This window comes from Pseudoalteromonas 'SMAR', from assembly GCF_048515945.1.
Taxonomy (GTDB): domain Bacteria; phylum Pseudomonadota; class Gammaproteobacteria; order Enterobacterales; family Alteromonadaceae; genus Pseudoalteromonas.
On sequence record NZ_JBLWMW010000021.1, the window covers coordinates 1 to 57462 of the forward strand.

The 57462-nt window shown below is 47.7% G+C and carries 47 protein-coding genes; 10 read left to right on the plus strand and 37 right to left on the minus strand.

Features of this window, described 5'->3' with window-relative positions; genetic code table 11:
* Positions 1 to 247: 247 nt before the first annotated feature.
* From nagP to secA, 5 genes are all read right to left on the minus strand, one after another.
* Positions 248 to 1540: an N-acetylglucosamine MFS transporter NagP gene (gene nagP, locus ACNKW2_RS10270; RefSeq protein WP_419148472.1), complete on the minus strand. Its 1293-nt coding sequence runs from the start codon at positions 1538 to 1540 to the stop codon at positions 248 to 250.
* A 223-nt stretch (positions 1541 to 1763) separates the two neighbouring features.
* Positions 1764 to 4346, minus strand: coding sequence for a family 20 glycosylhydrolase (locus ACNKW2_RS10275; RefSeq protein ID WP_419148473.1), 2583 nt, complete (start codon positions 4344 to 4346; stop codon positions 1764 to 1766).
* A gap of 768 nt (positions 4347 to 5114) precedes the next feature.
* Complete coding sequence (locus ACNKW2_RS10280) at positions 5115 to 7187, minus strand: M13 family metallopeptidase (RefSeq protein ID WP_419148474.1); 2073 nt, start codon at positions 7185 to 7187, stop codon at positions 5115 to 5117.
* Between the two features lie 205 nt (positions 7188 to 7392).
* Positions 7393 to 7785 (minus strand): 8-oxo-dGTP diphosphatase MutT, encoded by a 393-nt coding sequence (mutT, locus tag ACNKW2_RS10285; protein WP_419148475.1) that lies wholly within the window; start codon positions 7783 to 7785, stop codon positions 7393 to 7395.
* 60 nt (positions 7786 to 7845) lie between these two features.
* Positions 7846 to 10554 carry a preprotein translocase subunit SecA gene (secA, locus tag ACNKW2_RS10290; RefSeq protein ID WP_419148476.1) on the minus strand — a complete coding sequence of 903 codons (2709 nt, stop codon included), beginning with the start codon at positions 10552 to 10554 and terminating at the stop codon, positions 7846 to 7848.
* Positions 10555 to 10908: 354 nt separating this feature from the next.
* Here secA and ACNKW2_RS10295 point away from each other — a divergent pair, with 354 nt between their 5' ends.
* Positions 10909 to 11388: a DUF721 domain-containing protein gene (locus ACNKW2_RS10295; RefSeq protein ID WP_419148477.1), complete on the plus strand. Its 480-nt coding sequence runs from the start codon at positions 10909 to 10911 to the stop codon at positions 11386 to 11388.
* 68 nt (positions 11389 to 11456) lie between these two features.
* Here ACNKW2_RS10295 and lpxC read toward each other — a convergent pair whose 3' ends face one another.
* From lpxC to mraZ, 16 genes are all read right to left on the minus strand, one after another.
* A complete protein-coding gene (gene lpxC, locus ACNKW2_RS10300) occupies positions 11457 to 12380 on the minus strand; it encodes a UDP-3-O-acyl-N-acetylglucosamine deacetylase (RefSeq protein WP_419148478.1) in 924 nt (307 codons plus the stop codon).
* 87 nt (positions 12381 to 12467) lie between these two features.
* Positions 12468 to 13712: a cell division protein FtsZ gene (gene ftsZ / locus ACNKW2_RS10305; RefSeq protein WP_419148479.1), complete on the minus strand. Its 1245-nt coding sequence runs from the start codon at positions 13710 to 13712 to the stop codon at positions 12468 to 12470.
* A 21-nt stretch (positions 13713 to 13733) separates the two neighbouring features.
* The gene (gene ftsA, locus ACNKW2_RS10310; protein WP_336567533.1) at positions 13734 to 14966 is read right to left on the minus strand and encodes a cell division protein FtsA; all 1233 of its coding nucleotides are present in this window, start codon (positions 14964 to 14966) and stop codon (positions 13734 to 13736) included.
* Positions 14963 to 15748 (minus strand): cell division protein FtsQ/DivIB, encoded by a 786-nt coding sequence (locus ACNKW2_RS10315; RefSeq protein ID WP_419148480.1) that lies wholly within the window; start codon positions 15746 to 15748, stop codon positions 14963 to 14965. Before ACNKW2_RS10315 ends, ftsA begins: the two co-directional genes overlap by 4 nt.
* 1 nt (position 15749) lies before the next feature.
* Positions 15750 to 16661: a D-alanine--D-alanine ligase gene (locus tag ACNKW2_RS10320; protein ID WP_419148481.1), complete on the minus strand. Its 912-nt coding sequence runs from the start codon at positions 16659 to 16661 to the stop codon at positions 15750 to 15752.
* Positions 16658 to 18091, minus strand: coding sequence for a UDP-N-acetylmuramate--L-alanine ligase (gene murC, locus ACNKW2_RS10325; RefSeq protein ID WP_419148482.1), 1434 nt, complete (start codon positions 18089 to 18091; stop codon positions 16658 to 16660). The genes ACNKW2_RS10320 and murC overlap by 4 nt, the downstream gene beginning before the upstream one ends.
* A gap of 8 nt (positions 18092 to 18099) precedes the next feature.
* Positions 18100 to 19167: an undecaprenyldiphospho-muramoylpentapeptide beta-N-acetylglucosaminyltransferase gene (gene murG, locus ACNKW2_RS10330; protein ID WP_419148483.1), complete on the minus strand. Its 1068-nt coding sequence runs from the start codon at positions 19165 to 19167 to the stop codon at positions 18100 to 18102.
* Positions 19164 to 20342 carry a cell division protein FtsW gene (ftsW, locus tag ACNKW2_RS10335; protein WP_419148484.1) on the minus strand — a complete coding sequence of 393 codons (1179 nt, stop codon included), beginning with the start codon at positions 20340 to 20342 and terminating at the stop codon, positions 19164 to 19166. Before ftsW ends, murG begins: the two co-directional genes overlap by 4 nt.
* Positions 20336 to 21661 (minus strand): UDP-N-acetylmuramoyl-L-alanine--D-glutamate ligase, encoded by a 1326-nt coding sequence (murD, locus tag ACNKW2_RS10340; RefSeq protein WP_419148485.1) that lies wholly within the window; start codon positions 21659 to 21661, stop codon positions 20336 to 20338. The genes ftsW and murD overlap by 7 nt, the downstream gene beginning before the upstream one ends.
* Positions 21661 to 22743 (minus strand): phospho-N-acetylmuramoyl-pentapeptide-transferase, encoded by a 1083-nt coding sequence (gene mraY / locus ACNKW2_RS10345; protein ID WP_419148486.1) that lies wholly within the window; start codon positions 22741 to 22743, stop codon positions 21661 to 21663. The genes murD and mraY overlap by 1 nt, the downstream gene beginning before the upstream one ends.
* Positions 22737 to 24131, minus strand: coding sequence for a UDP-N-acetylmuramoyl-tripeptide--D-alanyl-D-alanine ligase (locus ACNKW2_RS10350; RefSeq protein WP_419148487.1), 1395 nt, complete (start codon positions 24129 to 24131; stop codon positions 22737 to 22739). The genes mraY and ACNKW2_RS10350 overlap by 7 nt, the downstream gene beginning before the upstream one ends.
* The gene (locus tag ACNKW2_RS10355) at positions 24128 to 25594 is read right to left on the minus strand and encodes a UDP-N-acetylmuramoyl-L-alanyl-D-glutamate--2,6-diaminopimelate ligase (RefSeq protein WP_419148488.1); all 1467 of its coding nucleotides are present in this window, start codon (positions 25592 to 25594) and stop codon (positions 24128 to 24130) included. The genes ACNKW2_RS10350 and ACNKW2_RS10355 overlap by 4 nt, the downstream gene beginning before the upstream one ends.
* Positions 25584 to 27398 carry a peptidoglycan D,D-transpeptidase FtsI family protein gene (locus tag ACNKW2_RS10360; RefSeq protein WP_419148489.1) on the minus strand — a complete coding sequence of 605 codons (1815 nt, stop codon included), beginning with the start codon at positions 27396 to 27398 and terminating at the stop codon, positions 25584 to 25586. The genes ACNKW2_RS10355 and ACNKW2_RS10360 overlap by 11 nt, the downstream gene beginning before the upstream one ends.
* Positions 27395 to 27718 carry a cell division protein FtsL gene (gene ftsL, locus ACNKW2_RS10365; RefSeq protein ID WP_419148490.1) on the minus strand — a complete coding sequence of 108 codons (324 nt, stop codon included), beginning with the start codon at positions 27716 to 27718 and terminating at the stop codon, positions 27395 to 27397. The genes ACNKW2_RS10360 and ftsL overlap by 4 nt, the downstream gene beginning before the upstream one ends.
* A complete protein-coding gene (gene rsmH / locus ACNKW2_RS10370) occupies positions 27718 to 28650 on the minus strand; it encodes a 16S rRNA (cytosine(1402)-N(4))-methyltransferase RsmH (protein WP_419148491.1) in 933 nt (310 codons plus the stop codon). Before rsmH ends, ftsL begins: the two co-directional genes overlap by 1 nt.
* 14 nt (positions 28651 to 28664) lie before the next feature.
* Positions 28665 to 29123: a division/cell wall cluster transcriptional repressor MraZ gene (gene mraZ, locus ACNKW2_RS10375; RefSeq protein WP_419148492.1), complete on the minus strand. Its 459-nt coding sequence runs from the start codon at positions 29121 to 29123 to the stop codon at positions 28665 to 28667.
* A gap of 326 nt (positions 29124 to 29449) precedes the next feature.
* Here mraZ and ACNKW2_RS10380 point away from each other — a divergent pair, with 326 nt between their 5' ends.
* Positions 29450 to 32542, plus strand: coding sequence for a bifunctional diguanylate cyclase/phosphodiesterase (locus ACNKW2_RS10380; RefSeq protein WP_419148493.1), 3093 nt, complete (start codon positions 29450 to 29452; stop codon positions 32540 to 32542).
* Positions 32543 to 32564: 22 nt separating this feature from the next.
* Here the strand turns inward: ACNKW2_RS10380 and ACNKW2_RS10385 are convergent, their stop codons facing one another.
* From ACNKW2_RS10385 to ACNKW2_RS10400, 4 genes are all read right to left on the minus strand, one after another.
* Positions 32565 to 34229, minus strand: a complete 1665-nt coding sequence (locus tag ACNKW2_RS10385) for an alkaline phosphatase (protein WP_419148529.1) — start codon at positions 34227 to 34229, stop codon at positions 32565 to 32567.
* 140 nt (positions 34230 to 34369) lie between these two features.
* Positions 34370 to 35587: a cation:proton antiporter gene (locus ACNKW2_RS10390; RefSeq protein ID WP_419148494.1), complete on the minus strand. Its 1218-nt coding sequence runs from the start codon at positions 35585 to 35587 to the stop codon at positions 34370 to 34372.
* Between the two features lie 152 nt (positions 35588 to 35739).
* A complete protein-coding gene (gene galE, locus ACNKW2_RS10395; RefSeq protein WP_419148495.1) occupies positions 35740 to 36750 on the minus strand; it encodes a UDP-glucose 4-epimerase GalE in 1011 nt (336 codons plus the stop codon).
* 63 nt (positions 36751 to 36813) lie between these two features.
* Positions 36814 to 37701: a TolB-like translocation protein gene (locus tag ACNKW2_RS10400; RefSeq protein ID WP_419148496.1), complete on the minus strand. Its 888-nt coding sequence runs from the start codon at positions 37699 to 37701 to the stop codon at positions 36814 to 36816.
* 140 nt (positions 37702 to 37841) lie between these two features.
* On the opposite strand from ACNKW2_RS10400, the gene ACNKW2_RS10405 reads away from it, so the two are divergent.
* The 3 genes from ACNKW2_RS10405 (at position 37842) to yjjG (ending at position 40014) form a co-directional block, all read left to right on the plus strand.
* The gene (locus ACNKW2_RS10405; RefSeq protein ID WP_336569298.1) at positions 37842 to 38741 is read left to right on the plus strand and encodes a phosphoribulokinase; all 900 of its coding nucleotides are present in this window, start codon (positions 37842 to 37844) and stop codon (positions 38739 to 38741) included.
* A 65-nt stretch (positions 38742 to 38806) separates the two neighbouring features.
* The gene (gene yjjX / locus ACNKW2_RS10410; RefSeq protein ID WP_419148497.1) at positions 38807 to 39337 is read left to right on the plus strand and encodes an inosine/xanthosine triphosphatase; all 531 of its coding nucleotides are present in this window, start codon (positions 38807 to 38809) and stop codon (positions 39335 to 39337) included.
* Entirely contained in the window at positions 39337 to 40014 is a 678-nt protein-coding gene (gene yjjG / locus ACNKW2_RS10415; protein WP_419148498.1) for a pyrimidine 5'-nucleotidase, read from the plus strand. Before yjjX ends, yjjG begins: the two co-directional genes overlap by 1 nt.
* A 54-nt stretch (positions 40015 to 40068) precedes the next feature.
* On the opposite strand, the gene rlmB is transcribed toward yjjG, so the two are convergent.
* The 5 genes from rlmB to ACNKW2_RS10440 all read right to left on the minus strand — a co-directional run bounded on the left by rlmB (position 40069) and on the right by ACNKW2_RS10440 (position 47355).
* Positions 40069 to 40809 (minus strand): 23S rRNA (guanosine(2251)-2'-O)-methyltransferase RlmB, encoded by a 741-nt coding sequence (rlmB, locus tag ACNKW2_RS10420; RefSeq protein WP_336567560.1) that lies wholly within the window; start codon positions 40807 to 40809, stop codon positions 40069 to 40071.
* 15 nt (positions 40810 to 40824) lie between these two features.
* Positions 40825 to 43290, minus strand: coding sequence for a ribonuclease R (gene rnr / locus ACNKW2_RS10425; RefSeq protein WP_419148499.1), 2466 nt, complete (start codon positions 43288 to 43290; stop codon positions 40825 to 40827).
* Between the two features lie 79 nt (positions 43291 to 43369).
* Positions 43370 to 45529, minus strand: a complete 2160-nt coding sequence (locus ACNKW2_RS10430; protein WP_419148500.1) for a hybrid sensor histidine kinase/response regulator — start codon at positions 45527 to 45529, stop codon at positions 43370 to 43372.
* A 129-nt stretch (positions 45530 to 45658) separates the two neighbouring features.
* Entirely contained in the window at positions 45659 to 46264 is a 606-nt protein-coding gene (locus ACNKW2_RS10435; RefSeq protein WP_419148501.1) for a response regulator transcription factor, read from the minus strand.
* Positions 46261 to 47355 carry a sensor histidine kinase gene (locus ACNKW2_RS10440; RefSeq protein ID WP_419148502.1) on the minus strand — a complete coding sequence of 365 codons (1095 nt, stop codon included), beginning with the start codon at positions 47353 to 47355 and terminating at the stop codon, positions 46261 to 46263. The genes ACNKW2_RS10435 and ACNKW2_RS10440 overlap by 4 nt, the downstream gene beginning before the upstream one ends.
* A gap of 168 nt (positions 47356 to 47523) precedes the next feature.
* On the opposite strand from ACNKW2_RS10440, the gene ACNKW2_RS10445 reads away from it, so the two are divergent.
* From ACNKW2_RS10445 to ACNKW2_RS10455, 3 genes are all read left to right on the plus strand, one after another.
* Positions 47524 to 48387: a DMT family transporter gene (locus tag ACNKW2_RS10445; RefSeq protein WP_419148503.1), complete on the plus strand. Its 864-nt coding sequence runs from the start codon at positions 47524 to 47526 to the stop codon at positions 48385 to 48387.
* Positions 48384 to 49097, plus strand: a complete 714-nt coding sequence (locus tag ACNKW2_RS10450; protein ID WP_419148504.1) for a glycerophosphodiester phosphodiesterase — start codon at positions 48384 to 48386, stop codon at positions 49095 to 49097. Before ACNKW2_RS10445 ends, ACNKW2_RS10450 begins: the two co-directional genes overlap by 4 nt.
* A gap of 244 nt (positions 49098 to 49341) precedes the next feature.
* Entirely contained in the window at positions 49342 to 50568 is a 1227-nt protein-coding gene (locus ACNKW2_RS10455) for a methyl-accepting chemotaxis protein (RefSeq protein WP_419148505.1), read from the plus strand.
* On the opposite strand, the gene epmA is transcribed toward ACNKW2_RS10455, so the two are convergent.
* Both epmA and efp read right to left on the minus strand, forming a co-directional pair.
* Entirely contained in the window at positions 50565 to 51539 is a 975-nt protein-coding gene (gene epmA, locus ACNKW2_RS10460) for an elongation factor P--(R)-beta-lysine ligase (RefSeq protein WP_419148506.1), read from the minus strand. The two genes, ACNKW2_RS10455 and epmA, sit on opposite strands and share 4 nt — an antisense overlap.
* A gap of 57 nt (positions 51540 to 51596) precedes the next feature.
* Positions 51597 to 52163, minus strand: coding sequence for an elongation factor P (gene efp / locus ACNKW2_RS10465; protein WP_419148507.1), 567 nt, complete (start codon positions 52161 to 52163; stop codon positions 51597 to 51599).
* 43 nt (positions 52164 to 52206) lie between these two features.
* On the opposite strand from efp, the gene epmB reads away from it, so the two are divergent.
* Positions 52207 to 53220 (plus strand): EF-P beta-lysylation protein EpmB, encoded by a 1014-nt coding sequence (gene epmB, locus ACNKW2_RS10470; RefSeq protein ID WP_419148508.1) that lies wholly within the window; start codon positions 52207 to 52209, stop codon positions 53218 to 53220.
* A gap of 66 nt (positions 53221 to 53286) precedes the next feature.
* Here the strand turns inward: epmB and ACNKW2_RS10475 are convergent, their stop codons facing one another.
* The 3 genes from ACNKW2_RS10475 to ACNKW2_RS10485 all read right to left on the minus strand — a co-directional run bounded on the left by ACNKW2_RS10475 (position 53287) and on the right by ACNKW2_RS10485 (position 55741).
* Complete coding sequence (locus ACNKW2_RS10475; protein WP_419148509.1) at positions 53287 to 54447, minus strand: RNA polymerase sigma factor; 1161 nt, start codon at positions 54445 to 54447, stop codon at positions 53287 to 53289.
* A complete protein-coding gene (locus tag ACNKW2_RS10480; RefSeq protein ID WP_419148510.1) occupies positions 54444 to 55319 on the minus strand; it encodes an alpha/beta fold hydrolase in 876 nt (291 codons plus the stop codon). The genes ACNKW2_RS10475 and ACNKW2_RS10480 overlap by 4 nt, the downstream gene beginning before the upstream one ends.
* A 212-nt stretch (positions 55320 to 55531) precedes the next feature.
* Positions 55532 to 55741 (minus strand): hypothetical protein, encoded by a 210-nt coding sequence (locus ACNKW2_RS10485; protein WP_419148511.1) that lies wholly within the window; start codon positions 55739 to 55741, stop codon positions 55532 to 55534.
* A 176-nt stretch (positions 55742 to 55917) separates the two neighbouring features.
* Between ACNKW2_RS10485 and ACNKW2_RS10490 the strand changes: the two genes are divergently transcribed.
* Positions 55918 to 56211, plus strand: a complete 294-nt coding sequence (locus ACNKW2_RS10490; protein ID WP_419148512.1) for a prephenate dehydrogenase — start codon at positions 55918 to 55920, stop codon at positions 56209 to 56211.
* Positions 56212 to 56260: 49 nt separating this feature from the next.
* On the opposite strand, the gene ACNKW2_RS10495 is transcribed toward ACNKW2_RS10490, so the two are convergent.
* Both ACNKW2_RS10495 and ACNKW2_RS10500 read right to left on the minus strand, forming a co-directional pair.
* A complete protein-coding gene (locus ACNKW2_RS10495) occupies positions 56261 to 56740 on the minus strand; it encodes a DUF3016 domain-containing protein (protein WP_419148530.1) in 480 nt (159 codons plus the stop codon).
* 271 nt (positions 56741 to 57011) lie between these two features.
* Positions 57012 to 57462: TCP-1/cpn60 chaperonin family protein (locus ACNKW2_RS10500; RefSeq protein ID WP_419148513.1), on the minus strand; the 451-nt coding region annotated here is incomplete at its 5' end.

The following is a 57462-nucleotide window of genomic DNA, read 5'->3' on the forward strand; positions in this document are numbered from 1 at the left end:
GCGATAAAACATCCCGGCGTAAAGCCGGTCCCACAAAAAAGGTGTAGGCGCGATTTTATATTGCGATAAAACATCCCGGCGTAAAGCCGGTCCCACAAAAAAGGTGTAGGCGCGATTTTATATCGCGATGGTTATTATGATTCTATATTGCGTTGGAGGTTGTTTGGGCATAAAAAATGCCACCTTATTCAGGTGGCATCACACACGGGATTATTTCTACTTACATAGAAATGCTGTTATCACCTAACTATGCTTTCTTTTTTATTTTATGGCCTTTGACCGCATAGAAGATAATAAAGAGGTAGCAAGGTAGCATCACTAGGTGTGCTATTTGCTGTGATTCTACGGTGCCTGAGGTGCCTTTTGCTAGGCCCAAAAATACTGGACCAAATGCGCCGCCGGCAATTCCCATCACCAATAACCCTGAGCCTACACTGGTTAGCTTGCCAAGTCCAGATAATGCGAGGGGCCAAATGGCTGGCCACATAATAGCGTTGGCTAAACCTAATATGGCAACCATAAGTAGAATATCAGGTAATTGTTTCAATCCAAATAAATCCGAAATAATAAATGACTCTGGGCTGCCAAAGGAAATGGCTAAGGTTAGCAGTACGCCTAATACCGCTGAGGCGGTCAGTGCTTTTTCTTGAGAAATCACTCGTGGGATCAAAAGGATACCTAAAATATAACCTGTAACCATACACGCCATGGTGTAAGACGTCATCACACTGTACTTTTCTACTCCGAGCGCCAGGGCAAACGAGCCAATGGTGTCGCCTGCAATCACTTCCACGGCTACGTATAAAAACAGCGCAATCACACCTAGTTTAAGATTCGGGTGCTGTAAGGCTTCTCGTACCGAGCCATGCGCCTCGTTGCCATGTTCGTCTTCAAGCTCAGGCAGTGGTGCAAACTTAATTCCTAACGCAAATAAGCCGATAAAGGCAGCAAGTCCTAAATATGGGCCTACTAAACCATTGGCCATGGCGTCGATGTCGGCTTGAGTTAACTCTTTGCCAGCCATGTCGGTAAAGTTGCTCAGAACCAGAGCCGTAAACACTAATGGTGCAACGATGCCGGCTCCTTTATTGAGGATCCCCATAATACTCACGCGTACCGCAGCCGACTCTTCAGGTCCAATACGCACCACATAAGGGTTAACCGCAGTTTGCAGTAAGGTTTGGCCAATTCCCATAGTAAACTGAGCAAACAAAAACAGCGCAAACATTTGGGTTTTTGCCGCCGGAATATACAGTAAAGCCGCACACATCATCATCGCAATAGCGATGGCCATACCATTTTTATAACCGACTTTGCGGATCACCAGCGCCGACGGAACCGCTGTTACCGTTACCGCAATATAAAAAGAAAAGAGAATAAATGAAGATTGAAACGGGGTGAGCTTTAGCACTTGCTCAAGGTATGGCATTAGTGAGCCATTGAGCCAGGTGACAAAACCCAGAATAAAGAACATGGCGGCCACTATCGCCATCGGGATAGCGTTACTTCGTTTGGTTGTATTCGACACGGTAGCTTCCATAAAGATAACTCATTACTTGTTGTTTGGCCTTGGTATAATTGTTATTTGATACCATCCTGATTAACTACTTACTCAATTACGCAAAATGGTATTACTGCAAAAAATGACAGCGCTGACATTTAACTTTACGTTAAAAACTATTTCATTACCAGTTAGAATTTGAGCAAAATTATCACTAAAAAAGGGCCAAAGCCCTTTTTTGCGATAAGTAAGATCGAAAGGGTTACTTTAACCCAGTGACTCGACTGGTGTTTTTTGCTCCAGCGCGGGTTCTTAGTAGTACTTTGCTAGCATCATCAACACTCATCTGATCAGTGTATGGCTGCCATGACTCACCACCATCCACACTCACCTCAATGGCTAAAAATGGAAAGGCACTATTGGCTTCTAGCTTGCCTAATACCACTTTAGCGCCCGGCACCGGAAGGTTCGGTTGAATGCCATCGTTTTGCAGTTTAGGAATTTCCTTTAGTGCCAGCGCCGCGGCAAAGTGTGAATAATCTTTATCACGCTGCTCGCTATCCAGTTGCTCGCCTTCCCATGACGCTTTATGCCAAGCACGTTCTGCTAGCGACAATAAACGCGGGAAGATAAGTCGCATGACTTGTGCTTCTGTACGGATGGTTTCACCCCACACTTGGCCTTGTACACCGAGAATGTTTTCTGGCTTTTCTAGCGCCGGAAGCGCACGGCCAACTAAGGCTTCAAGATTTTCTATGGGCTCACGATTGCGAGTGTAGTCGGCATTGGCGTAAATATGCTCCGGCATATAAGAGAAGGTTTTTTTGGTATCAATGTAACGTGTTGCCCAATAGTAACCGCGCTCTTCTGGGTGGGCCTCGTAAGGGTGATCAAAGTATAAATGAGTACCATGAGATAAAATCACTTGGTAATCGTTATTGGCAAAACGGTGAGCGCGGTCGGCTACCCCCCATTCCCAAATATTATCCCAGGTGTTCACCAAAAACTGTGCGTTAGGAAATTCGTCGCGCTTAAAGGTGGTGGTGCGGTTATACATTAGGCCATCTTCCCAAGCAGCTGGCCTGATCCCTCGTTTATCCAGTAACTTAGCCACTTTTTGGGTAAAGTAAGGTTTAAGATCGCTCGGTCCTGCAACACCATTATCTGCCACCGCAAACAGTGCATTACAAGCCGGTGACTCGGTCCAAGAGCCTTTTCCTACTTCATCGCCACCAAAGTGTACGGTTTTTAATAAAGTGCCCGCTTCGCGATACATTTGTTGTAGCTCATACACCACTTTTTCCATAAAGGCATAGGTGGAGTCGAGGCACACATTAATGGAATTATCATTATAGAATTGCACCGTAGAGTATTCAGAGGTGTCTTCAAAATCGGTTAGTAAATACGCTTTGGCCTGCTCGGGTTTTCCTGCCGCCATCAGGTTATGGTAGCGCGCTTCCATCGACTTAATGGCTGCCCGTGCGTGCCCTGGGCTTTCGATTTCGGGAATGATTTCAATGTGTCTGGCATGGGCAAACTTCAGTAGTTCAATAAAGTCGCTGCGCGATAAATAGCCATTACCACTGCCAGATTTAAATGGCCCAGTGCCGAGCTGGGTAAGTAAGCATTCACGTTCTTGTAAATCAAAGCAGCGCTGGCCACCTACCTCGGTTAACTCGGGGAGCCCTGGGATCTCTAAGCGCCAGCCTTCATCGTCAGAAAAGTGCCAGTGGAACTTGTTGAGCTTGTAGCGCGCCATTTGCTCAAGCAGTTTAAATAAAGCCGCTTTGCCGTGATAATTGCGGGCATTATCGTAATGCATTCCACGCCAATCAAAACGGGGCTCATCTTTTATTTCTACATGAGACACGTTGATCTGGCCTTGGTTATTGGCCGGGAAAAGCGCCAGCAAGCTTTGAATACCGTAAAATACGCCGGCATTATCGATGCCCACAATACGGACTACGTCATCGTCTATTTCGAGGCTATAAGCTCCTGAACTTACTGAGCTCTCAAGATTTTCATCCACACTTAGGTAGATAGTAGGTAGGTCACCTGCTGGAATATGATCCGGCTTTGCCTCAAGCGTTAAACCATACTCGCTTAAGTCTTCTTGAAATACCGCCACTTCGGATTTTAAGCGCCCAGCAAAACGAATTTGCCAGCTTTGGTCGAGGGTGATGTCGCCGCGATTAAAATCAATGAATTGAGGCTTAGGAATAATACGTCGCAGTGCTTCTTGTTTCGATACCGTGTGGTTTGCTGCATTGCGTTCATAGCGAAGCTCGGCGTTGGCAATTTTGGTGTAATCTGTGGGGGTGTTATAGCGCTTTAGTTGCTCTTCGCGCTCAATAGGCGCGATAAAATTTTGCACCTCTTCACTGTCGGTATTGGCGAAAATAGCCGGCGTGTTATCGCCCGCTACCATAAATGCCCGTGGCATAAAGTCGGTGTAGGCGGCAACCCAAGCAGTGCCTTTAAATGGCACCTTTAGCTGTTGCCCTGGAGCTAGCCCTTGAAACTCTGCAGTTGGCGTAATGCGGTGCAAGTCACCATTAATGTGCTCAAACTGCAGGCCATTACTGCTACCTGTGGTGATATTGCGAACAGAGTGAAGATAAATTTGCCAATCGCTTTTACCTTTAGGTAGGCCGACGCTGGAATCATTGCGTAGGGTTATGCTGCCGTCAAAACCACCGGCACTGTTGCCAAAGTTACTTTCTACTGCAAATTGAAAATGCGTTGCCTTAGTAAAATCGTCGAGCTGCTGCTGAGTTAATGCGGCGTGGCTACATAATGAATAGCCTGCGAGCATGGCGCCTAGCAAAGTCGTTTTTATTGTCATGGTTTACTCCCAGTTTCTAAACTCACTCCACCCGAGTTGTATTTAATCATTTTTTATTCAGTAACATCATATAAAAGTTAAAATGACAGCGCTATCATTATTTTTTCATCTTGGGGAAACTCGTGCGTTGTTATAGTCTGAGATTGACAATTCACAATAGGTAAATAGGTTCAATATGAAACCATTTGCAATGGTCGCGATGTAAAATCGCGCCTACACCTCTCTTGTGGGGCCGGCTTTATGCCGGGATCTCTTAGCATGATGTAAAACCATGAAAACAATCGCGATATGAAATCGCGCCTACACCTCTTGTGGGACCGGCTTTATGTCGGGATCTCTCAGCATGATGTAAAACCATGAAAAAAATCGCGATATGAAATCGCGCCTACACCTCTTGTGGGACCGGCTTTATGTCGGGATCTCTCAGCATGATGTAAAACCATGAAAAAAATCGCGATATAAAATCGCGCCTACACCTCTTGTGGGACCGGCTTTATGTCGGGATCTCTCAGAGCTTGATACGGAGCCTATGGTGAGAGCAGCGCGAAGTTCGAGATGGACCCTGAATCAAGTTCAGGGTGACGAACTTTGTAGCCGCGGATTTATTCCGCGGACCCAATGGACCCTGAATCAAGTTCAGGGTGTCGAAATATTGGAGGTCATAGTGACGGGAGTACGTTTGGAGTGTCGAAATATTGGGGTTTGGATAACAAAGTAAAAAGCCACGGTAGACCGTGGCTTTTTAGGGTTATTATTTGGCGTGGATGATTACCAAATTTTAACGCGGTCTTCCGGCTTCAAATACATCTTGTCGCCTTCTTTGACGTCAAATGCCTCGTAGAACTCTGGCATGTTAGGTAATACGCCAATGACGCGGTAGTGACTGGGTGAGTGAGGGTCGGTCATTAGGCGGTTACGCAATTCTTCATCGCGATATTTACGGCGCCAAATTTGCGACCACCCCATAAAGAAGCGTTGCTCACCGGTGTAACCATCAATCACTGGAGCCTTTTCGCCCTCTAGCGAAATTTGGTACGCCTTGTAGGCTACCGTTAAGCCGCCTAAGTCTCCAATGTTTTCACCTAGGGTAAGCTCACCATTCACGGCAGCATCGTCAAATGGCTTAAATTGGTTAAACTGCTCGACCAGCTTTTTACTGCGCGCTTCAAACTGCTCAAGATCAGACTCGCTCCACCAATTACGCAGGTTGCCATCACCGTCGTATTTTGCCCCTTGGTCGTCAAAACCATGGCCCAGTTCGTGACCAATCACCGCACCGATGGCACCATAGTTAACGGCATCGTCTGCTTCTAAGTTAAAGAATGGCGGTTGTAAAATCGCCGCTGGGAAAACGATCTCGTTGTTCACTGGGTTGTAGTAAGCATTCACTGTTTGTGGTGTCATAAACCATTCACTGCGATCCACCGGCTTACCTAGCTTGTCTGCCATTTCTTGGTTGGCAAAGCGGCTGTAACGAATGTAGTTGCCAACCAGATCGTCTGGATTTATTTCCAGTGAAGAATAATCTTTCCACTTATCAGGGTAACCAATTTTCGGTGTAAATTTATTGAGCTTTTCTTTCGCCGCTACCTTGGTTTCGGCGCTCATCCACTCAAGGCCGTCAATGGCTTGATCGAAGCCTTTAATAAGATTATCAACCAGCTCTTCCATGCGCGCTTTGGCTTCTGGTGGGAAGTACTCTTTGACGTAAATCTTACCGAGCATTTCGCCCAGTACGCTATTACTGGCATCCACCGCTTTTTTCCACGTTGGCGCTTGCTCTTCAATGCCCTTTAAGGTTTTACCAAAGAAGCCAAACTTCAAGTCCACCATGTCATCGCTAAGGAGCTCTGCGTAGTCATTAGTAAAGTGGAAAGTTAGATAGTCTTGCCATACCTTAAGGTCAGTGTTAGCCATTACCTCAGATAGCTCTTCGAAGAAGCTCGGCTGGCTAACAATAATTTCATCGGTATTGAGGCCAAGATTTTGTAGCAACGCTGCCGCATCAAAGCTTGGCATCAGCTGATTAAACTCAGCGATCGTCATCTTGTTATAGGTTTTGGTGGCGTCTCGGCTTTCAACTCGAGTCCACTGCGCTTCGGCAAGCTTGGTTTCTAGTTCAAGAATACCACGCGCCGCTTCACCTGGTTTTTCTACCCCCACTTTGCCTAAGCTTTGAGCAATGTAGTCAAAGTATTGTTGACGAATTTTTTCAAACTTTTCGCTGTCTTTAAGGTAGTAGTCACGGTCAGGTAGGCCTAAACCAGACTGGAACATGTACAGGGCGTTCTCTGTTGAATTTTTGGCGTCGTTATTGACGTACCAAGCAAACGGTGTAGAAACACCCGATAAGCGCATTTTAGCCAGCAGTGCTGGTAATTCAGATTTATCTGCAACGGCTTGAATTTCATTAAGGTATGGCTTAATTGGCTCTACCCCCAGCTCATTACGAGCCGCCTTATTCATATAGCTTTGATAAAAAGCACCTAATTTTTGCTCTTCTGAGCCTGGTTTAGCATTGTCGTTGGCTGCAGCATCTTCCAGTACTTTTTTCATCGCTTCTTGCGAGTTTTCATACAGCTGAGTAAACGAGCCGTAGTTTGACTTATCTGCTGGGATCTTGGTTTTTTCTAACCATTTACCATTAACATGATAATAGAAGTCATCTTGCGGTCTTACCGACTCATCAATATTGGCCAGTGCAATGCCTGAATTCAGTGTTTGTTTTGGTGCTTCGGCTTCGCTCTGTACGCTTTGTTGCTGGGTATTTGGCTGTTCGCTACAACCAAGCAGCCCTAACGCCAGCGCCACGCTGGCGGCAGTGAGTGATATATTCTTCATAACTTCCCCTGAAAAGAGTTTATGCTTGAGTTATTGTTCGTGTTATTGCGTATCCATACTGGCACAGTCCCAGGTAATTGAACAGTTTTGCTGTTCCTCCGTGTACCAGCCAAACACGTTAGTGACTGTTCACTATTTTACGGAGTGAGCGCAGCACTGGCTACGCTCCAAAGTCCATCATTTGGTAACAAAGTTTGTCAGACATTTACCCTTGTTGCAGTTTTTCCACAATAGCAACATTGGCCGCGGGGAAATCCAACTCGTGCAAGGCAGCAATCGCCACCCACTTCGAGGCTTGCCCTTCCGCGCCGTGAGGCTCACCGCTAAACTCAGTCACGCTGTGAATATGCAAACACACCGACTTATCACCATAGTCGTGCTCAATGCGCATCAGCTCGGTTGAACTGGCGATATCAATGGCCACTTCCTCTTTTAGCTCACGTTGAAGGGCATGAAATACGCTCTCACCAGGCTCTATTTTACCACCTGGAAATTCCCACAAACCGCCTTGGTGTTGTGCTTGATTGCGTAAACAGACAAACACCTGCTGCTGCCTCATAATTACGCCAACGGCAACTTCTACTCTTTTTTTGCTCATCATCACTCCATAAAAAAAGCGACTTACGTCGCTTTTTCGTTGTTCGTGGCCGGGTAAGCTTTATTTTAACTTACCGCAGCACTGCTTGTATTTTTTACCTGACTGACACGGGCATGGCTCATTACGGCCCACTTTAGGCTCAGTGCGCGAGGCCACTACCGCGCCCTCCGGTGTTTCACCACCTACGCGCTCAGCTTCTTCGTGTTGGTATTCACGTGGTGCTTGCTCGCTCTTGCGGTGCTGTTGTTCCACTTTTTCAACGTCTTCTTCGGCGCGTACTTGCACTTTGCTCAATACGCCAACCACGTCGATTTTAAGGTTTTCCAGCATTTGTGAGAACAGTTCAAATGACTCACGCTTATACTCTTGCTTAGGATTCTTTTGCGCATAACCACGCAGGTGAATACCTTGACGCAGGTGATCCATGGCAGCTAAGTGATCTTTCCAGTGCTGATCTAAGCTCTGTAGCATCACCGCTTTTTCGAAGTGACGGAGGACATCGGCGCCAACCATCTCTTCTTTTTGCTTATAAGCCTTTGCAACTTCTTCAACAATGCGCTCACGCAATACTTCTTCGTACAGCTTGCTGTCTTCTTCTAGCCACTTGGCAATAGGCAGCTCAACATGGAAGTCGTTTTTCAGGCGCTCTTCCAGTGCCGGAATATCCCACATCTCAGCCAAGCTTTGCGGTGGAATATACTGGTCAATGGCACCATTCAAGACATCTTCACGGATGGCGGTGATGGTTTCTGAAATATCACCTTCTTCCAGTAGTTCATTACGCTGCTCGTAAACCACCTTACGTTGATCGTTAGCCACGTCATCGTACTCAAGTAGCTGCTTACGAATATCGAAGTTACGCGCCTCTACTTTACGCTGGGCGTTTTCAATGGCACGGTTTACCCACGGGTGCTCAATGGCTTCACCACGTTGCATACCGAGTTTACGCATCATGTTGGTCATGCGCTCACCGGCAAAAATACGCATCAATGGATCGTCCATTGACAGATAGAAACGGCTCGAGCCAGCATCCCCCTGACGACCAGAACGACCACGGAGCTGATTATCGATACGACGTGATTCGTGACGTTCAGTACCAATGATGTGCAAACCACCTGATTCAAGTACCGCGTCGTGGCGCTTCTGCCACTCGGCCTTGATCTCAGCAATTTTTTCTTCGCTTGGGTTGTCGAGTTTTTCTACTTCTGACTGCCAGTTACCCCCAAGGACAATATCGGTACCACGACCAGCCATGTTGGTGGCAATAGTCACTTTACCAGGTAAGCCCGCGTCGGCGATGATGTCTGCTTCTTGGGCATGGAATTTGGCGTTCAGAACGTTGTGGTCAATTTTTTCTTTACGCAAGAAGTGTGATAAATACTCTGAGCTTTCAATCGATACCGTACCCACAAGTACTGGCTGACCGCGTTCTTGGCAATCGCGAATGTCGGCAAGAATGGCTTCGAATTTTTCTTCTTGAGTAAGGTACACTAAATCAGCGCGATCATCACGAACCATAGGTTTGTTGGTTGGAATAACCACCGTATCTAAGCCGTAAATCGACTGGAACTCAAACGCTTCAGTGTCGGCAGTACCTGTCATACCCGCCAGCTTGTTGTATAAACGGAAGTAGTTCTGGAAGGTGATCGAAGCCAGGGTTTGGTTTTCGTTTTGAATGCGCACCCCTTCTTTGGCTTCCACCGCTTGGTGTAAACCTTCCGACCAACGACGGCCCTCCATAGTACGACCAGTGTGCTCATCAACAATGATAACTTCGTTTTCTTTAACTACGTAGTCGACGTCTTTTTGGTACAACTTGTGTGCACGCAGGGCTGCGTAAACATGACTTAGTAGTGAGATGTTACCGGCAGAATACAGTGAATCGCCTTCCTCAATTAAGCCGCGCTGGGTTAGTAGTTCTTCTACTTTAACTTGGCCGCGCTCGGTAAGGTGAACTTGCTTGCTCTTTTCATCAATAGTGAAATCGCCGTCGCCTTCAACGCCTTCTTCGTCTTCTTTTTCTTGCAGTTCAAGCTCTGGTACGATTTTATTGATTTCGGTGTACAGCTCTGAGCTGTCTTCAGCAGGACCAGAAATGATCAGTGGTGTTCTGGCTTCATCAATTAAGATGGAATCCACTTCATCCACTACCGCGTAGTTAAGTGGGCGCTGCACACGTTCTTCGATGCTAAACGCCATGTTGTCGCGCAGGTAGTCAAAACCAAATTCGTTGTTGGTACCATAAGTGATGTCGGCTTCGTACGCTTGTTTCTTTTGCTGTGGCATCATACCCGGCACGTTACAGCCAACAGTTAAGCCTAAAAATTCAAACAGTGGACGGTTGGTTTCAGCATCACGCTTAGCCAGGTAATCGTTCACAGTAATAATGTGAACGCCTTTACCCGATAGACCATTCAGGTAGGCTGGCAATGTTGCCGTTAAGGTTTTACCTTCACCGGTACGCATTTCTGAAATACGGCCTTGGTGCAACACCATACCACCAATCATTTGAACATCGAAATGACGCATTCCAAATACGCGCTTTGATGCTTCACGCACAGTAGCGAACGCCTCTGGTAATATGTCATCTAAACTGCTGCCTTGCTCAATGCGCTGTTTAAATTCGCTGGTTTTTTGTTTTAGTTCTTCGTCGCTTAGCTTGCCATATTGTTCTTCTAGGGCATTGATGAGGGCGACCGTTTTTCGTAGGTTTTTGATGGTGCGATCATTACGACTACCAAAAATCTTGGTAAAAATATTAGCTAACATGTTTAAACCGTTTCACTCTGTGTTGGCTGACCCAAACTACTCAGTCAGTATGTTTGTTGCTGGGTCGCACTTGTCCTGTTGGCGACTAAAGACGTTCCTAAATTACGGTTTTAAATTTTGCCAATTTAGGAAGTGGCTTATTGTCATTGCCGAGTTAAAATAATGCCCTATCATACCAGACTCTTTTTTTCTGCAAACCTTATTGAGCAAATAATACCTTGCTCATTTGCAACAAAGTGGTGCGGTGAGGCGAGAAATAGCAAGACAAGTGTCAATAATACTGCTTGCTGTCTGTTATACTGTGTTTGATATGGCGTTGTTAGTGATGTTTTTCAAGCGATAGGACGTAACTCTGTGACTAAAAATCGTTACAACCCCAAACCACTCAATGAAGTCATGGGTGGTTGGTCTGATAAGCTCAGCCAATATGGCCAAACCAGTGCCCAAGCCGAGCAGTTACAAACCTGCCTGGCAGACACCTTAGGGCCAGTGCTAAGCAAAAAGTGCCGAGTGGCGCATTTTCGTGATGGCGTGCTGACCATCGAAGCGGCTTCAGCCACCTTAGCAACGCGACTTAACTTTTTAAAAATGGATTTACTTAGCGCCTTTCGCCAAGTCGGCCTGCACGATTGCACTATGGTGAAAATCACCACCAACCCCGAGGCGCAACAACGCTTAAGTAATAAAATTGAAGCGCCAAAATCAAGCTATCGCAGCAACCGCACCATGAGTGCCGCCACTGCCGCACACTTACTATCCTTAGCAGAATCGGCCCCGCCCTCGCTAAAAGCGAAATTAGAAAAGCTCGCCAAGCACGCCGACGACAAGCAATAGCTTTGCTAAATCGCAGCCACAAAAAATGGCGCTAATGCGCCATTTTTTTCAAATTCAGTTATTGGCTACTATGCCGAAGCCGTTTTAACTCCAGCTTCCATACCTGGTGCAGGCATGCTCACTGGCTCGTCAAAGGTGGCCCATTCCCACGCCGACTCGGTTGCCATAATCTGACGCAACAACATGTTGTTTAAACCATGGCCCGACTTATAACAGCTGATTTTACCCAAGATGTTGTGTCCTGCCATAAACATGTCACCAACACAGTCTAAAATCTTGTGTTTAACGAACTCGTCGTTGTAGCGCAAACCGTCTGGGTTTAGCACCTTAAACTGATCCAACACCACGGCGTTGTCCATGCTGCCACCGAGGGCTAGGTTATTAGCGTGCATGTATTCGATATCGCGCATAAAGCCAAAGGTACGCGCACGGCTGATCTCTTCAGTGAAGCTTTGTGCAGTAATATCTAAGCCAATGCGTTGACGACTGGCATTGATTGCTGGGTGGTCAAAGTCGATTTCAAAATCGATATGAAAACCATCATAAGGGGTGATCTCAGCCCACTTATCGCCATCTTCGACGCGCACTTTTTCTTTAATGCGAATAAAGCGCTTGGCCGCGCTTTGCTCTTCAATGCCGCCTTTTTGAATTAAGTAGATGAATGGCAATGCACTGCCATCCATAATAGGCACTTCGGCGCTGTCGAGCTCAACGATTAGGTTATCGATACCTAATGCTGCAACGGCCGCAATCAAATGCTCCGTGGTCGACAGACGTACGCCGTCTTTATTGGTTAAACAAGTACACAATTGCGTGTCGCCCACAGCTTCTGGCGTTGTTTCAAAGTCAACAACTGGGTCTAGATCCACGCGGCGAAATACAACACCTGTATTCACACCAGCTGGTCGGAGAGTGATCGTGACCTTTTCACCTTTGTGTAAACCTACACCTGTGGCTTTAACGACTTGTGCAATCGTACGTTGTTTAATCATAGACTTGCCCACTTAATTTCAGATAGGCGGCGGAGTGTATCACAAATCCGCCAAACTGCCAATCTTTGTTTAAATTTTATACCGACTTTAGTCTGACTGTTTACGTAAGAAAGCCGGAATATCGAAGTAGTCGCCTTTTTCTTTGCTATCACCCTTGTCGCTGCTTGCCGTCGAGCTTGATGGCTGCGGCTTAGCCTCTTGCGCTTTTGGCTCTGGCGTCTCGCTTTTCGCTGCGCTCTCTGGTGCTGCGGTTTGCGGCTGCGTAAAGCTAGGTACGTACATGCTAGTTTGCGAGCTTGACTGCGAGCCGGTGCCAGCATCAGAACCTGACGCTTGCTGCAAGCCGTTATCAACAATACCAAACTGCGGACGACGATCTCCACCAAGACCCGTGGCCACTACCGTCACGCGGAGCTCTTCACTCATTTCTGGGTCAATCACGGCACCCACCACCACAGTGGCGTTTTCAGACGCCAGCGCTTTAACGTGGTTACCGACCACTTCAAACTCTTCGATGGTGATATCCATACCAGCGGTGATGTTAACCAAAATGCCTTTGGCACCGGTTAAGTCCACGTCTTCTAGCAGCGGGCTAGAAATGGCCGCTTCCGCCGCCTCTTGCGCTCTGTCTGGGCCAGTGGCAGAAGCCGTGCCCATCATTGCCGTGCCCATCGCCGACATCACTGTTCTTACGTCGGCAAAGTCGACATTGATCAAACCAGAACGCGTAATAAGCTCAGCGATACCCTGTACCGCACCATAAAGTACGTCATTGGCTTTGGCGAACGCATCTAGCAGTGTAGTGCCTTTGCCTAATACTTTAAGCAATTTATTGTTCGGAATAGTAATTAATGAATCAACAATTTCTGACAATTCACTAATGCCTTGCTCGGCTGCGGCCATACGCTTTTTGCCTTCAAGGTCAAATGGGCGAGTGACCACGGCCACGGTTAAAATGCCTAACTCTTTGGCAACGCGAGCCACTACCGGTGCCGCACCTGTACCGGTACCACCGCCCATACCGGCAGCGATAAAGACCATGTCGGCGCCTTCGAGGCTGCTCTTAATGGTTTCGATGTCTTCTTCAGCGGCGCTTTTACCCACTTCTGGGTTAGCACCGGCACCAAGACCTGAAGTGATCTGAGTCCCTAGCTGTACCGTGACATCTGCCGATGAGCGGCGCAGTGCCTGAGCATCGGTATTGGCTACGATAAATCGTACGCCTTCAATTTCCTGGTTCACCATGTGTTCTACGGCGTTACCACCACCGCCACCGACACCGATGACTTTAATAACAGCTTCTTCGCTGTGCTGTTCCATAATATCAAACATCTTTACTCTCCGACTTGAGTACTAAAACTCGCCTTGAAACCACTTAGTTACGCGGTTCCACCAACTTCCCTCTGCATCTGCTTTCGACTTCTGTGCATTCATCGATTGCAGCGAACGGCCATATTGTAACAAACCGACCGCTGTTGCGTATGCAGGGTCATCTACATAATCTGTTAACCCTTTAATACCTACTGGGTTGCCCACTCGAACAGGCATTTGGAAGATATCTTCCGCTACTTCTTGAGCGCCTTTCATTTTGGCGCTGCCACCGGTTAGCACTAAACCCGCGGCAATTTGATCTTCAAAACCAGAGCGACGCAGCTCTTCTTTGGCTAATTCAAAGAGCTCTCTAAAACGCGGCTCCACCACCTCTGATAAGGTGTGTCGTGACATCACCCGAGCCGGTCGACCACCGACACTGGGCACTTCTATGGTTTCTTCGCTTGAGGCCATTTGGCTCGACGCAAAGGCATATTGTACCTTCAAAGACTCGGCATGGGAGATAGGAGTGCGGAATATTTTTGCAATATCGCCGGTTACCTGATTTCCCGCCACTGGGATCACCGCAGTGTGACGTAATGCACCATTGATGTAAATTGCAATGTCCATGGTGCCACCGCCAATGTCCAGCACCGCCACTCCGAGTTCTTTTTCATCGTCGGTCAATACCGAGTAACACGATGCCAGCGCATTGAAAGTCAATTGGTCCACTTGTAAGCCACAGCGCTCGACGCATTTTTCAATGTTTTTCGCCATGTCGTTGGAGCAGGTAATGATATGGGCTTTGGCTTCCATTCTCACCCCGCTCATGCCTAATGGGTTTTTTATCCCCTCTTGCATATCGATGCTGTATTCTTGTGGCAATGAGTGCAGCATTTTCCGCTCAGCCGACATTGGCACCGAGCGGGCAATGTGAATGACATTGGCAATATCATCATCGGTGACTTCGGCATTGTTAATGGCGACCACCCCAGTCTCGTTTTGGCACTGGATATGTTTGCCAGAAATGCCCAAATACACCGAGCTTATACGGCAATCGGCCATTAGCTCGGCTTCATCGATGGCGCGTTTAATCGACTCCGACACCAAATCTAAATCGTTTACTCCGCCTTTATCCATGCCATGGGATTCTTGGCGGCCAACGCCGACGATACTAAGCTGATTGTCTGCCGTGATCTCCCCTACCGTGGCGACAACCTTAGATGTGCCTACATCTAATCCAATCACTAAGTTTCTTTCTGCCGACTTTGTCATGCTTCACTCTTGTTATTTTGTTGTTGTTGCTGCTCGGGAGCCGCTTTCCAGCTCACCGCCAGTCCCGTGTCATAGCGTAAATCCACCACATCGACTACCTTGCCTTCAGGGCGGTCCATGCGCGGGTAAACATCAATAAATCGCTGTACCCGCTGGGCCTTGTCTTCGCGCCCTAAATTGAGGCGAATGCCGTTGTCGAGCCACAATTGCCAAGCAAATCGCTCGGACAGTGCCAAACTATCTAGGGTGAATTGATTCACCGCTAACAAGGCTTTAAATTGTTGAAACGTTTGCCAAGCTTCCTCGGCACTGCCTTCCGGGCCATATAACTCTGGCAGCCCCTCGGGCAGTTTATTGCTGCGCGCTTGAAACACTTCGCCTGCTTCATTGAGTAACAGGTCGCTATTCCAATGCGCCACTGGCGTATGTTCTACCACATACACCTGCAGGGTGTCGGGCCACTGCTTTCTTACCGAGACACTCGCCACCCAAGGTAACGCTAATACCGCTTGATGAACTGCCTTAACATCCAGTTCAAAAAAGCTATTTAAATCGGCCGTTTTTATCGCCGTTACAATGTCATGTTCTGCAGTGTAATGGGGTTTACCTAATACTTTCAACGTCTTGATTTGCGCATCGTGATGTTCGACTAACCAATCACTGACCCAAAAAGTCCCCTTTACTAAACTAAACACCACCACAAAGAAAAAGCTTAACCCCCAAAACAATGGCCAGTTCACTTTACCACTGAGGTGCTTTGTCTTTGCTAAAAATGCTCGCATATTAAAGCGTTTGCTCCAAAATGCGAACCACTAATTGTGCAAAAGTTACGCCGGTGGCTTTCGCCGCAAGCGGTACCAGTGACTTTTCCGTCATCCCAGGTACGGTGTTCACTTCTAATAAATAAAAGTGTCCTTGCTCATCTTGCATGGCATCCACTCGGCCCCAACCGGTGGCACCAACCAACTCAAAGGCATGCTTGGCCATAATTTGTAACTGCTCAGTGTGGGCAGCACTCAACTCCGCCGGGCAATAATATTCGGTACTGTTGGTTTGGTACTTTGCCTCATAATCATAAAAGCCACGTGGTGTGCGCATTTCAATCACCGGCAGCGGCGTTTTGCCTAACATAGACACGGTAAATTCACGCCCGGTGATCCACTGCTCTACTAGCACGTGTTCGTCAAACTTAAAGGCATTATTCAGCGCCGCAGTTAAGCTTTGCTCACTGTCTGCCTGTGCCATACCAATGCTCGAGCCCTCATGACTTGGCTTGACCATTACTTTACCGAATTGCGCAATCAAAGCTTTAGCATCAAAGCCTGCGGCTTTGCTTACCACAGCATACGGTGCGGTGCTTAACTTCGCTGATTGGAATAAGTGCTTACAACGCACTTTGTCCATGGCTAAAGCACTGCCTAACACCCCACTGCCGGTGTAAGGCAAGCCCATAAACTCTAACGCCCCTTGAATGGTGCCATCCTCACCGCCACGCCCATGTAAGGCAATGAACACTCGGTCAACGCCAAGCTCTTTTAGCTGCCAAAGGTTACGCTCTGCGGGGTCGAAGGCAATGGCATCCACACCTTCATCCACTAGGGCATTTAATACCGCTTGGCCAGATTTTAATGACACCTCGCGCTCAGCTGAGCTGCCACCTAACAATACCGCTACTTTTCCAAACTGCTTGTTCATAACTCACTCTGTTGCAACTGCGCCACTGAAAGCTTAGTCGCGGCCAACTGTTTCACTATTTTACCAATGTTGCCAGCCCCTTGGGTCAGCACTAAATCGCCATCTTGCATGGTGTTGGCCAATACTTTTGCCAATTCCGCATGGTCGCTAATATGAATAGGCTCCACACCGCGCTGGCGCAGGCTTCGGCATAAGCTTTTGCTATCGGCCCCGACAATCGGTGCTTCACCGGCACTGTAGACATCTAACAACAATAACTTATCAACATCGCAGAGGACTTTGACAAAATCTTCGTACAAATCTCGGGTGCGGCTATAGCGGTGCGGCTGATAAATCATCACCAAACGCTTATCGGGCCAGCCCGATTTTGCCGCTTTGATGGTCATGTCCACTTCCGATGGGTGGTGACCATAGTCATCAACCAACATCACTTCGCCTACTTCATTATTAAAGCTGCCATAATGTTGGAAACGGCGGCCAACGCCTTCAAAATTCTCTAGCGCTTGCAAAATAGCCTCATTACTAATGCCATGATCTTTGGCCACCGCAATGGCAGCTACGGCATTCAGGGCATTGTGCTTACCAGGCATGTTTAGCGTTACTGTGATGTCGTCGCCATCTTTGCTGCATACCCGAAAGTGCGATTGGCTTTGATCTTGGCTAAAGTCGCATAGCCTGTAATCGGCATCTTCGGCTTCACCATAGGTAATGGTGGGTCTAGCAAAGCGTGGCAATAACTCTCTGGCCACCTCTGAGTCGACACACACCACCGCTAAACCATAAAACGGCAGATTGTGAATAAACTCCACGTAGGTGTCTTTCATTTTTTCCAAGTCACCATCGTAGGTATCCATATGATCTTCTTCGATGTTAGTGACCACAGACACCATAGGTTGCAGATGCAAAAAAGAAGCATCGCTTTCATCGGCTTCGGCAATGAGATACTCACTTTTACCAACTTTGGCATTACTGCCAGCACTGTTGAGCAAGCCGCCAATAATAAAGGTAGGGTCAAGCTCCGCCTGAGCAAAAATGCTGGCAATTAAACTGGTTGTGGTGGTTTTGCCATGGGTGCCGGCCACCGCAATGCCGTGGCGAAAACGCATTAATTCCGCCAGCATCTCAGCGCGGCGCACAATGGGAATGCGGTTGGCTTTGGCCGCTTGAATTTCCGGGTTTTGCTCATCGATGGCGCTGGAGACCACCACTACATCCGCCTGGGCGACGTTGTCGGCCTTATGACCAATAAAGATGGTCGCCCCCATGTTGCTCAGCCTTTCTGTCATGGCGCTATTGGCTATGTCTGAGCCGGTAATACGGTAACCTTCAAAGGCCAGTACTTCAGCAATGCCGCTCATACCAGCACCACCAATACCAATTAAATGGATGGTGTTGATACGTCGCATTGCTCTTCTGCTCGAAGCTTCCATCTGGTTTCCTACTTCGCTAATTCGTTACATAATTGGGCAACCGTTTGGGTTGCCTCTGGTTGTGCACATTGTCTCGCCTTTGCTGCCATGTTGGCAATCTTTTGTGGTTCAGTGACCAAGGGCAACAGCGTTTGCGCTAAGGTGTTAGCGTTAAAATTCGCTTGTGGCATGCGTATTGCCGCTCCTGCTGCCACTAATACTTCGGCGTTGGCGGTTTGGTGGTCGTCAACGGCGTGGGGAAACGGCACAAAAATCGCGGCTTTCCCGGCAGCGGCCACTTCACTAACCGTAAGGGCACCGGCGCGACAAATTACAATGTCTGCCCAGTCGTATGCGCTGTCCATATCGTGAATAAATTCACTGACTTCGGCGTCTATATTAGAAACTTGGTAATTTTTAGCCACCGCCTCTTGGTTATTCTTACCACTTTGGTGGCGAATACTCAGCGCCGTGTCTGGTACTAGTTCTAATAACTTTTTCATCCCCTCAGGGACCATTTGATTAAGCACTTGCGCCCCAAGCGAACCACCAACAATCAGAACATGCAGCGGCGACTCTACGGTTTTGTCTTTGAGGTTACAAACACTAGCACGCACTGGGTTGCCCACTACCTGGGCTTGTTTGGCACTAAACGCGCCAGGAAAACCGCACAGCACCTTGTTAGCTATTTTTGCCAGCAACTTGTTGCTCATTCCTGCCACCGCATTTTGCTCGTGGATCAACAGCGGAATGCCCATCAATTTGGCAGCCAATCCAACCGGTCCCGTGACATAGCCGCCCATAGCCAGTACCACATCGGGTTGTCGCTGTGTCAAAATGCGCTTTGCTGCCAGCACTGCCCGCAGCACCATTAAAGGGGTGCTCAATAGCCGCTTAATGCCATTACCGCGCACGCCCTTCATGGTAATAAAGTCAATGTCAAAGCCATGCCGTGGCACCACTTCGGCTTCCATTCTATCGGCCGTACCGACCCAGCTAACTTGCCAATTTTGTTGTTGCAGCTGCTGAGCGACAGCAATACCGGGGAATATATGACCACCCGTACCGCCCGCGACCACCAGAAGACGTTTTGTCATCGTCTACCTCCACGGGATGTTGCTTGTCGGGTCGACATTTTAGTTTCAAAATCAACCCGTTGTAATATACCTGCGGCAATGGTCATGACCCATAAGCTCGAGCCGCCATAGGACACAAACGGCAGGGTAAGCCCTTTCGTTGGCAAAATACCGGCACTGGCGCCAATATTCACCACTGCCTGAAAGGCAAACCAAATGCCAATGCCGAGCGCCAAATAGCCCTCATATTCTTGCCCTGCTTTGAGTGCTTTTTGGCCAATAAATAAGGCCCGCGTCACTAACACGCCAAGCATCACAATAATGCTGAGAACACCGACAAAACCAAGTTCTTCGGCGATCACCGCAAAAATAAAGTCGTTATGCGCTTCAGGCAGGTACTGTAGTTTTTGAATACTATTACCTAGGCCTTGCCCCAACCAGCCACCTTGACCATACGCCATTAACGATTGTACTAACTGATAACCGGCGCCAAAGGGGTCTTCCCAAGGGTTTAAAAAGCCCACTACGCGCTTCATTCGGTAGGGTTCGATGATAATAAGCACCACCACCAAAGACACTCCGGTGAGCATCAAGGTGAAAAACTGCCATAATTTCGCCCCGGCTAGAAACAGTAATCCCACCGTGGTCACAAACATCACCACCACAGTGCCTAAATCGGGCTGCATTAAAATCAAAAAGGCATACGCGGCAAACACAAGAATGGGCTTGGCAAAGCCTTTAATGTTTTCTTGCACCTCTTCGCGCTTACGCACCAAGTAACCGGCGATGTAGCTGAAGAAAAACAGCTTGGACGCCTCTGCCACTTGTAAACCAAAGGGCCCTAGAGGGATCCAGCGTTTTGCGCCATTGACCTCACGGCCAATTATCAAGACCGCCACTAACAACACCAAACCAAACAACAGCAAATAGGGATTACTGCGCTTCCACCAAGTCATGGGCACATTGGTGGCGAACCAAAACAGGATCAGCGAACCGATTAAAAACACCACATGGCGATAGGTGAAGTGGTAGGGGTTATCAAATAACCGCTCGGCTACCGGCATAGAAGCACTGGTCACCATCACAAAGCCCACCCCAATAAGCATTAACATGCTGTACATCAAAGGTACATCAAATAAGCTTTCTGATTGGCGCGGTGTAAATGCTTCGCGAATTTGTGCCGTATTAACTAGCAACGGTAACCCTCCACAATACTGACAAACTCATCGCCTCGTGCCATGTAGTTCGGGTACATGTCGATGCTGGCACACGCCGGAGCTAACAACACAATATCGCCTGCTGCTGCCACGGTTTTGGCCCCATGTACAGCGTCTGCAAGTGAGTCTACAAGGTGGCTATTGCGATGCAGTGGCATAAACTGTTTGCCATCTTTACCAAAGCAAAACAACGCTTTACAGTGCTGCTGTAAGGGCTGTTTTAACGGCGATAAATCGGCGCCTTTGGCATCACCACCGACAATCAATAGTATATTACTGCGCTCATGGGCCAGTGATTGTAGCGCAGCCACGGTTGAACCAACGTTGGTGGCTTTGGAGTCGTTAAAGAAGCGCACCCCTTCCACGTCTGCTACCAGCTGGCAACGGTGGGGTAAGCCACTGAAATTGGCAAAGGCATCAGCAAAGGCGGTCATGCTCACCTGCAGCGGCGCCAATAACGCCATCACGGCTAAAGCATTAAATTGGTTGTGACGTCCCACCATGGCTAAGCTGCTTACCGGCAGCAATGGCGTATCAAGGTGAGCAAAATAGTCCTCGCCCTGATGCGAGGCAATATGATAATCCCCAGCGGTTAATGACACACTTACTCCCTCACCTTGCTTGGCAAAGGTACGTTCATCATCGGCATTAAACACCACATGCTCAACGTGGTCATAAATTCGCTGCTTGGCCTCAGTGTAAGCGGCAAAGTCTGGGTAGCGGTCCATATGATCTTCGGTAACGTTTAAGATCATCGCAGACAGGCAGTTAAGGCTGTGGGTGGTTTCCAGTTGAAAACTCGACAGCTCTAACACAAACACGTCGTGGTCTTGCTCTAATAGGGCCAGCACTGAGGTGCCAATATTCCCGCCTAGGCCCACGTTAAAGCCGGCGCTTTTCAATACTTCTGCGGCGAGGCTGACAACGGTTGACTTACCATTGGAGCCGGTAACCGCAATCACCGGCTTGTCGTTTAACCGGGCAAACAGCTCAATGTCACCAATCACCTCAACGCCGTCGGCAATGGCTGCGGCAACGCTTTGCTCAAACAGCGGGATCCCGGGGCTAATAATGATCAGATCGGTTTGCGATAAGGCGGCATCAGCCAAACTGCCAAACACCGCTTCACATTCTGGGGCATTATGGTTGAGCCAATCAGCACCTGGGGGGACTGGACGCGAGTCCACCACTTTGGGGTTAATGCCATGAGACAGCAAAAAGCGCACGATCCCCTGACCAGTTACGCCAAGGCCAACCACAGTGACATGTTTACGCTTTAGTTGCTCTAAATACATCATTATCTAATCTTCAACGTTGCTAGGCCCGCAAGCACTAGGATGATTGAAATAATCCAAAACCGCACAATGACCCGCGGCTCGGGCCAGCCTTTTAGCTCATAATGGTGATGAATAGGCGCCATGCGGAAGATCCGCTCACCGCGGAGCTTATAGGAGCCCACCTGTAAAATCACCGACAGTGCCTCCATCACAAATACCCCACCCATGATGATAAGCACCAGCTCTTGGCGTACTAAAATGGCAATGATCCCCAGTGCGCCACCAAGCGCTAGAGAACCGACATCGCCCATAAACACTTGCGCTGGATAGGTGTTAAACCACAAAAAACCCAAACCGGCTCCAACAATCGCGGTACACACCACCACTAATTCACTGGTTAGCGGTAAATGTGGCAAATGCAGGTAGTTGGAGAAGTTGGCGTTACCAGTCACATAGGCAATGATGGCCAAGGCAGAAGCCACTAAAATGGTCGGCACAATCGCCAAGCCATCTAAACCATCGGTAAGGTTGACGGCATTAGAGGTGCCAACAATAACAAAGTAGCTCATGACGATATAGAACAGCCCCAGCTGCGGCAATACATCTTTTAAAAATGGTACGATCAGCGTGGTTTCAGCGGCGTTACTAGAGCTAAAATACAAAAACGACGCCGTTGCCAAAGCAATCACCGACTGCCAAAAATATTTCCAACGGGCAATTAACCCTTTACTGTCTTTGCGGATCACTTTGCGGTAATCATCAACAAAGCCGACAATTCCTAGGCTGCCAATCACAAACAGCGTTACCCACACGTATTTATTGCTTAAATCGCCCCACATCAGGGTGCTGGTAAAAATGGAACATAAAATCAGTAAGCCGCCCATGGTGGGCGTGCCCGACTTCGACAGGTGCGATTCTGGGCCATCATCACGAACCGTTTGACCAATTTGCATGCGCTGTAAACCAGCGATAAGCTTAGGGCCAAAATACAAAGAAATCAGCAGCGCCGTTAAGATCCCCAAAATGGCTCTTAAGGTCAGGTACGAAAAGACATTAAAGCCACTGTAATACTGCGTGAGGTACTCGGCTAGCCAAACTAACATGCTGCGTCTCCTGTTTCGCTATCCGTTCGGCCAGCGGTTACTAATTCTGCTACTAATAATTCCATGCGGGCACTGCGAGAACCCTTTACAATCACGGTGCATGGTTGTGATTGCTCTGCCAACACCTGTTTCAATGCCGCTAACATACTTTCCCGAGTGGAAAAGTGGCGGTTGGGCTTTTCAAATACATTACTGGCGCTGCTACTGAGCACCCCGAGGGAGAACAACTCATCAATGCCTTTGGCTTTGGCGTACTCACCGACTTCCTGGTGGTAGGCACGAGCATCTTCGCCGAGCTCCGCCATATCGCCTAATGCCAGTACCTTGTAGCCTTGCATTGACGATAATAAGTCAATCGCGGCATTCACCGACTTAACGTTGGCATTATAGGTATCATCCACCACCCGCAGTCGTGGTGATACTTGGATCATATTGACTCGACCTTTCACCTCTTGCATTTGTGCAAGCCCAGAAGCCACTTCTGGTAAGCTGGCGCCAAGCTCGGTGGTTAAGGCCGCCGCGATCAGAGCATTATTGACGTTATGCTCGCCAGAGAGCGGCAATGCTACCTTAATACGCTCATCTCCACGGCACAGAGTGAACTCTGCTCGGGCAATGTCATCAAGGGTTACGTCTTCAACCCACATGTCTTCTGCTTGCTTAACGCTATAACGCTTAACGTTATCGACCGTGAGGTTGTCTTGCCACATTTGCGCATAATTACTGTCGGCGTTAATCACCGCGATCCCACTGGGTTTTAAGCCAGAGAAGATTTCTCCCTTGGCTTGACCAACGCCATCAATGGAGCCAAAGCCCTCAATATGCGCCGGTGCGACGTTGCACACAGTGGCAACATCTGGATGCACCAAGGCCGTAGTATAGGCGATTTCACCAATGTGATTGGCGCCTAGCTCAATCACCGCATATTCGTCATCTTCAGCTAAACGCAATAAAGTCAGCGGCACGCCAATGTCGTTATTAAAATTGCCTTTGGTGGCTAATACCTTGCCTTTTTGCGAGAGAATGGCGGCGCACATTTCTTTTACTGTGGTTTTCCCCACACTGCCGGTGATGGCAATGGTTTTCGGCTGTACGGTTTCGATCACCGCTTGGCCAAGTTTGCCTAAGGCAATGCGTGTATCTGGTACCACAAATTGCACCATATCGATGTCATGGTTCGCTTTTGAGACGATGGCGGCAATGGCGCCGCGCTCTTTGGCCGTCTGTAAAAAATGATGGCCATCAAAATTCGGCCCTTGCAAGGCCAAAAACACCTCGCCAGGTGCTAACGTTCTGGTGTCTGTGTTTATATTGGCAACCGCCAAGTTATCCCCGTCGTAAGGGGTGTTTAAGACTTCTGCAAGCCAAGAAAAATCGATCTTGATCATGCCTTTTCCCCTTTTAAAATCGCTGTCACGCATTGTCTATCACACAGTTCAATGCGTTCAGTTCCTATAATTTGATAATCTTCATGGCCTTTACCCGCAATCAGCACCACGCTGTTTTCATCGCCCGCGGCAATGGCTGTGGCAATGGCTTGCGCTCTATCAGGCTGGCACAGAGCATACTCAGGGTGGATGAGTCCAGCCTTAATATCGTCGATAATAAGATTGGGATCTTCGCTTCTGGGGTTGTCACTGGTGATCACTAATTTATCGGCATACTTCTCTGCTGCCCGGGCCATTTCGGGGCGCTTGCCTTTGTCGCGGTCGCCACCACAGCCAAACACACAAATGAGCTCCCCTGGCACGTGCGCTCGCAATGCCTGTAATGCCAGTGCGAGAGCCTCTGGGGTGTGAGCGTAATCGACAATACAGGTGGGCTTTTGTGCTGCACTGAATGGCTGCATACGCCCCGCAACCGGTGCTAAATCTGCACAGGCATCGGCCAATGCTTGCAATTCGCCGCCTTGCACCAGCAAGCTGGCGATGGCTGCAGCAAGGTTATAAAGGTTAAACTCACCATACAAGGGCACATCAATTTGGTACGTTCCCCAGCTGGTATCGAGCCGAGCACTGAGGCCTTGCGGATGAGCGTTAACTTCGCTGAAGAACACATATTGATCATAGCCGTGTTGCTCTGGCTTACGGCCATACACCACTAAGTTGTCAGCGGCAAACTCCTGTGCCCACTGAGCCCCCACTTGATCGTCAATGTTGATCACGCGGTAATTAGGGTTGCAGCGACTAAACAGGGCTTTTTTTGCTGCCGCGTAGCTTTGCATATCGCCGTGATAATCTAAGTGGTCGCGACTGAGGTTGGTAAATACCGCCACATCAAAATCACAATTATCCACTCGCCCTTGCACTAAGCCATGGGAGGACACTTCCATTGCCACATGCTGATAGCGGCTGTTTAAATACGCCAAAATACGTTGCAAATCGACATTGGACGGGGTGGTGTTGGTCAACGGCACTAAATCTTCTGGTTTACCATAACCCAAGGTTCCCACCACAGCGCCACTGCTGCCAGTGAGGGTGGCAAGATTGGCAATCATTGCGGTGGTGGTGGATTTGCCATTGGTGCCAGTCACACCAGTGAGTTTGAGTTTATTACTGGGGTAGCCATAAAATTGGCTGGCAATGGCGGCTAAGTTTGCTGCTAAATCATTAACATAAATGGTTTGCTCTGGGGCAATATTCAATTCGCTACCGGTTTCTGCCATAACATAACTGGCGCCTTGGGCAATGGCACTGGAGGCATACTTAGCGCCATCTTGCTGATGGCCTTGCAGCGCCACAAAACAGTCACCGCTTCTCACTTCGCGGCTATCAATACGAAGATCTTCCACGGCAAATGGTCCGCCGCTAACACCGTAAGCGGATAAGACTTCAGTTAGATCACGCGTCATTATCTTCTCCCGATACGTAAGCCACTCGCTCTTTATCTGGTGCCACATTCAGTATTCTTAAGGCGTTAGACATGATTTCGGCAAAGGCTGGACCCGAGGTTTGCCCGCCATAATAGACATCGCCAGCCGGTTCGTTCACCATTACTACCACCGCTAAACGGGGATCGCTGACCGGCGCAACACCGGCAAAATAGCCAACGTATTCATCGCCATACCCACCGGCAACGGCTTTTTTCGAGGTCCCGGTTTTACCTGCAGCACGATAACCATCAACGGTTACGCTATGGGCCGTACCACCACGTTCAAACACCGATTCCATCATTTCCACCACCGCACGGGTGTTGCGTTCAGAGAAAATGCGTTCCCCTTGCGGTTGCTCATGTTGTTTTAAAATAGTCAAAGGTCTAAGAATGCCGCCGGAGCCAAACATGGCATAGAGTCTGGCCATTTGCGCAGTACTGGCAGAAACGGCATAGCCATAGGATAAGGTTGCTACTTCAAAGTCAGACCAACGGCGGTTGGGGTAGAATAGCCCAGAGCTTTCGCCAATCATCATCGACCCTGTGGTGTCACCAAAGCCAACCTGTTGGTAGTAGTTAATAAAGTCTTCTTTGGGGATCCGTTGTGAGATTTTTGCCACGCCCATGTTACTGGAAATTTTAACGATTTCTCTGAGGCTAAGCTCACCGTTATTGCGAGTGTCTTTGACTAAACCACCACTGAGGTTCATCCATCCTGGATAGGTATCGATCAGTTCTTCAGGTTGCACTGCGCCATATTCTAAGCCGGCTAAAATCGCCAACGGCTTAAGGGTAGAGCCGGGCTCAAATAAGTCGGTCATGGCGCGGTTACGGCGTTTATAAGGCGCCGCAGTACTTAAATCATTGGGATTAAAACTGGGGCTGTTAACCAGAGCTAAGATCTCACCGGTGTGAACATCCACCACCATGGCTGAGCCTGAGGTGGCTTTATAGCTTAACACCGCTGATTTTAAGGCACGGTAAGCAATAGCCTGGATCCGCAGGTCGATGCTTAAGTGGACATCTTCTGGCTCAACCCGTTGCTCTTCCGACAACACCTGTACTTCACGCCCTTGGGCATCTTTACGAATGGTCCGTTTTCCGGCGGTGCCCGTGAGCGCCGAGTCAAACATGCGCTCCACCCCTTCAATGCCTTTGCCATCGATATCGGTAACACCAATCATATGAGCGGTGACCTCGCCGCTGGGATAAAAACGTTTTGATTCATCCAGCAAGTGAACCCCAGGTAAGCGCATTTGACGAATGTAGTTGGCTACCACCGCAGTCACTTGACGCTTTAAATAAACAAAACGGCGTTCAGGATTGCCACGCAGACGTTGGTTTACTTTTTTAGGGTCTAAACGCAGTACATCCGCCAGCTCTCGCCAACGGATTTCTTCCGCATACCTTTGTTGTTTACGACGTGCCAATTCGGCTTTATCGTCGGCCAGGGTTTTATAATCTTCTCCGGCTTTGCGCGCTACACGCAGCACTTTTTTACCCAGTGCTTTATCAATAGCTAAAGGGTCGGCATACACACTCACCACCGGCACGCTCACCGCCAGCTCTTTGCCATTACGGTCAAAAATCATGCCGCGCTGCACATTTAGTTTTTCAACGCGAACGGTGCGCTTTTCGTTTTCAGCAATCGCCTTATCGGGCTCTATCACTTGTAAAAAAGCCGCTCTGGCTACCAAGGTCATAAACACCAACACCATTACGCTGCACACTAGCGCAAAGCGCCAGGTGATCATGGATTGCGATTTTTGCTTGGGTTTATTCATGGCAGTACAATCACCTGTTCATCTTTACTGGTTGGGCGTTTCATCTCTAATTGCATTTTGGCGATTTCTTCAATCCGAGCGTGTTGCGAGTAAAACTCTTCTTCAACCACCAAGTAACGCCATTGCAGGTCTAGCTCATCACGCTGTTGCAACAATTCATCTTGTAAAATCAATTGCTGCCGAGTTAAGTGCGTAACCTGCACCACCGCCAATGCCGAGACCAAAATACTAATAAGCAAAAATGCCGTCAGCTTATTGGCGACTAAGTAGTAGCCAATTTCTGAAAATAAGTTGGGCTGACGCTGCTTATTGGCACTCATTAGAGTTTCTCCGCCACTCGCAATACAGAGCTGCGCGCTCTGGGGTTCTGAGTAATTTCCTCAGAACTGGGCTTAATGGCTTTACCCACTGCCTTTAAGGTGAGATTTTTTTTAAGTTGTTCATCCGTTAAAGGCAGACCTCTGGGTATCGCCTCTCCCTTACTCTGCTTTTTAATAAACTGTTTCACGATGCGGTCTTCTAGCGAGTGGAAAGAGATCACCACCAGGCGACCGCCGGGCTTGAGTACTTCAAGCGACGCTTGCAGTGCGGTTTGAATTTCTTCTAATTCACTGTTGATGTAAATGCGGATGGCTTGGAAAGTCCGTGTAGCTGGGTGTTTGTGCTTATCTTTCACCGGCACGGCGTCATCAATCAACGCGGCTAATTGTGCCGTGGTGGTGATGTCAGTGTGTTCGCGCACTTCAATGATTTTACGTGCGATGCGAGTGGCAAATTTCTCTTCGCCATACTTTTTGATCACAAACACCATTTCTTCCAACTCAGCTTCAGCCAACCACTGTGCGGCGCTGCGGCCAGAATCGGGGTCCATGCGCATGTCCAGCGGCCCGTCTTTCATAAAGCTAAAGCCACGGTCGGCATCATCCAGCTGCGGGCTAGAAACGCCAATATCTAACAAGATGCCATCGACCTGACCTAAGATACCCGCTTGCTCTGCCACCGCTTTAATATTGGAGAAACGGCTGCGAGCAATGCTAAAGCGCTCATCGTCGGCAAACTTCTGCGCAGCTTGAATGGCTTGCGGATCTTGATCGATGGCCTGCAAGCGGCCTGTGGTAAGACGCTTGAGGATCTCACCAGAATGACCACCACGACCAAAGGTGCCGTCAATGTATGTGCCCTCGGGCTTGATTGCCAAGGCATCGAGGGTTTCGGCCATAAGTACCGAAATATGTTTAAACTCTGCGCTCATTAATTTCTTTATCCCTACAAGGAAAAGTTTTCCAGTTCAGGGCTTTCCTCAAAGTTTCCTGAGTGTTCAATTTTGGTATCGCTTTGCATTTGCTGATACCAGCGTTCTTCATCCCAGATTTCAAATTTGTTTAATAGCCCCACCAGCATGATCTTTTTACCTAACTGCGCATGGGCACGCAGTGAAGGCGCCAATAAAATGCGGCCATTTTTGTCTAGTTGGTATTCTGTAGCATGACCTAGCAACATCCGTTGCCAGCGTCTCACTCTGGGATTGGTGTTAGAGATACGACTTAGTTTGGTCTCGATTTCTAGCCATTCGGCAAGTGGGTAGAGCCATAGACAAGGTTCATTAATCGCAATAGTACAAATCACTGTGCCCTGATCTTCAGACAGCAGCGGTTGCCGGTACTTAGTGGGTACCGCAAAACGCCCTTTGTCATCCAAAGCCAGCGAACTTGCACCTCGAAACATGAGTGATCCTATTTAGAAGTTGGCCGATCCAGTTTGATCCACTAAAACCCACTTTTTACCACAGAAGAACAGTCTAGGGCTTGACAAGCACTTTTGTCAAGCAAAGTAGGCGTCTTTAACTCCTTTGCAAGCCAGAAAATTCGCGGGATTTGTGGAAGATTATGAATTTGGTGGAAAAAAGTGGGAAGGTAAAAATTTACGTTACTTTTTGACAGAAAAATTACCCTTCACTTGCATTTTAGAAATTAAAAATTCCATTTGTTAACGTCTGCAGTTAAGTCTTTTTAATAGCAAGGATTTTACTAAATTTGCTTGGTTGTACCGAAATGATTCGGTATTATTCGCGCTCCTCAAACGGCACCTTAGGTGGGATTATTCTGAAATCATCAATACAATTTCGCTTTTATCGCTTACTCGTGCTGATTTGCTTGCCTAGCTTACTGATTATTTTATTTCTATTATGCGAGCAGCGCCAGCTAGCATTAACACAACAGTCACAACAAGCGCTGCTCTATGCCAAGCAAGTTTCTGCGATGCAACAAGTAGAATTGGCCGATACCGAGCAAGTGTTAACGCAACTGGCAACACAACTGGACCATTTTAATAGCGAAGACCCTAGCTGCCCAGCATTGCTCTACCACGCCATGCTGCTGCGCCCCAATTGGGCCAATATTGGCATAGTCAATGGTGATGGTGATGTCGTGTGTACCACCCACCAACAAACCCAAAGCACCATCAATATCGCCGACCGTGGTTACTTTCAAAAGGCACTGCAAAGTGGTCAATTTAGCATTGGTGAATATCAAATAGACCGCAGTATGCGCCGCGCCACCGTCAACTTTGCTTTACCCGTTTATGATACTCAGCAACAGTTTCAGTTTATGTTAGTGGCGGTAAAAGGGCTCGACCATTGGAGTCAAACCCTCGCCAAGCTGCCTTTGCCGCCGGCCACCAAAGTCATGATTGCCGATGCCAAACAGCAAATCGTTGCCCAGTATCCCAATGCCAAGGCGCATTTGGGTAAATCGGTCAACAGCAGCTGGCCCTCCGACTTAACGCAGCAAGCCAAGTTAATTACCGCAACCGATGGTCAGCGCTTGGTGTATCTTAAGCTGCCGCTAAGCGCCCATAGTCAAGCGCTGGAAATGTACTTTAGCTTTGATTTTGAATCGCAATTAAGCCGCATCGATAAACGTTTTGCCGTTTTTATCGGCTTATTTGTCACCGTTATTGCCTTGTTGTTATGGCAAGCACACTGGCAGCTAAAGCGGCTGTTATTAACCCCACTGGAACGGTTAAAAACGGCCATTAGCAAACTGGAGTCTGGGCAATTGGACCCCGCCTTTAGCAACACCAGTATGCCAACCGAGTTTGCCCACTTAACTGAACGCTTTGCCAACATGGCAGCGATACGACTCGATGCTGAAGACAATGCCAATCATCGCCTTGCGGTGCTGCGTGCCTTGATCAATGCCTTACCCGACAGCTACGTACGGTTAGATCAACAAGGCCATATTCTGTCGCGTTATGGCGCTCTCACTGACAACCAGTTACTGTTAAGAGAGTTACTCCCTGAACACATTTATAAGCGTATTTGTGCTGAACTGGCGCTCCTGAACGATGACACCTATGTGCAACTGGAGTTTTCACCACAATTAAACCAAGTGGTCGAGTGTCGCCTGTGCGCCATTGAAGGGCACCCACAGGCACTGTTGATCATGCGTGATATTAGTCAGCGTAAACACCAAGAAGAAGCGCTGAACCTCGCCGCCTTGGTATACAACAACAGCAGCGAATGCATGATCATTACCGACGCCAATGGCTTTATTCTCGACGTTAATGTCGCCTTTACTCAAGTAACGGGCTATAGCCGCGCCGAAGTGTTAGGTAAATCCACGGCGATTCTGGGCTCGGGGCAACACGACAGGCATTTTTACCAACAAATGTGGCAGCAACTCAATGACCAAGGTCGCTGGCAAGGTGAAATTGTCAATCGCAAGAAAAATGGCGAGCTGTACACCGAATGGTTAACCATTGATAGCGTCTACGATAACAACCGCCAAGTTTACCGTCGTGTGGCGATCTTCACCGATATCACGGAAATGAAGCGTAAAGATGAGCTAATTTATAAGCAAGCGCACTTTGATGAACTAACCCAATTGCATAACCGCTTGGGTTTAAAAAAGCACCTGAAAAAACACCTTCAGCCGAGCGATACGCCGCTGGCGGTGTTGTTGTTAGACATTGATAACTTTAAAGACATCAATGATACCCTAGGCCACTACGTTGGTGACTTAGTGCTTAAAGAAACCGCGCAGCGGCTGAAACAGCTAAACTCGGCAGCATTCTTGTCTCGTATTGGTGGTGATGAGTTTGTTTTTGTGTTGCCCGATGACACTGACCGCGGCCGCAGTCAAGCGCTGGCCAAGCAAGTACAAGCCGCGCTAAAACCGGTATTTACAATCCAATCCGAGCAGTGCCACTTATCGGCCAGTATTGGCATTGCCGTAGCACCTTTTGATGGCAAAGGTACTGAGGCGATTTTAAAAGCAGCCGACCAAGCCATGTATCGTGCCAAGCAACAAGGTCGCAATGGCTATGCCCTGTTCGATGACAGCTTACGACAGCTAGCGGAATCGCGAATGCAAATGCTCAAAGGCATACGCACCGCTTTGCAGCAGCAAGAGTTTGCCATGCATTATCAACCCATCGTCGACTTAAACGATAATGCCATTGTCAAAGCCGAAGCCTTGATCCGCTGGTGTCACCCTGAGCAAGGCATGATAAGCCCAGGCGAGTTTATTCCATTGGCGGAAGAAACCCAGCTGATCCATGAAATTGGCGACTTCGCCTTTACTCAAGCACTGGACACCTTGGCACAACTGCAACGAGCAGGCCGCACGCTGGCACTAAGCATTAATGTCTCGCCGGTGCAATTTGCCGCCAAGAACTACACCTTATCGACCTGGCAGCAGCTCACGCGATTGCAACTGCATACTGAGCAAGTGATACTGGAAGTCACCGAAGGCATGATGATGCATAACGATAGCCGCACTCAACAACGCATTGAAGAGTTGAAACAACAAGGCTTTCAATTGGCATTGGACGATTTTGGTACTGGCTACTCATCTCTAGCCTATTTAAAACAGCTCGACTGCCAGCTGGTGAAAATAGACAAGCGTTTTGTCGATGGCATTGCCACCAACGCCGATGATTTAACCTTGTGTGAAACCATTATTTTGATGGCTCATCGCTTAGGGCTAAAAGTGGTGGCAGAAGGCATTGAAACCGCCACCCAGCATCAACTGCTAAAACAAGCAGGCTGTGACTTTGGCCAAGGTTATTATTACAGTAAGCCCATTTGCCAACAGGAATTTTTGGCGTTAGTAAAAGAAAAAAGCCACATCACTGTGGCTTAATCTTTGAACCTAAAGGCCAAGTTTATTCGCTTAGGCCTAGTGCAGTGATCATTTTATTAGCGACATCCACATGGTGTTGTAGCGTCGAAAATTGCTTGGTTACCCCTTCTGGGCCAAAAGCATAGACCGGCACGGGTGCCGCAGTGTGGGTACCTGTGCCCCAGACTACATTTTGTTCTGCAGCAATAGCACGGGCGATTTTGCCCGTGTAGTCTTCTTTGGCATAGACATAGAAGTCACTGAAGTCTTCAAACGCTGGGATCATCCCCGCAGTTTTGTCATCATACACGCTCTGCCCTACCTTCGCGGCTTTGTCTATGCTCACTGAGTATGAGGTCATGGCTTCAATGTGGTTTTTCCAGGTTTGTCCAGAAACCGTTTCGTAAGCCTCATCAGGAGCAGCGGCGCCAAGGATATCAAAGAAGGTACCGGTTTGATTGTAGAGCTTATCAAGCTGTGCTAATGGCCCAAAGTTAAACTTAGGGTGATAGGCTTTGCTTTCGCCATTCACGTGCATACCATCACCTGGTAGGTACTGCGCTTCTGGGCGCTCGTGCTTCGAGTAACTAAAGCCAAAGCTGCCTGTTTCGTGGTCAGCGGTCACCACTACCAAAGTGTCGTTACGGTCTTTTACCCATTCATGCACTGCGGCTACCGCTTCATCAAACTTAAGTAGTTCGTTTAGCATCCAACCGGCATCATTGGCGTGTCCTGCCCAGTCAATCTGACCACCTTCAATCATTAAGAAGAAACCATCTTCATCTTGAGAAAGAATATCCAATGCCTTAACGGTCATTTCTTTTAGCGAAGGTTGGGTACAGCTGTTATCTTGCTGACACGCTTTGTAGGCAATAGCGTCATTCATACCCGAGTTGGCAAACAAGCCCAATACTTTGTCACCGTCAAAGCTATTTAACTGAGTTTTATCGAACGCCAGACCATAGCCATAGTCATCTCTGGCTTCAAGCACTAGATTCTTATCATCGCCGCGTTTGGACTTTTTATAGACGTAATCTGGCATGCCTAGTGCGGCTAACTCAGCTTGTACCTCAGGGTCATCGGCCGTGGTTTGTGGCACAAAGACACGGGCACCACCAGAGAGCATCACATCAACATTGCCAGAACTAATTAATTGCTCTGCGATTTCGGCTTCATACGAACGGTGTGGCATATGCGCCGCGAAAGCTGCTGGTGTTGCGTGGGTAATACGGGTGTCGGAAACCAACCCAGTGGCTTTACCCGCTGCTTTGGCCTTTTCTAAAATGGTTGCCACTTGATTGCCCTCGGCATCAAGGCCAATCATTTCTGACCCCGCGGCAATACCAGTGGCCAATTGCGTAGCTGAACACGCCGAGTCGGTCACTAGACTGCCGGTGTCACCATGTGGAGCATTAAGAGAAAGCCCTAAGTGGCCGCTGTTGGCAAGTTTTGACAGCGCAGTTTGATTGCCTTTACTGTTATAAACAGAATTGGGGGCGCGCTGGGCATATTCTTCTAATAATCCGACTTGCTGTGGCCCCATACCATCTCCGATCATCAAGATGACGTTTTTTACTTGCGTCACTTCTTGCACTGGGACTTCTTTAATGACTTCCACCTCTTTGATCACCTCTACGGTTTTGGTGTCGTCATTACACGCGGTCAGTAAAATTGCTGAAACAGCAACGGAGAGTAATTTTTTGTTCATCATTTTGTTCCTGAAACGTAATATTTGTATTTAAGACCGGCACATTCTAGGCAGGAATAATGACTCTTTTATTGCAAAGAAATGATAAAAAAGTCATAAACAACAAACAGTTACGGTATAACAAAACAAAATAGGAACAATTACTTAGTGGTTTGCTTCTGCTTTTTAAACAATTTCGAGATCGGTCGACTGGAAAAGCCAAATACAAAGATGCTCAATAACACAGTGGCCATGGCAATTTGTGTCACTTGCATACCATGTGTGACTTCTTCAGTTAATAACATAAGTGTCAACACCACAGAGGCCAAGCCTTTCGGGCCAAACCAGGCCAGCGTAAAGCGCTCTTTATTACTCAGCCCTTTGCCAAGTAAACAAATAAACACTGGCAACAAACGAAACAACGCCGTAGCGAGCAAGGCGTATAGCCAAACTTGCCACTGCACGTTAACCAACAGCACCACACTGGCTGCCATGCCAAAGACCACCCAAATCATCAGCGCCGCAAACTCAGCTAGGTGCTCTCCCTCTTCGATGAGCTGATCTTTAAACTCATCACGGTAATATTTATCAAATAACAAGCCACTGATGAAGGCGGCGATAAAGCCGCTGCCATGCAGCGCTTGGGTAACGGCAAACACTAAAAAGGCAATGCCAACAAACAGAAATGGACTGGTTTTGGAAGCAAAGTAGTGGTGGTTATAGGCTTTTTTAAGCAGCCAAATAATCGTCATGGTCAAGCCACCAGCCACGGCCAGCGCAATACCCACTTCGCGGGCAAACAAACTAACAAAGGAGCCGGTGGTTGGCTGCATGTTATCGCTTAACACCGCTAGCAGAAACAAGAATGCTGGAATACATAAGCCATCATTTAAGCCACTTTCAACATTAATGGCCTCACGCAAACGACTGGGTACGCCCTTGTCGGTAATAAAGGTTTTGCACAAGGTGGCATCAGTAGGCGTTATGATCACCGCCACAATAAAACTCAATAACCAAGATAACTGGAATAAAAAGTGCGCCACCGTAGCAGCAAACAGCATGGTGAACGGCAAGCCTATCAATAACTTTAATGGCAGTTGAAAACTGTGGGATAACACGCGCAAGCGCGTTTTAGCGGCGTCTGAGAAGAGGTAAATAGCCAACGTCAGCTCGATGATCGGCAGTAGCGTTTGCAGCCCTTCCATGTCCATTGCCAACGCCTGTTGGGTGGCGTCAACATTGGTCCACACCCAACCGATAACAAAGCCCGTTAGCACAAACCACATCGGCGCGGTAAGCTCAGCTCGGTCGAGCTGCCGCACCGAAATAGAATAAATAAAAATAGACAAACCTATGACTGCAATGAGGGTATATATCACCAGCGACTTCCTATGTATTAATTTTTTGCAAAAGTTAAACCGCTCAGTTAATAACCCTGAGCACACGCCGCGATTTAAGTTATGCACTCAGTATAGGTAGGTTCATCCATAACTGCCGCTGCTCGCTACCGGTTCAGTAACCGTAATTAGTATTAATAGCCGTTTGGATTTTTGCTTTGCCAGCGCCATGTATCTGCCATCATGGCATCGAGACCACGCTCGGCTTGCCAACCGAGTTCAGCTTTGGCTTTTTCTGGGGCGGCGTAACAGGCGGCAATGTCACCATCGCGACGCGGTTTAATTTCGTAGGGTACGGTTTTACCCGCGGCTTTTTCAAACGCAGTAACCATTTCTAGTACCGAGTAGCCATTGCCGGTACCTAAGTTATAAATGTGCGTGCCTGTTGCTGCCGCGATTTTTTCCAGTGCTTTCAAATGGCCAATGGCCAGGTCAACAACATGAATATAATCTCTTACGCCGGTGCCGTCTTTGGTGTCATAGTCATTACCAAAAACACCTAAGCTCGCCAACTTACCCACGGCAACCTGTGAGATGTAAGGCAGTAAGTTATTGGGAATACCATTGGGATCTTCACCAATTAACCCCGACTCATGAGCACCGACCGGATTAAAGTAGCGCAAAATGGCAAAGGCCCAGCGCGGGTCTGACTTAGCCACATCTTGCAGCACCATTTCCACCATCAGCTTGGAGGTTCCATACGGATTGGTGGTGCCGCCAACCGGGAAGTCTTCACGGATAGGTAAGCTTGCCGGGTCGCCATACACCGTGGCTGAAGAACTAAACACCAACTTAAATACTCCAGCCTCGCGCATGGCATCGAGCAAGGTTAGTGTGCCTTGCACATTATTTTGGTAATACTCGATGGGTTTTTGCACGGATTCCCCCACCGCCTTGAGTCCAGCAAAGTGGATCACTTCGGTAATGGTATATTGTGAAAAAATCGAGTCTAGAAAGGCCTTATCAAGAATGTCGCCTTGATGAAAAATCGCTTCCTTGCCAGTAATTGCAGCTACTCGCTGTAATGCGGTTTGTTGCGAGTTGCTGAGGTTATCAATCACCACTACTTGTTTGCCCAGCTGCAGTAGCTCCAATACGGTATGGGAGCCAATGTACCCAGCGCCGCCGGTGACTAGTATCGCCATACTATTTCCTATCTTGATAAATTAATTTTGCAATGCTTGTCATTGTATACAAGTTTACCTCGGTTAGCCTGCCTTAGTGGCGCAAACAAAGGCCAGTTTTTGCTGATGAAAGCTGAGCCGAGAAATAGTGGTTTCACAGTAACTCGAGAGGTTACTCATTAAATGCACTTTTTTCGGCGCGCTAAGGTCACGGTAGTAGATGCGATTATCAAGTGCATAGGCAATTCGGTTTTTATCCAGCCAAGCATAATCTTGCACCTGCTTTGGCAAAGCAAAAAAGCGCTCAATATGGTCGTTACTGGGCTGGTAAGTGGCAAACCACATTTGATTATTAACCAAGTAACTAAAACCAAATACACCTCGCGCGGCATTAAAGGTTAAGGTGCGGCCAATGTCTTCGTCGATGATTTCTGGTCGATGACCACGAACGTCGGTGTATTGCAGTGTATGAGGGAGGTGTTCATTAGCACCTAAAATAAATAAAATTAAATCTTGGTTTGCGCCCCAAGCGTGATAGCCCACCGGCTTGATGTGCTCAAATACTCTCTGGCGTGGCTGGTTGCTATCAAACGGGTAGAACCACAGCCTTTGCGCGCCAGACGACTCCACCACTATGGTGCTTAGCCCTTCACCATTGGGGTGTAAAGTCGGTGAGTATTCTGACTCAGGGCTCATAGTGAGGTTACTGGTGGCATGCTCATCAAAGTTATAAAAAAACAGATCCGTTTGCTGGGTGTCGCCAGCAATCACTTCCTTGGTGTAGTAAACGCCATTGTCCACCACCACAGGCTGGTTATGGTAAGCGCCATCATCGGTAATGGGGCGGGCATGAAAAGCGGGTTCTAGTTCGGCCAGCCAGATTTGGCTTTTTGGCATTTGTGCCACCCCAGGTAAGCTACAGAGCGCGGCCAGTAGGCCTGCTGTAAACTTGCCGCGAAATGATGTAAGCATGACTAATTCCTTGCGATTATAATTTTCGTTATTACGTTACTGTAGCAATGATACCCAAGCTAGGTTCACAAGCAAAGCTTGCCAAAAACTTCTCTTCGCGTAACATCGAATTAACGCAGCACAAATTTGTAGGCAAGATGATGTCAGATAAACACCCCATTATCGCGATCACCGGTAGTTCTGGTGCCGGCACCACCACCACCACCAGCGCCATCAAACATATTTTCCGTAGCCTGAATACTAAGGCTGCCTATGTTGAAGGCGACAGTTTCCACCGCTACACGCGACCAGAAATGGATAAGTTGCGCCGTGAAGCCCAGCAAGAAGGGAAACACATTAGCTATTTTGGTGAGGAGGCCAATGATTTTGGGGCCTTGGCAGAGCTGTTTAAAAGCTATGGTGAAACCGGTAATGGCAAAGTGCGCCGTTATCTGCATACCTTTGATGATGCCGTCCCCTACAATCAGCTGCCAGGCACATTTACCCCCTACCAAGCACTGGATAACGACACCGACATGCTATTCTATGAAGGCCTTCATGGCGGTGTAGTGACCCCAGAGCATGATGTCGCCAGCCACGTTGACCTATTAATTGGCATGGTGCCTATCATCAACTTGGAGTGGATCCAAAAATTGATCCGCGATACCAGTGAGCGCGGTCACTCTAAAGAAGCGGTGATGTCGTCTATTGTGCGCTCTATGGATGATTATATTAATCATATTACGCCGCAGTTTTCCCGTACCCATATTAATTTTCAGCGCGTGCCAACGGTTGACACCTCGAACCCCTTTAGCGCCAAAGACATTCCGTCACTGGATGAGTCGTTTGTGGTGATCCGCTTTCGCGGCATCGACGAAGTCAATTTCCCTTATTATCTGCAAATGATAGAAGGCAGCTTTATGTCGCGAGTTAATACTCTGGTGGTGCCTGGTGGCAAGATGGCCTTAGCCATGGAGTTAGTGCTAACACCACTTATAAGAGAGCTGCTGGTAAAAAAGCGCGCCTATGAAAATATGGCCCCTGTGGATTTACCCATCTAACGGGGCAGTTGCACCTGTAACCAGCAGCCTTTACACTGTCGTTTTTCAGCGCACAGGTAGGCAAGATGGAAAAACTCACGGTGTTAGTGGGTTCAAAAAACCCGGTAAAAATAAACGCAGCAAAGCGTATTTTTCAGCAGTATTTTAGCCACGCAGAAATTGACTGCATTGGCATTGCTGCACCAAGCCAAGTTGCCGATCAACCGCTAGGAGAAGAGCAAACCCGACTGGGGGCGCAAAACCGCGTACTCTTCTTGCAGCAACATCACCAAGCCGATTATTACTGCGCCATGGAAGGTGGAGCGGCAAAGTTTGATTACGGTGCCGCCACCTTTGCTTATGTAGTGATCGCTTCAGATACTCGAACCAGCATTGGTCGCAGTTGCAATTTACCGCTACCAGCAAAGGTCTATCAGCGTCTCGAGCAAGGCGAAGAGCTCGGATTCGTGATGGACGACCTGTTTAACACCAAAAACATTAAGCAACAAGGTGGCGCCATTGGCTTACTTACCAATCACCTTGCTACCCGTGAAAGCAGTTACACCCAAGCCTTGTTACTTGCAATGGCACCATTTAACCACCCAGAGTTGTACTAATGCGTTATAGCCATATTCTTTTTGATGCCGACGAAACCCTATTTAGTTTTAATGCCCAACGGGGCTTAGAAAAGCTCTTTGCGCAATACGGTATTCATTTTACCGAGGAAGATTATCAACACTATAGCCAGTTGAATGCGCCATTGTGGGTGCAGTATCAAAATGGTGAGATTGACGCCAAAACCTTGCAAGTTACGCGCTTTCAACATTGGGCAGAAAAGCTTGATGTGGCGCCACAAACACTCAATGATGGCTTTTTGGATGCCATGGCCGAAATTTGCTTACCGCTTCCAGGCGCCCGCTCACTGCTCGATGCGCTACAGGGTAAATGTACCTTAGCCATCATCACCAATGGCTTTGCAGCATTGCAGCAGCGCCGCCTAGAGCATACCGGTTTAGCCGATCGTTTCAGTCACGTGGTGATCTCAGAGTTGGTGGGTCGCGCCAAACCCGACCCCAGTATTTTTGCCCATACGTTTGAGCTGCTCGGTGAACCGGAAAAGTCTAAGGTATTAATGGTGGGGGATACGCCAGCCAGCGATATTTTGGGAGCCAACCGCTTTGGCATCGACAGCTGCTGGTTACAACATCCGGGACAAAGCTGCCCTGAGCATATTAAGCCCACGTATACTGTGACCGCTTTACAGCAGTTAGAAAAGTTACTGTTGGCTGATTAAGCCGCTGAATAAGAATAGCTAACGCTGCTCGGCACCGAGCAGCGTTGATTTAGCTTACAGCGCGGTACGCTGCCTTAACACTTCAAATAAGCATATCCCAGTTGCCACTGAAACATTCAGGCTTGAAACAGTACCGACCATTGGAATTTTAACCAGCTCATCGCAATGCTCTCGAGTTAAACGTCGCATGCCATCGCCCTCGGCTCCCATCACCACCGCCATTGGGCCAGTTAAGTTGGCATTAAAGAGCGTGGTGTCAGTTTCACCGGCAGTGCCGACTACCCAAACTCCTGCTTCTTTAATATCGCGCAGCGTTCTGGCCAAGTTAGTGACCTGAATAAATGGTACGGTTTCAGCGGCACCACAGGCAACCTTGCGCGCCGTGCCATTAAGCTTGGCGGACTTATCTTTTGGCACAATAACGCCGTGAACGCCAGCCGCATCGGCGCTACGTAAACAAGCTCCAAGGTTATGGGGATCGGTAACCCCGTCTAACACCAAGAAAAATGGCGTAGTCTCTTTGGCGATGATGTCATCAAGATCTTTTTCATTTAGCGTGCGCGCCGCTTTAACGTTGGCAATAATCCCTTGGTGCTGCTCGTCTTTGGCTTTGTTATCAAGGGCTTTGCGCTGCATAAACTGCACCGAAATACCAAACTTACGGGCCTCATTAACGACCGCAGTTAGGCGTTTATCGTCACGTCCCTTTAAGGCATAAATTTCTAAAAAGCGCTCTGGGGCGCTGCGTAAAATGGCTTCCACTGAATGAAAGCCAAAAATTAACTCGTTACTCACTTTCAAGCTCCGGCTTTATGATTTATCGCGCTTTCTGGCGTTTTTACCTGGGCGCTTCGCTTTGCCCGCTTTGGGTTTCTTTTTTGCGTTGGCCTTTTTCTTGGCCTTAGCATTGCTGGCTTTTTTGCCTTTTTTTAGCTCACCCTTAGGGGTGGTCTTTTTGCGCTTTTTCTTTGCGCTTCCCTCTTCCTCATGCTGTTTGCCAGTCGCTTTTTTCGCGCCAGTCACCTTGCCCGTTTTTAATTGCTCACGCACGCTTTTGCCAGACTTTTTGCTGTTACTGCGACGCCTAGCATAACGATCGGGCTGGCCTTCTTCGGCTAAGGCTAAGTTAATTCGGCGATCATCTAGGCTGACCGAGGCAACCACAACATTGAGCTTATCACCTAAACGGAACACAGTGTGACTTTGCTCACCAATCAAACATTGCTTAGCACCATCAAAGTGAAAATATTCATGGCCTAAGTTGCTGACGTGGATCATGCCATCAATTTGCAGCTCATCGAGCCTGACAAACAAGCCAAAATTGGTCACCGAAGAAATCACCCCAGTAAACTCACTGCCGACATGATCTTGCATAAATTCGCATTTCAGCCAATCAGCCACTTCTCGGGTGGCATCATCGGCGCGACGCTCGGTCATTGAGCATTGCTCACCCAGCTGCTTAGCTTCTTCTTCTGGGTAATCGTACTCACCGCTGACCTGCTGCCCTTGCTGTTTTAAAATGCCCTTAATGGCGCGATGCACAACCAAATCGGGGTAACGACGGATGGGCGAAGTAAAGTGCGCATAGGACTTTAACGCTAAGCCAAAGTGACCGATGTTTTCCGGCTGATATACTGCCTGTTTCATTGAGCGCAGTAGCATGGTTTGGATCAGCTCTTTCTCCGGGCGCTCCCCTAATGCAATTAAAGCATCGGTTAACTCTTGCGGGGTGGGCTCATTACTGAGCTGGCTTTCAATGCCTAAATCTTGCAAAAATTGGCGGAACTGACTCAAACGCTCAGGATCGGGCTCATCATGCACTCGGTATAAACAAGGCGCCTCGTGCTTTTCTAATAGCTTGGCGGCCGAGACATTGGCCAAAATCATACACTCTTCAATGAGCTTATGGGCATCGTTACGCACAATCGGCACAATGGAGTCAATCTTGCGGTGGGCATTAAACACAAAACGGGTTTCTAAGGTTTCAAATTCAATGGCACCACGCTCTTGCCGCGCCGCTTTTAGCGCCATGTACATCTTGTGTAGCTCGCTCAGGTGTGGCACTACAGGCGCATACTCGGCTTGCAGCTTTTCGTCACCTTGCAAGATTTTGTGAACCTTAGTGTAGGTAAGACGGGCATGGGAATTCATCACCGCCTCATAAAAGCGATAGCCAGATAAGCGCCCGGCTGCCGAGACCGTCATCTCTGCTACCATACACAATCTATCGACTTCAGGGTTGAGTGAGCATAAGCCATTAGAGAGTACCTTGGGTAGCATAGGAACTACCTGCTCAGGAAAGTACACTGAGTTGCCCCGTTCAATCGCTTCTTTGTCGAGTGCCGTGCCTTTGCCAACATAATGAGAAACATCGGCAATGGCCACCCATAAGCGCCAACCACCGGACTTTTTCGGCTCACAGAATACCGCATCATCGAAGTCACGCGCGTCTTCACCGTCAATGGTAACCAGCGGTAAATCTCGCAGATCGACACGGCCGCTTTTCGCCTCTTCAGCAACAAACTCACCTAAGCCGGCCACTTGCTGCTCTACCGCCTCTGGCCACACATGAGGAATATCGTGGTTACGCAGCGCCACCTCAATTTCCATTCCCGGAGCCATATGGTCGCCGAGTACTTCGAGCACCTTGCCAACGGCATTCATTTGCTTGCTCGGACTTTGGGTAATTTCGACCTGCACCATTTGGTTATGACGGGCGCCATTCTCTTGCCCCGGTTGAATAATAATATCTTGGCAAATACGCGGATCTTCAGGCACCACCACAGCCATGCCGTGCTCCACAAAGTAGCGACCCACCACCGGCGTGCGCTCTTTATCTAGCACGCGCACAATGCGGGCGTCTACTTTGCCGCCAGAGCCGCGACTACCGGCTTTGGCCAATACCCAGTCGCCGTGCAGCACACGCTCCATCTGATATTTGGTGATAAACCAGTCTTTTGCTTCGCCCTCAACTTCTAAAAAGCCAAAACCGTCACGATGCCCTATCACCCTGCCCTTAACTAGCCCGTCATCGCTGGGAATGACGTAGCATTTAAATTTATTAAAATGCAGCTGGCCATCGCGCTCCATGGCACGCAAACGTCGCTTAAAGGCAATCTGGCGTTCGTCGTCGAGGACTTTTAGGTCGTTGCAAAGCGCTGAAAAAGAAGCGGGCTTAGTCGCGTTTTTGATGTGCTCTAAAATAAACTCACGACTGGGAACGGGGTTTTCGTATTTTTCTTGCTCTCGGTTGAGATAGGGATCCTGTTTTGGCATTACTTTCTTGTTGAATAAATTATGACTTTATTTTAACGCAAAATATCGTAATGACCTAGGTTAAGTTCGATGAAACTTTTTATGCAGTTAAATCTTTTTCCGCTTGCGGGTCACCTGGCTGAATAACTTGATTATGTAGCTCCATTAAGCGCTCCACCGACTGCCGAGCTACACCGGCCAGTGCATCCCAATCAATATACTCATCACTGAAGCGTAACTGCTCCGCAATCGCCTGAGTAAACTCAGCAAAATTCACCATGCCTAGCTGCAAAGCTTCTTGCTCAATATAACTCAGTTTTTCACTGGCTAAATCGATGATATTTAATTCCGCCAGTCCTTTAATTTGCGCAATTTCATACTCAAACCGATCGGCTAAATACATCAACTTGGTCGCTAGCACTTGCGGCTCTTGCTGTTCAACACAGGCCATAAAGCGCGCTTGATCCACTAAACTTTTACACTCCAGCCTTGAGGCCTTCGCCTTACTGACTCGCTGCATGGTAGTATACAGCTGTCTGGGAGTCACTGGCTTAGTTAAACACTCTTGCATCCCAGCACGCAAACAGTCGCGTCGCAGCTGCGGCTCACTGTCACCAGTCAGGGCAATGACTGGTACCTCCGAGTTGCAGCCGAGCTTTTGAAAGTCGCTTTTATACCACTGCAAGCCATTGCCATCGGGCAAGCGCATATCCAAAAACATCAGGCCATAATGGTGCTCTAACAAGGCCACTTCCGCTTCTCCAAGGGTTCTGACAATACGATATTGGGTCACCATCTCAGCTAAATAATCATTCATTACCGCAATATTGATGGCATTGTCTTCCACCACTAATACCGACAGTGGCAATAGCTCGCCACTTCTTGGCGCTTCAGCTTGTTGCTGCTCACCGAGCTCTGCAACGACACTAAAGCTAAAGGTGGTGCCTTTGCCTTGTTCACTTTGTACTCCAAGCTCGGCATCCATACTATTGAGTAACTGTTTACATAGCACTAAGCCCACGCCAGCACTTTCATTGATGGAGCTACTGCTGTCATTGCCTGCAAACGGCGTAAAGAGCTTGTCCAGTTGCTCTTGGCTGAGCCCCTTACCAGTATCGTTAATTAAAAACTGCAATGTTTGCTTGCCCATGCGCTCTGCTTCGGCTTCAATGCACAGCGTTACACTGCCGCTATCGGTGTACTTAATGGCGTTGGAAAGTAAGTTTCTTAACACCAGAGCCAGGGTGTCTTGTTCAACTTGATGCCTGTCTTCAGGGTTAATACCACTGACTTCGAGCTGTAAATCAAGGGCTTTGGCATTCGCTAAGGGTTGCAACAGACGCAGCAGCTCTTCACTTAAGCGCACCACCGAAACCGACGACTTATGCTGTTGCGTGTGCTCGCCTTTAGCTTGCAGCAATACCTGATTAGCTAAGTCTGACATCGACATCGCCGCATGGACAATAGTGTCGCACAGCTGTTTATGCTTACCGGGCTCCCGCGGCACTTTCTTCAACGACTCCGCATGACCAACAATGGCATTCAACGGCGTTCTTAATTCGTGGCTTAACAGGGTTAAGAAGCGCTCTTTGGCCTGGGCATTTTGTTCTGCTTTGCGTTGCAAAGTTGCCAATTCTTTTTCTCTGCGGCTGTTGCACAGTAAACACAATGAAAAACACAGTAGCAAGGGCATCACGGTAACTGAAGTGGAAAAGAATTTATTTACCCAATTCACCGTAGCAAGGGTATCCGCGGCAGAGAAACCTCCTGCCATGATTAATCTCAGCGTGAACACCACCAGCATGCATAGACAGGAAAGCGCAAACGCCCAGTGCGCAGCACTAAAGTGTTTTGATAATCTATCTTGGCCTAATATCAGTGCCCGTAAGCACAACACTAACGCCAGTGCCCAAAATGAATAATTGATCACCACTCGGGCAATAAAGTTGTAATCAACATAGAGATAGTAGCCAAATGCTGGGACTGTGATCAGGGCTAATAGGTACCATGGCCAGCGCAGTGCTGGCGTTTCAAAAAACAGCTCAACCCCACGCGCGAGATAGAACAGCCCTAAAAACATTGCAATATTTGGAATAAAGATAGACCAGGTTAATGGTAAGGTGTTTGCCGCCAACAAGCTGCAACCAAAGCCTGTTAACACCGCAAATAATAGCCAATCCCGCACACCTGGCATGCCACGGTTCAACAACCAGTTGACAAACATAAAGATTGCACACACTCCTGTGGTTATTGCTGTCATTAAGAGAAGTTGCTTGGGATCAACCATGGTGCCTTAAGTTAATACATTTTCATTACTTATTAAGGATAAAGTATATTCACTGATTGATGCATTTTGAAGTATAACCCTGAAAATATTGATTACACTGAATTACAGCCACCCTTTTTGCTTAGCAATTCTTGCTGCATCTACGCGATTAGTGGCATGTAATTTGGCAATGGCTTCCGATAGGTAATTACGCACCGTGCCCTCACTTAAAAAAAGTTGCTCTGCAATGCTTGCCGTTTTTAAGCCTTCAGATGCTAAGCGCAGAGCTTTGCGTTCTTTATCCGTTAACGGATCGGTATCTTCCAATGCATATAGGGCGAGCTCAGGGTCAATGACTCGCTGCCCAGCATGCACCTTTTTCAAGGTTGAGACTAAGTAATCACTGGGTGCTTCTTTTAACACAAAACCATGCACCCCAGTTGCAATCGCGCGGCGAATGTAGCCCGCCTTGGAAAACGTGGTCATGATCACTACTTTGCTTGATGACTGTTGCTGCTTTTGCTGCTGTGCCAGCTCTAAGCCGGTAACTTTTGGCATCTCAATATCGGTTAACACAATATCCACGTGAGGTAATGTGGCTAATCGGCTTTTTGCTATGGCGCCATTTTCAGCCTCTCCAACCACTTCTATTTCGGCATCTAACCCTAATAAAGCGGCTATGGCACCGCGTACTAGCGCCTGATCTTCAACAATAAAAACTTTTATCATACTGGCCTCTCAACGCGGGCGCTAAAACATACGCCCTGACTAATGTGATACTGAAACTGCACGTCCAATGCTTCCAATCGCTGACGCAAGCCACTGAGGCCATTGCCTTCGGTAATTGACTGCACAGAGCCATTTTCGCTTATCTGTAATACCACTGCCGTCTGCTCTTGCTGTAAGCGAATAGTGACTTTGTCGGCATCACTATGACGGATAATATTGGTGCAAATTTCTTTGGCAAAGAAGCACAACCCAGCTTCCACCTTGGCCTCAAGTTCAACACCTTGCAAAGTCGATGTCACGGCAATGCCCTTATCTTTTAGCCGCGACGCCAAAATATGCAGCTGCGCATCCAGTGCTAATTTATTATAACCACTAACTGCTTGGCGTACTTCGCTCAATGCTTCTCGCGCTAAGGCAGCGACTTGCTGTGACTCGGCTTGCGCCTGCGATAACGCATTGGCACTAATGAACTTACCCGCCAATTCTGCTTTTAAGGCAATGGAGCTGAGTGAGTGGCCAAGCAGATCATGTAAGTCACGAGCAATACGCTCACGCTCAGCTACAGCACCTAAGCGCTTAATTTCGTCATCACTTTGGCGTTTCAGTTCGCGATGAATGCGCTCGCGATACTCCATCCAGCCGAAAAAGAATAAACCACCGGAAACACACAGCGCCGGCATTAAAAAGTACACAGAGTAATAACCAACGATAAAGTGAGTAGTGAGTAGTATGAGGACAATTAACATGATAAAAGCAACAATTTTGAAGGGTTTGGTTAGCCCAAAGCCACAGAAAAAAGCGATAAAACCAAACAGTGAGCTGGTTCCTGTGGTGACAAAACTGCCGCCAATACAAAGTAAGGTCATCAGCACAATATTGCTGACTAGCGTGTGACCGACAGCACTAATGCTGCGCCAATACAAAGCAACGAAGGCAATGTAAATAACAAATTGCAACAGCAACTCGGTGAGACTGTTTTGCTGCCAAGTAAATACCAGCGGAAAAAAGTAAAAGGTAGAAAAGATAAGCGGTCCAGCATTCCAAAAAGAACGCCGTTTATCTACCAAGGCAAAGTCAGTGGTCAGGGTCACAATTTACTCTCACGTGTTAATAATAAGCTGTTGAATCATCATGCATTTGCCTAATATATCTCCAACTCATCAGAATAGATAGTGACACTTGTCATCAACACGACGAATGCTATTCGAGCTTGCTTTAGCATGATAGACTGCTGCAAAAATCATCATCATGACAACACCATGCAACCACACCAATCTGCGCTGCTGTCGCTCCACAGTGCCGTGTTATTATTCGGCGGGACGGCATTATTTTCAAAATTGATCTCGCTGTCAGCGCTGGATATCACCGTATATCGAACAGCCATTGCTTTTGTTACCTTGCTAGCGATACTGGCGGTACAGCGGCAAAAGATCTTCCTTAATTATGGCAAAGACTACCTTACGGCGTTACTGCTGGGTGTGATTGTGGGCTTACATTGGGTCACCTATTTTGCTGGCATGCAAATGGCTGGAGTGGCAGTGGGGATCATTGCCTTTTTTACCTATCCGGTGATCACGGTATTTTTAGAACCCCTGTTTACCCGCACCCGAGTGCAAAATAAAGATGTGCTCAGTGCCGCGGCAGTGTTGTTTGGTATTTATTTGCTGGTTCCTGCGGCTGACTTGGGCAATCAAGTGACTTTAGGGGTACTCACTGGGGTAGTATCTGGGGCGTTATTTGCTTTGCGCAACCTATTGCAAAAACAATATTTTTCCCACTATGGTGGGCCACAAACCATGCTCTATCAAACCTTGGTGGCCTGCGTGATGCTAGCCGCATTTGTTGAAGTTCCCCCAGGCTCCATCTCAAACCAAAATGTCTGGCTACTGCTACTGGCGGGCGCGGTATTCACCGCTATTCCCCATGCGTTATTTGCCTCTAGCTTACGCTATTTATCGGCCACCACGGCAGGGTTAATTTCTTGCCTACAGCCATTGTATGCAGCGGTATTAGCTTATATTCTGTTGCAAGAGACGATGACGCTCACAACCCTCATAGGCGGGCTGTTGGTGATAAGCGCAGCCTGCTTTGAAACCTGGTCTATTACAAGGAAAAAAGCATGATTCAAGTGTTAGCACATCGCGGCGCCAGTGGCAGCTATCCAGAAAACACGCTGGCCGCCATCCAAGCCGCCTTAGATGTGGGGGTGGATGGTATCGAGTTGGATGTGCAAAGTTGTGCTGACGATTATGCCATTATTCATGATACTTGGCTCGATAGAACCACCAATGGCGTTGGCAGAGTTAATCAACAGCCACAATCCTACCTGGCGCAATTAGATGCCGGTAAAGGCCAAGGGATCCCCACTTTGCAGCAGGTGTTCGATACCATTGGCACACAAACAGACATAAATCTTGAACTTAAACATACCTTTAGTCTGGATAAGTTTGTCGACTATATTGAAGACCACATTCAGCGCGGCGTGATCACTCGAGAACAATTACTGCTCTCCTCTTTTGATCACCATCAGTTATTGTGGTTAAAACAAAAATTACCTTGGGTCCGAATTGGCGCATTAACCGCCTCAATTCCGGTGCACTACGCCCAGTTCGCCGAGTCGCTCCATGCCTACAGTATCCATATGGATAAAAACTTTATTAATCATGAGTATGTGTTAGACGCAAAAACCCGTGGTCTCAAGGTATTTGCTTATACGGTCGATAAACAGCAAGATATAGAGTTAATGCTAGATTTGGGCGTGGATGGTATTTTTACCAACTTTCCCTGCCAAACCAAGATGTACTTACAACGGATAGGTGCTTATGAGCGCTAACTAGTTGTAATACCATTTTGCTTAATTAAGTGGGCTATTTTGAGGCGAGAAAATCTTGTCGATAGCAAGGCAAAAATTTTGCTATTTAGTTGTTCTAAATAAGAAGTTTTTAACGCCGCTAGCGTCAGATTTACTCCCTCAAATTGTTCAAGTATTAAGTCAGAATGGTATAAGCTTTGCCATTGTTATTCTAGTTAGCTCATCTATACTTAGAGCAATAAAGTGGCACATTGATGAGCCCAATATGAGTTTGTATATGCGCATGTATAATTTTATCGAAGAAACGTTTTTCTTTACCCTGACTCGCAAAATAGTCGGTAATTTAGGCTTTTTATTACTCTTTCAGGTCATTGCTTTGGTTTGGCTTTATGCCGAGTTAACTGAGTCTGGCGCTGGCCTTGGGGTATTTTGGTTGCTCACGGCAGTGATCCTTGGGGCCTTTGGTTTCACCATTTTTTACATGCGCTTTTTGATTGTCCGCCCAGTTCAAGCCATGCGTGACACATTAGAGCGAGTGAATAAACAAGATGGCAACCTGGATGCCAAACTGCCGCAATTCACCTTTGATGAGTTTCGCGATCTCAGTGAACAATACAATACCTTTACCACTCACCTCAGCCAGTTGCTGGCCAGCACCTATGAAAGTGCCGCCGCAGCCACTAAGAGCAACAATGACGTGACCGAGTCAATGCGCAGTACGGCCGAATATGGTCAACAACAGCTGAGCCAAGGTGATACTATTATTGCCGCCTCCGATCAGGTGGGCCATAGCCTCGAAAGCATTGTTCACAATACCGATCAAGTTTACCAAGCCAATACCGAAAGCCTGCACTTTGTTCGTGGTTCATCGCAGTCTCTCACTAAGCTGGTCGCAGAAGTAAAACAAATCACCACCTTATTGGGTAAATTTTCCAGTACGGTGTCGGGACTAAAAGAGAACAGCGAAAACATTCGTAATATTCTCAAAATGGTGGAAGAGTTTTCTGATCAAACCAATTTATTAGCCCTCAATGCCGCCATTGAAGCTGCCCGAGCAGGAGAGGCAGGACGCGGTTTTGCCGTGGTGGCCGATGAAGTGCGAGCACTGTCGGTTAAGGTGAATGATGCGACCCGGCAGATCAGCGACTTTATTAATCAAATGAATACTCTAGTAGGTGAAACCAACCAAGAGTCTGAACAGCTCATTGAGCACTCTAGCTCTGCTGAGCGGGCCATTGGCGAAACCGCCGAAGGCTTTAAGTCGATGAGTCATGACTTTGAACGTAACCAAGCGCAATTAGAGGACATTGTCAGCGCGGTTCACCAATTAGAAGAAACGCAAAAACACACTCATCAAGCGGTGCAGCAAATTGCCGAGCTGGGCTTGCAATCGAAAACCCAAATAGACAATGCTCTAGCCGAGTGCCGCAGCGCTCAGCAACTCAGTGAGACCACACGCAAAGAGCTAACCCGGTTTGTGTCACGCAGTTAAGCCCGTGACACATCAAAGGCAATGACATCGCTGATGGTGGGCTTGTTGAGCGCCAGCATCAGCAAACGATCAACGCCGAGCGCCACTCCCGCGCAGCTCGGTAAGCCCGCTTCCAGTGCCGCTAACAGTCGTTCATCTATGGTTACCGGCGCCAGCCCCATTTGCTGACGTAACGCGTTATCTTGTTCAAAGCGCTGACGCTGCTCTTGGGCATCGGTTAATTCATGAAAACCATTCGCCAGCTCCATATTGCGATAATACAACTCAAAGCGCCCCGCTACACGCGGATCGTTTGGATTTAGCTGCGCCAGTGCGGCTTGTGATGCCGGAAAGTGATAAACAAAGCACGGTGCCTGTTGACCAATTTTTGGTTCTATTTCCATGCAAAACAATAACTGCAGTAAGGTATCTGGGTTGTCTTCTGTGGCTGCGATATCAGCATAGCCATACTGAGTGGTCTGCGCTTTTAATTCGTCTAAGGTCGCCGTTAAAGGATCAAAACCTAAGTGGTCAATAAACGCCTGCTGATAACTTAAAGACTGCGCTTTTGGGCAAGCCAAAATCGTTTGCAGTAACTCATCTAGCTCTGACATTAACTGAAACTCGTCAAAACCTGGGCGATACCACTCCAGCATGGTAAATTCCGGATTATGATGGCGACCGGACTCTTCGTTACGAAACGCCTTGCTGAGCTGAAAAATGGCTCCACTGCCTGCGGCGAGCAGCCGCTTCATGGCATACTCTGGCGACGTCTGCAGAAATAGCGGCAAGCCTTTACTGTATGCCGGTCCGACAAACTCGGTGTGAAAGGTCTCAAGATGAGGGTCGGTGACGGATGCTTGGCTCAGACTTGGGGTTTCGACTTCCATCACCTCACGGGCGGCAAAAAAGGCGCGAATTTGACTTAGTATGTTTGCTCGGCGCTTTAAAGTATCGATGTCAGCACTGGGCTGCCAGTCGCTTTGACTCATATTATGCTCCAAAAAAATCCCAGCCAAGGCTGGGATTGTCATTGACCTTGGCTGCGCTTATTTAACGCGGCTAACATACTCGCCACTGCGGGTGTCAACTTTGATCACTTCGCCAATTTGAACGAACAGTGGTACACGAACCACAGCGCCAGTTGAAAGAGTTGCTGGCTTACCGCCGGTGCCTGCGGTATCGCCTTTTAGGCCAGGATCCGTTTCGGTGATCTCAAGCTCAACAAAGTTAGGCGGTGCGACTGCGATTGGGTTGCCGTTCCATAACGTGATGGTACAGACATCGTTTTCAACTAACCATTTAACATTGTCGCCCACTGCCTTTTCGTCAGCCGCGATTTGTTCAAAGGTATCGTTGTTCATAAAGTGCCAGAACTCACCGTCGGTGTATAAGTATGCCAGCTCGGTTTCAATTACGTCTGCGCCTTCAACCGAATCACCTGACTTAAAGGTTTTTTCTAACACTTTGCCTGAGATAAGCTTACGGATCTTAACGCGGTTAAATGCTTGGCCTTTACCTGGCTTAACCATTTCGTTTTCTAAGATTGAACACGGTTCGCCGTCGATCATAATTTTTAGACCGCCCTTGAACTCGTTGGTGCTATAATTCGCCATCGTATCCTCTAATTCTACGTATATTCGAGTAATAAACCTGCTAATGATACAAATAAATGAAGTAAATTTGCAGACTAACTGGCAAAAAGAATTGGCAAATGTGGTCACCGACGTCAAAGAGCTGCTTGAGATGTTATCCTTAACAGAGCATTTTGACAGTCGTGACATCGAAGCTAAGCGTTTGTTTCCTATGCGAGTTCCACGGCCATTTATCGCTAAAATGCGCCATGGCGATGCCACCGATCCGTTGTTATTGCAAGTGTTGCCACAGCATCAAGAATTTCTTAGCGCAGCAGGCTATGTTAAAGATCCACTCGAAGAACAAGAGGCGCCAGTGCCTGGACTGCTGCATAAATACCGTTCGCGGGTGTTGTTAATGCTTAAAACCGGCTGTGCGGTCAATTGCCGCTATTGCTTCCGCCGTCACTTCCCATATCAGGATAACCAAGTCAATAAACGCACCCTTGAGCCGGTATTTGAGTACCTTGCTGGCCACCCAGAAATAAACGAAGTGATCTTAAGCGGTGGCGATCCCCTCATGGCCAAAGATGAAATGATTGCCTGGTTACTGGATAGACTGGAGCAATTGCCACAAATTAAACGCCTCAGGATCCACAGTCGCCTGCCGGTGGTGATCCCGTCCCGAGTCACCGATGAGTTATGTCAGCGTTTAGCACAAAGTCCATTAAAGGTGGTTTTGGTTAACCACATTAACCATGGCAATGAAATTGATGCCCCTTTCAAGGCGGCGATGCAAAAACTCAAACAAGCAGGCGTCACTTTACTAAACCAAGCGGTATTATTGCGAGACATTAATGACAGCGCCACAGCTCAGGCAGAGTTAAGTGAGGCACTGTTTGAAGCCGATATTTTGCCTTATTACCTACACTTACTGGATAAAGTGGAAGGGGCTAGTCACTATGATGTCAGTGAGGACGCTGCAAAAAGTATTATGGCTGAGCTGCTCGAAACCTTACCGGGCTTTTTGGTGCCCAAGTTAGTGCGAGAAATTGGCGGGCAACCGAGCAAAACCCCTATTGATTTAGGCCTACTTTAAAGAGCGTTGAGTGAATGAGTCGACGCATTTCAATACCTGTCGCCTTGGTATTGAAATGCAACTGACTTACCATAATTGGCCGAACCGTCCGCTGGCATATAAGCCATAAAGTAAACCACAGGCCCCTCCTCCAACTCCAGCAACCCAACCAACTTTACTTCCCAAACGACTCATAACCAGCAACTTGGCGGCCTTATCATTGCTTTTGGCTTGACGGTTTAGGCTCTGAAACGAGATCTTATTAGCAACATTAATATAGCTCATGAGCCCTATTATAAAGCCGGTGTAGGTCAACACAGGCATCAACCAGCCTTCGGTATAGCTATAACTTAACGCAAATAAAAGGCAACTAATGACGATAGCAGCATTACTCTTATTCTTTATTGTCCGCAACTGAGCTATATCTGACTCGTTATCTATATACTTGAGTAAACAGTGCATTGATAGTGTGTTCGCAAATACAGCAATAACCCCACCTAAGGCAGCCCCGCCAAGGCTATAGAGTAGCTTAGTAAACCAAGAGCTTTGCTGCGACACCGCACTATAGGCGAGTGTACTAGCCGCAACAGGGGTTGAGGATATAGCCGCAGAGGCAAGCAAAGAGGCGAGACCAACTGGCGCTGTGGCAAGTATCACTTTGCCATATTTGGCGAGCATATCTTCTTTTAGTGATTCTCTGGCTCTCTGAAGGCGTTTGCGCACAGTCGCTTCGCTCAGCCCAAGGAGTTCCGCCACGGCTTTACTGTTGTGCTCTTCTCGGTAATAAAGTACCACTATTTCTCGAGTTTCATCAGGCAACTGCTCCATCAAATGGGCGACAAGCTCGCTCTGTTGTTGCTTTATAAGTAAGCTATCATGCTGGTGTTGCTCATCACATACTCTATTTAGCAATACTTCTAAGGTCTCATCACTTTCATTTTGGGTGCTGCTAGCTTTGTTATTACGAATATAATTAATGGCCGTATAGCGAGTGATTTGCCGCAACCATGGCAATAAACTGTTGTTATTGTTTAACTGGCCTAATTGCAGCCACATTTTAATAACCACTTGCTGAGTCACATCTTTGCTGTCTTGCACGTTTTTTGTAATAGCAAGTGCAATGGCATTAACGGTATTGGTTACCTTACTCACCAAAACTTTAAAAGCCTCCTTGTCACCCAGTTTGGCCCGCTCAACATAAGAATGTAATTCACCAGTGCAGCCTGACGTATGCTGTTCAGTATTCATATACGTTCCTTGATAAATTGTTTGATGGTATGAATTAGCCACCTAGGCTCATCCCACATTAAAAAGTGACGGCCTTGATTATTCATAAGCAAAGTTACCTGCTTAGCATGGTTGAGTTGTGCCTTATACAGTTTACGGGTAGCCTCTTGCTGTTCCTTACTTTCAAAGCCTCCAGCGGCTCCTATCAATAACATAGGGAGTTTTAGATTATCTAAGTCTTGGCGTAAATCCGTTTGCATCACCGTGTAAATTGCGCTGCCAGCCGTAATGGGGTCAGATTGTTCTGCCATCTCCACTAAGGTTTGGTATTTGTCTTTTAATTGAGTTTGCTGCGCCACTCCTTGTTGGGTCAGCATTTTTATCTGTGATGCATGGGCATGTTGATACCAGTTTTTCATCGATTCAGCCTGATGGTAAAGGTCTACTACCTGCGTACGGCTATCTCGAGTAAAAACGGGTCCAATAAAAGGTAGGCCATCAACCGAAATCGCACCTGACAGCTCTATATCTTGCAATAAGGCAAGCTTAAAAGCCATCAAACCTCCCAGACTATGACCTATAAATACCGGTTTATTGAGCTTGTTGCTGGATATATAATTGCGGACATCGTGTAGCGCTTGATTAAAAATGTCCTCAGCTTGGTCGCACGCAGGGTTTTTACCAAATCCAGCAATTGCCAGCTGGTGAACCTGATGGCTTTTAGCCATTTCAGCAGCAACATCCTGCCATACAGTTTCATCGCTAAGAAACCCGGGCATGAGCAGTAGGGGCTGACCGTGACCAGATACGTTGGAAACCAAGCAGCTGGCATGAACTGGCTTAATTAAAGAGTTAAAAGTTAAGAATAAAAGTGCGCTTAGTAAAAACTTCATTGTAAGTAATCTCTAGTTCGTTGAGTCACTTACAAAGTCACAGCAAGTACTGAATGTGTGACAAACTATTTTTAATCATTATATAGCTAAAGTATTTCTATTTGCTGGAGCTTGTCGGCTTCACAGAGAAAACAAAAAAAATCGGTGCCCGAAGGCACCGATTTATTGCTTTGAACGATTCGGACTAACCGAAGGTCAACGCCCATCAACGCCTATGCATAGGTGTTGATATTATTGCCCAATGTTGCTGTAACCGACTTTGCTGGAGTTTGTGCCGAAGCAGTATTCCCCGCAGATTCGATCAGTGCAAGTGCGGCTTGTCCATCTGCTTTCTGTTGCTTTTTTGCCAAGGCAGCGCTGTATACTTCGCCGCTTTGACTAGCTCCAGACATCGCTGGTAGATTACTTCCGGAAATATTCATAAGTGATTACCTAACTTTTTTTGATGGATCAAATAGGGTATCGACAGCACAAAGTAAAACTTTAGACTCGTTTTTATATTTTTATTCTCAGCCATTTTTACTATTTCTTTCAGAATTTGATTTAGCCTGCGAAAGCCGTAAAATACCGCTTTAATTTTAAAGCCACGAGAAAGAGCATGCAGACCGTAATAGAAAAACTCAATGACAACCTTAAAATTGTCTATCGTCAAGCACTGGATGCCGATAAAAAGCTTGATGAGTTGCAGCAGCAAGGCCACGGCAAATTTAAAGCGCTTTTTACTGAAGAAGCGGGGTTTAGTTTTGAAGCAAAGCGCTTTAAACCCTATGTACTGGATGTTGCCGCTGATGTCGAAGGGCTCTCTAAAGCCGAGAAAATTGACGAGCAACAGCTTGCTTTGGTGGTAAAAAAACTACAAAGCCTATTGCAGTTGTTGGCTACTTTTAAGTAGCCAACATGGTTGAGCGCTTTGCTGCAATAGTCAAAGCGCTCACAGCGCGTTAAAGCTGTTTTATTAACTCGTCTTCAAACCATTCGGTTAACAGGCGCTTCTCGTATTGAAATGAGCGGTCTAAGCCACGGTTAATCCTATCCATAAACGCCATGTCTTTTAGCTCTACCTCTTTTCCCTCTGTCAATACGTCACCTTGGCTATTAATGACTTTATAGCTCAGTGTTAGACGTGGAAAGTAAATAGGTTTTATGACTCGCATTTCTGTTGCGCCGTAACGTACATCTCCAGCTAAATCAATTTCATCAAAATGAAGACTCAGTGTATTGCCCTCAGGTAGCTGCTCGGCAAGCTTTGCGACGTGTTTGCGTAATTGCTTTTCAACACGCTGATGATATGACCCACGTGTTTCATTACTGGGGCGAACGTCCCGATACTCTTTAAACTCTTTAAAACTGACTTGTGCTTCACCCGCCAGCGCGAACATAGGCGCCAACAGCAAGGCGAGCATTATCTTAGTGCGTTTCATCATTTACTCCTTCTGCTGGATACCACTTTACTTTACTCCGACTCAATGGGAAGTAAAGCAAGATCACAGCCTTTTACACAATGTGACATTTCGCTACATAAAATAAGACCGAGTTGACACACAAATGTTCGCAGCCAACAATGAAAAATCCAGCTAGCTGAATTAATGAGTTAATGGTGAAGGAAGCGCTTTGCTGTAGGGCTATAAAATGCAAAAGCCCGACATTCGCCGGGCTCTTCGAAGCAGTTAAGTGCTTAGGGGGTGATGTTTATCACATCATGCCACCCATGCCACCCATTCCGCCCATGCCGCCCATGTCTGGTGCAGCTGGAGCTTCATCTTTCGGGATTTCAGCAACCATGGCTTCAGTGGTGATCATCAGACCCGCAACAGAGGCTGCAAACTGTAGTGCAGAACGTGTTACTTTTGTTGGGTCAAGGATACCCATTTCGATCATGTCGTTGTACTCGCCAGTCGCTGCGTTGTAACCATAGTTACCTTCGCCGCCTTTCACTGCGTTTACTACAACTGATGCTTCGTCACCAGCGTTTGAAACGATTTGACGAAGTGGCGCTTCCATTGCACGAAGTGCAACTTTGATACCGTGGCTTTGATCTTCGTTGTCGCCAGTTAGCTCAGCAATCTTGTTTGCTACGCGAACTAGAGCAACACCACCACCAGGTACCACACCTTCTTCAACCGCTGCGCGAGTTGCGTGTAGT

What these genes read in the sequence shown, in the direction of transcription:
- nagP (WP_419148472.1), bottom strand. Translation starts at nt 1,540, where the DNA reads ATGGAAGCTACCGTGTCGAATACAACCAAACGAAGTAACGCTATCCCG.
- ACNKW2_RS10275 (WP_419148473.1), bottom strand. Translation starts at nt 4,346, where the DNA reads ATGACAATAAAAACGACTTTGCTAGGCGCCATGCTCGCAGGCTATTCA.
- ACNKW2_RS10280 (WP_419148474.1), bottom strand. Translation starts at nt 7,187, where the DNA reads ATGAAGAATATATCACTCACTGCCGCCAGCGTGGCGCTGGCGTTAGGG.
- mutT (WP_419148475.1), bottom strand. Translation starts at nt 7,785, where the DNA reads ATGAGCAAAAAAAGAGTAGAAGTTGCCGTTGGCGTAATTATGAGGCAG.
- secA (WP_419148476.1), bottom strand. Translation starts at nt 10,554, where the DNA reads ATGTTAGCTAATATTTTTACCAAGATTTTTGGTAGTCGTAATGATCGC.
- lpxC (WP_419148478.1), bottom strand. Translation starts at nt 12,380, where the DNA reads ATGATTAAACAACGTACGATTGCACAAGTCGTTAAAGCCACAGGTGTA.
- ftsZ (WP_419148479.1), bottom strand. Translation starts at nt 13,712, where the DNA reads ATGTTTGATATTATGGAACAGCACAGCGAAGAAGCTGTTATTAAAGTC.
- ftsA (WP_336567533.1), bottom strand. Translation starts at nt 14,966, where the DNA reads ATGACAAAGTCGGCAGAAAGAAACTTAGTGATTGGATTAGATGTAGGC.
- ACNKW2_RS10315 (WP_419148480.1), bottom strand. Translation starts at nt 15,748, where the DNA reads ATGCGAGCATTTTTAGCAAAGACAAAGCACCTCAGTGGTAAAGTGAAC.
- ACNKW2_RS10320 (WP_419148481.1), bottom strand. Translation starts at nt 16,661, where the DNA reads ATGAACAAGCAGTTTGGAAAAGTAGCGGTATTGTTAGGTGGCAGCTCA.
- murC (WP_419148482.1), bottom strand. Translation starts at nt 18,091, where the DNA reads ATGGAAGCTTCGAGCAGAAGAGCAATGCGACGTATCAACACCATCCAT.
- murG (WP_419148483.1), bottom strand. Translation starts at nt 19,167, where the DNA reads ATGACAAAACGTCTTCTGGTGGTCGCGGGCGGTACGGGTGGTCATATA.
- murD (WP_419148485.1), bottom strand. Translation starts at nt 21,661, where the DNA reads ATGATGTATTTAGAGCAACTAAAGCGTAAACATGTCACTGTGGTTGGC.
- mraY (WP_419148486.1), bottom strand. Translation starts at nt 22,743, where the DNA reads ATGTTAGTTTGGCTAGCCGAGTACCTCACGCAGTATTACAGTGGCTTT.
- ACNKW2_RS10350 (WP_419148487.1), bottom strand. Translation starts at nt 24,131, where the DNA reads ATGATCAAGATCGATTTTTCTTGGCTTGCAGAAGTCTTAAACACCCCT.
- ACNKW2_RS10355 (WP_419148488.1), bottom strand. Translation starts at nt 25,594, where the DNA reads ATGACGCGTGATCTAACTGAAGTCTTATCCGCTTACGGTGTTAGCGGC.
- ACNKW2_RS10360 (WP_419148489.1), bottom strand. Translation starts at nt 27,398, where the DNA reads ATGAATAAACCCAAGCAAAAATCGCAATCCATGATCACCTGGCGCTTT.
- ftsL (WP_419148490.1), bottom strand. Translation starts at nt 27,718, where the DNA reads ATGAGTGCCAATAAGCAGCGTCAGCCCAACTTATTTTCAGAAATTGGC.
- rsmH (WP_419148491.1), bottom strand. Translation starts at nt 28,650, where the DNA reads ATGAGCGCAGAGTTTAAACATATTTCGGTACTTATGGCCGAAACCCTC.
- mraZ (WP_419148492.1), bottom strand. Translation starts at nt 29,123, where the DNA reads ATGTTTCGAGGTGCAAGTTCGCTGGCTTTGGATGACAAAGGGCGTTTT.
- ACNKW2_RS10380 (WP_419148493.1), top strand. Translation starts at nt 29,450, where the DNA reads ATGATTCGGTATTATTCGCGCTCCTCAAACGGCACCTTAGGTGGGATT.
- ACNKW2_RS10385 (WP_419148529.1), bottom strand. Translation starts at nt 34,229, where the DNA reads ATGAACAAAAAATTACTCTCCGTTGCTGTTTCAGCAATTTTACTGACC.
- galE (WP_419148495.1), bottom strand. Translation starts at nt 36,750, where the DNA reads ATGGCGATACTAGTCACCGGCGGCGCTGGGTACATTGGCTCCCATACC.
- ACNKW2_RS10400 (WP_419148496.1), bottom strand. Translation starts at nt 37,701, where the DNA reads ATGCTTACATCATTTCGCGGCAAGTTTACAGCAGGCCTACTGGCCGCG.
- ACNKW2_RS10405 (WP_336569298.1), top strand. Translation starts at nt 37,842, where the DNA reads ATGTCAGATAAACACCCCATTATCGCGATCACCGGTAGTTCTGGTGCC.
- yjjX (WP_419148497.1), top strand. Translation starts at nt 38,807, where the DNA reads ATGGAAAAACTCACGGTGTTAGTGGGTTCAAAAAACCCGGTAAAAATA.
- yjjG (WP_419148498.1), top strand. Translation starts at nt 39,337, where the DNA reads ATGCGTTATAGCCATATTCTTTTTGATGCCGACGAAACCCTATTTAGT.
- rnr (WP_419148499.1), bottom strand. Translation starts at nt 43,290, where the DNA reads ATGCCAAAACAGGATCCCTATCTCAACCGAGAGCAAGAAAAATACGAA.
- ACNKW2_RS10430 (WP_419148500.1), bottom strand. Translation starts at nt 45,529, where the DNA reads ATGACAGCAATAACCACAGGAGTGTGTGCAATCTTTATGTTTGTCAAC.
- ACNKW2_RS10435 (WP_419148501.1), bottom strand. Translation starts at nt 46,264, where the DNA reads ATGATAAAAGTTTTTATTGTTGAAGATCAGGCGCTAGTACGCGGTGCC.
- ACNKW2_RS10445 (WP_419148503.1), top strand. Translation starts at nt 47,524, where the DNA reads ATGCAACCACACCAATCTGCGCTGCTGTCGCTCCACAGTGCCGTGTTA.
- ACNKW2_RS10450 (WP_419148504.1), top strand. Translation starts at nt 48,384, where the DNA reads ATGATTCAAGTGTTAGCACATCGCGGCGCCAGTGGCAGCTATCCAGAA.
- ACNKW2_RS10455 (WP_419148505.1), top strand. Translation starts at nt 49,342, where the DNA reads ATGAGTTTGTATATGCGCATGTATAATTTTATCGAAGAAACGTTTTTC.
- epmA (WP_419148506.1), bottom strand. Translation starts at nt 51,539, where the DNA reads ATGAGTCAAAGCGACTGGCAGCCCAGTGCTGACATCGATACTTTAAAG.
- efp (WP_419148507.1), bottom strand. Translation starts at nt 52,163, where the DNA reads ATGGCGAATTATAGCACCAACGAGTTCAAGGGCGGTCTAAAAATTATG.
- epmB (WP_419148508.1), top strand. Translation starts at nt 52,207, where the DNA reads ATGATACAAATAAATGAAGTAAATTTGCAGACTAACTGGCAAAAAGAA.
- ACNKW2_RS10475 (WP_419148509.1), bottom strand. Translation starts at nt 54,447, where the DNA reads ATGAATACTGAACAGCATACGTCAGGCTGCACTGGTGAATTACATTCT.
- ACNKW2_RS10480 (WP_419148510.1), bottom strand. Translation starts at nt 55,319, where the DNA reads ATGAAGTTTTTACTAAGCGCACTTTTATTCTTAACTTTTAACTCTTTA.
- ACNKW2_RS10485 (WP_419148511.1), bottom strand. Translation starts at nt 55,741, where the DNA reads ATGAATATTTCCGGAAGTAATCTACCAGCGATGTCTGGAGCTAGTCAA.
- ACNKW2_RS10490 (WP_419148512.1), top strand. Translation starts at nt 55,918, where the DNA reads ATGCAGACCGTAATAGAAAAACTCAATGACAACCTTAAAATTGTCTAT.
- ACNKW2_RS10495 (WP_419148530.1), bottom strand. Translation starts at nt 56,740, where the DNA reads ATGAAACGCACTAAGATAATGCTCGCCTTGCTGTTGGCGCCTATGTTC.